Genomic DNA, 56,395 nt, shown 5'->3' on the forward strand with positions numbered 1-56,395 from the left:
ATCACGACGACGGGGCAGTGCGCATGCCGAATCAGGCTCGAGCTGACCGAGCCGAGCACACGCCGGCTCCATTTGCCGAGACCTCGGCTGCCGATAACCAGCAGATCGGCATGCCGCGCACGGTCGACGAGCGTACCGACCGAGTTGCCGGAAACGATCTCGCTGCTTATGTGCAACGGTTCACCACCAGCGGTGACCTTGTTCGCGACGTCCCGCGCCGCAGCCACGATCTCCTGTCCGCGCTTTTCCTGCCCGGTCCAGTAATCGTCGGGCAAGCCCATGTCGAGCCAGGCCGGCGCGGCCGCCATCGGCAGCACATGGATGAACGTCAGTGGGACACGGCGCAGGGCAGCGTCGCGCGCGGCCCACGCCACGGCCGCATCGGACGACGAGGATCCATCGACCCCGACCACGATGCCATGCCGAACCGGTGCTTCGGACATCTGAATCTCCTTTGCTCGTAAAGGCTTTACAACTGATCGGCGGCGCGACAGATCAGCACCGGCACCGAGCTGTGATGCAGCATGTTGAGGCTGGTAGACCCGAGCACAGTGCCGGCCACCGCATTGCGGCCCCTGGTTCCCACCGCGATGAGCTGAGCGTCGGCGGCATGCTGAAACACTGCCTTGGCCGGAGACACCGCTTCGACAAAGCACTTCGCGTCGACCGACGGGTGCGTCCTGTTCGCGATGTCGACAGTTTCGGCCAAGGAAACCAGTTCGGCGGCTTCGAGGCCTTCCCAGTCGATCAGGAACGGGATCGTGACCCCCGCTTCGGCGGGCGGTGTCAGCGACAGCGAGCGCACCGCCGTGATGTCGGCCCCGAACCTGTCCGCGAACTCGAACGCCGCACCCAACGCCGCGACCGCGGAGTGGCTGTCATCTACTCCCACGACGACCGGGCTCTCATCCGGTGCGACCCGATCCCCTCGAAACGCCACCATGGGGCACGCTGCCCGCGTCGCCACAGCCAGTGAGACGGAGCCGAGCAGCAGCGCTGCGGCCGGCGTAACCGGCTTGCCGCCCAACACCACCAGGCGTGCTCCACGACTGGCTGCGACGAGCGCCTCGTCGGCAGGCTCGTCCACCGAAGCCGTCGTGATCGCGAGCACCGGCCGGTCCGATCGAACGGCGTCGGCAGCGGCCTTGAGGTAGAGGTCGGCGCAATCTCGCTGGTACGACATCATGGCCGCGGTGATCGCGGCAACGCTCAAGCTCAGGTTGCGGCCGATGGTCGGCAGCGCATACACGATCTGCAGTGGCGCGCCGTACCGGTCGGCGACTGCGCCCGCCCACCGAGCGGCGTTGATCGCCGAGTCACTGCCATCGATTCCAACGACGACGGGTCCATCCGAGGAAACCATGCCCCCATACTCGCCGCGGCCCTGCGACCGTGGCAGGGCCGAAGGTCCCTATAGCGGGCTCAATCCCAGCCGATGTTCTCGATCGCCGTGGTGACCTTGGGCGGTGTTCCCGGCGGGCCCGCGGGCGTACGGGAGAACCGGGGTGCCGGTGCAGCTTGGTCGACGCCATCGATCGACACCAGCGTCGAGCGGGCTCGCAGATGTCCGTTGTTCGCAGCCTCACCCCAAGTCAGCACGGGCGTCACGCAGGCATCGGAGCCCGCGAAGATCTCGGTCCATTCGTCGCGGGTCTTGGTGGCGAAGCGTTCGGTGAAGATCGCCCGCATCTCGTCGTAGCGGGCCAGCTCGAACTGTCCGGGAATGTCGTCTGCGGCCAGCCCGAGCCCGGCCACCAACTGAGCGAAGAACTGCGGCTCGATCGATCCGACCGCCATGTATCCACCGTCGGAGGTCTCGTAAGTCCGGTAGTACGGCGCGCCACCGTCGAGCAGGAACGATTCTCGCTGATCGCGCAGTGAGCCCGTGGCCCGCATGGTCCACATCATCTGGGCGAGCATGCTGACACCGTCGACCATCGCGGCGTCGATCACCTGGCCCCTACCTGAGCGTTCCCGCTCGTACAGCGCGGTGACGATGCCGATGAGCACCAGCATCGAACCGCCGCCGAAGTCGGCGACCAGGTTCAGCGGTGCCACCGGTGGCCTGTCCCGGTAGCCGATCGCACTCAGCACGCCTGTCTGCGACAGGTAGTTGATGTCGTGTCCGGCCGTCTGCGCCAATGGACCGTCTTGGCCCCAGCCCGTGATGCGCGCGAAAATCAGCCTCGGGTTGACGGCCTGGCACTCCTGCGGCCCGATCCCAAGCCGCTCGCAGGTGCCCGGACGGAAACAGTCCAGCAGCACATCGGCTTTCGCGGCCAGGTCCAGCAGCTTGTCGGGTTGCGCTTTCACGTCGAGATCCACGATGCGCTTACCGCGGTGGAGCAGGTCCACGTCCTCGGCGGGCATGGTCAACCCGCCCGGGCGGCGCACCCGCACCACGTCGGCGCCCAGATCGGCCAGCATCATCGCGGCGTGCGGCCCGGGGCCGATACCACCGAGTTCGACGACTCTCACTCCATCCAAGGGGCCTGTGTTGGTCATGCGAGGCACACTAACGCCATGACCGAAAACGCCTACACGGTCGGCGACTATCTGTTGGACCGGCTGGCCGAGCTCGGGGTGACCGAGATCTTCGGTGTGCCCGGCGACTACCAGCTGGAGTTCCTCGACCATGTCCTTGCCCATCCCGATGTGCGCTGGGTCGGTGGCGCGAACGAACTCAACGCCGGGTACGCCGCCGACGGGTATGGCCGGTTGCGCGGGATGGCGGCACTGGTGACGACGTTCGGCGTGGGTGAGCTGTCGGCGGCCAACGCCGTGGCGGGCAGCTTTGCCGAACATGTTCCCGTGGTGCACATCGTGGGTGCGCCGTCCAAGGACACCCAGGGGGCCCGGCGCATCGTGCACCACACGCTCGGTGACGGCGATTTCGAGCATTTCCTGCGGATCAGCCGTGAAATCACCTGTGCCCAAGCAAATCTGGCGCCAGCGACGGCGACCCGCGAGATCGACCGCGTGCTCTCGGAGGTGCGTGAGCAGAAGCGACCGGGCTACCTGCTGATCGCCACCGATGTGGCCCGCTTCCCCACCGAACCACCGGCCGCTCCCCTGCCGCGCTACACCGGCGGCACCAGCCCGCGGGCGCTGGCACTGTTCACCGCGGCCGCGGCCGAACTCATCGGCGATCACCGGGTCTCGGTGCTGGCCGACTTCCTGGTGCACCGGTTGGGTTGTGTCAGAGAACTCAACGCACTGCTGGACGCGGACGTCGTGCCGCATGCCACCCTGATGTGGGGCAAGAGTCTGGTGGACGAGAGCTCGCCGAATTACGTCGGCATCTATGCCGGTGCGGCCAGCGAGGATTCGGTGCGCGAGGTGATCGAGGGCGCGCCCGTGCTGGTGACGGCGGGGGTGCTCTTCACCGACATGGTCAGCGGATTTTTCAGTCAGCGCATCGACCCGGCTCGCACCATCGACATCGGTGCCAACCAGAGCGTGATCGCCGGCCAGGTGTATGCGCCGTTGGACATGGCCGCCGCCCTCGAGGCCATCGCCGCGATACTGTCCGAACGCGGGATCACGTCACCGGAACTGCCTCCGCCGCCCTCGCCCACCCCGGCCGCGGTGCCGGCCCGCGAAGCATCTCTCACCCAGGAGGCATTGTGGGACAGGCTTTCTCAAGCCCTTACTCCGGGCAACGTGGTACTCGCCGATCAGGGGACGTCGTTCTACGGGATGGCCGGGCACCGGTTGCCGTCCGGAGTCACGTTCATCGGCCAGCCGCTGTGGGGGTCGATCGGCTACACCCTGCCCGCCGCGCTCGGGGCCGGGCTGGCCGACCGCAACCGGCGCACGGTGCTACTGATCGGTGACGGCGCGGCCCAGCTGACCGTGCAGGAACTCGGGGCCTTCAGCCGGGAGGACCTGGCCCCAGTCGTGGTGGTAGTCAACAACGATGGCTACACGGTGGAACGCGCGATCCACGGCGTGACCGCACCATACAACGACATCGCCGTGTGGCGCTGGGCCGATCTACCCGCCGCGCTGGGAGTGGCTGACGCACTGACCTTCCGCGTGGCTACCTGCGGTGAGCTCGACGATGCGCTCAGCGCGGCGGCCGGCACCCGTGACCGCATGGTGTTCATCGAGGCCCTGGTGCCCCGGCTGGACATTCCGCCGTTGCTGGCCGAGCTCGCGCAGTCGGCATCGGCAGCAAATTCGCGCGGGGCGTCCTAACGGCCGATGTCACATCCTGCGGCGCGTCGCGGTGTCCAGACGGGCGCAGCAGCGGCGCGCCCGCTGGCGATTACCCCTGGCGGAACCGTTGGGCCAGTTGCTCGTCGGCCTCCCACCACAGTTTCGGCGGCGCAGGTTCTTCGGCGGCGGCAGGCTCGTACGCGTCGTCGGCGGCGACCGCGCTCTCGGATTCGGCCCGGTCCAACTCGGCATCTACCTCGGCGGCGCGCGCCTTCTCGTCGGCCGACAATGCGCGCATCAGCACAATCAAGAACGGCACCCCCAGGACATCGCCGAGGATCCACAGGACACCTGCGCCGATCACTTGGTCCATCCGTAGGCTCGGGCCCCAATCCCGTTGCAGCGCGGTATAGTACGCCGGTGCGATCAAGGGCCCCAGCCACAGCACGATGCCCAGGACGCCGTCGCCGATCGACTCCACCACGCTGATCAGCAGCGAGATCAGCTGCGAGTAACGTCTGGGTACCGGATCGGCCTGCAGGCGGGCGTAGAAGTAGCCGAACCCGATGGTCGTCAATAAGATTCGAGTCGCAGCGGCCACGACGGGCTGCTGCAGCGCGGCTGTGTACCACGGCGTCAGGTACAGCAGCCACGGCGTGCCCAACATGGCGATCGACGTGGTAGCCGGGTGCAGCAGGACCCGGGCGAGCCGGCCGGCAAGCAGCCGGTCGAGCCGGCCCTGTCCTGCGGGGCTCAGGGCGCCGCGCAGCACGGTGACAGGGGTCGCCGACGCCAAGAAGAACGGCACCACCAGCAGCAGGAGCACCACCTGCAGCGCCCGCACCCAAAACAGCACGTATGCGTAGACCCCGATCATGCTGACCGTGGCCAGCAGCCAGAGCACCATGGAAACGCCGAAACACCACACGGGCCGGCCACGCAGACCTCTACGTCGCACGCACCAGCCGTAGCCGGCGACCAGCGCCAGCACCACGACCACCGACACCGCGTCGAATTGCCACGACGTCAGGACAGCCTGCAATGTCAGAGGTCCGACCTCGGTTCGCATGGGCGACAGTATGCGACCGGTACCTGTCAGTCTGCCGTGCGTCGACTGTCAGGCGGCGTTGATCCGGAGATGAAGGGTGATGCCGTCGGATGCGCCGCTACCGCCTCGCCTGAGTCCGGGCCCGCAACCGGGACTGCGCGAAGCCGATCACGTCGTAGTAGTGGGTGGGCGCGATCCGGGCCAGCGCGTCGAACACGTACGCGTCCGGCCCCACCAGGATGCGCGCCTTGCCGGCCTCGACACCTCGATGGATGATCTCGGCGGCCTTGTCCGGCTGGGTCAGGGTGATCGCGGAGAACTCGTCGGCTATCTGAGACTGGTTGCGGCCCCGGCCTTCCGGGTCTTTGCGGAAGCGGGCATTACGCACGATATTGGTGTCGATGCCGCCCGGGTGCACGTTGACGGCCGTCACCCCGGTGCCCCGCAGTTCCTGCCGCAACGCGTCGGTGAACCCGCGGACAGCGAATTTCGCTGAGCAGTATGCACTTTGGCTCGGCATTCCGACCAACCCGAAGACACTTGAGGTGTTGACGATCACGCCTTCGTCCTGCTCGACCAGAATCGGCAGGAACGCCCGCGTCCCATTGACCACGCCGTGAAAGTTGATGTCCCACAACCACTGGTCATCCTCCGGCACGGCGTCGAGCACAGTCGAGGCGACCGCGACGCCGGCGTTGTTGAATACTGCGCCGAGTGGTTGCGGGGCCCAGTCGGCCACCTCATCGGCGAACGCTCGTTGATCGTCCGCGTCCCGCACGTCGAGCACGCGGGTCAGCACCGGGCCAGACAGGCTTGCCTCCGTCTCCTTGAGGCTCAGCTCATCGACGTCGGCGATCGCCACCGGACAGGAATGCACTGAAAGGCGTTGGGCCAGGGCCCTCCCGATGCCGGAGGCGGCTCCGGTGATGACGACCGTGCGGCCGCTGATGGTTCGACGCTTGCTCACAGGTGCTCCTTGGTGTGCTTCGTGATGAGGTCTGCCAGCTGGTTCCAAGCGCCGCGCGGCAGGTCGTGTCCCATACCGACGATGGTTTCCAGGTGCGCGCCCCGGATCGCTCTGGCGGTCGCCGCGCCGCCGGTGGGGTGCACCATCCGGTCACGGTCACCGTGGATCACCAGTGTCGGAACGTCGATCTGCGCCAGTTCGGCGGTCCGGTCACCGGAGGCGAAGATGCCCGCCAGTTGGCGTGGTGTCCCCGCAGTCGACGGGTCGCGATCCCAGTCGGCGCCGGCCTTTTCCCGCACCCATTCCTCGTCGAACGGGAATCCATGCGAGCCGATGTGCCGGAATATCCCGACTGCGTTATCCACCGCCTCGGCGCGGGTGCGCGGCGGCCGGGTGGTGACCATGCGCCGCCACGTCGACAACGCGGGCCTGCCGATCCGCGGCGCACCGGTGGTGGACATGATCGACGTCAGCGTCCGCACGCGGCCCGGGTAGTGCGCGGTGACGGTCTGGGCGATCATTCCGCCCATCGACACTCCGACCAGATGGGCGTCCGCGAAGCCCAGTGCATCCAACAAGCCCACGGTGTCGCGGGCCATGTCGCCGAGGTGGTATTGCCGAGAATCGTTGCCGCCCCTCATGATTGCCACGGGGCGCGGTGGGCGGAAGGGCATGTGGGTGGACCGGCCGACGTCGCGGTTGTCGAACCGGGTGACGTGGCAGCCTCGCGCGACGAGCTCGGAAACCAGACCGTTCGGCCAGGAGTGCAGCTGCTGCCCCAGCCCGGAGATCAATACCAGGGGCGGGTCGGCCGGATCCCCGAACTGCTCGTAGCACAACGCGATTCCGCCACCCACGTCGACGATGTGCTGCTCTGTCATGCCGAAACCTCCTCGGTACTGCAAGGTACCGGCCACGGTACGCGCCGGTACCGGCACGCGCAAGAATTGCGGGTAGAGCCCCCGGGCAGCGTCAGCGGCGCACCGTCGGACTGTGACCCACGCCGGACCGCGGCGCCACCGGCCTCATGCCGGGCGGGTTGTTCTGCAGGAAACTCAGGCACGTCCCGAGATGTCCGGACACACAGGGCACGCCGTTGAGCGTGGGCACCGGTCCGCCCGAACGCACTTCGATGCTGTCGGTGTCGGACGGCTGAGCCATAGCAGCCGGGGCACCGGCGAGCGCGAGAGCCCAGCAGGCCACTAACCCCCGAAACAACCAGGCACGGTCAACCATCGTCGTCACACTTCATCGGCCCTTTCGCCCCGTATTTGCAGCGTAGTCGCCTCGCGCCAACCGATCACCGGCATCGGACTCAGCACGTTGCTGCCGGTGACGAGTACCGGGTGAAAGCCGCCGCCGCATAGGGTGATCCTGTGAGCTGGCAGCACTTCGAGCCGTTCCTCGTCGCGTTGGCCATCGGCCTGCTGCTCGGCTTCGAACGGGAACGCAGCCACACCCGCAAACTGCCGGCTGGCTCACGCTCCTTCGCACTGCTGTCGCTGGTCGGAGCCATCGCTGCCAGCATCGACACATGGGCCGTGGTGGCCGGCTCGGCCGGGGTCGCGGCATTGCTGGCGGTCGCCTACTTCCGTACCAGCACGGACGACCCGGGAACCACCACCGAGATCGCCGGGCTCGTCGCCTATCTGCTCGGCGCCCTTGCCTACACCCGCCCCGCCGAGGCCGTGGCACTCGCCGTGGTCGTTGCCGGGCTACTGGTATCGAAGACCCGCATCCACCGCTTCGTCCGCGAGATCGTCAGTGAGGTCGAACTCGAGGACGCGATCAAGTTCTTCGTCGTGGCATTCGTGATCCTGCCGCTGCTGCCTGACCGAGCGCTCGGACCGTACGGCGTGCTCAACCCGGCGAAGATCTGGCTGCTCGTCGTCCTGCTCACCGGTATCGGCTGGGTCGGCTACATCGGCGTGCGGGCACTGGGTCCGCAACGCGGGCTGCTGGTCACCGGTATGGCCGGCGGTTTCGTCTCGGCAAGTGCGACGACCGCGTCGATGGGCCGGCTCAGCCGAACAGCGGCCGGGCTGCGCGCGCCGCTGGCCAGCGCGCTCGTCGCGAGCCTCGCCACCTTCGTGCAGCTTCTGATGGTGATCGGCGTGGTCGACATCGACGTGCTGCGGCGCTTGTGGCCCCCGGTCCTCGCCGGCGCACTCGTGCTGGTGGGGGTCGCCTGGTTCGTCTATCGCGGCGCCCGCCAGCCGGATGACGGGACCGAGGAGTGCGACGATGCTCCGGTTCGGCCCGCAAGTCGCCCGTTCGTGCTGCGTCCCGCGCTGGTGCTGGCCGCGGTGCTGACCCTGGCTTTGCTCGTCAGCCGGTGGGCGGCCGACATGCTCGGCCCCAACGGGCTCGTGCTCACCGCGTTCGCCGCGGGTCTGGCCGATGCTCACGCCGGGGCGGTCGCCGCTGCCAGCCTGGCCGCCAACGGCGACGTCACGGTCGATGCCGCACTCGTCGCCATCGCGGCGGCGCTGGGCTCTAATCTGCTGGTCAAGACAGCACTGGCCTTCACCACGGGTGGTCACCGCTTCGGGCTGGCGTTCCTGGCCGCAATCGCCGCTCCCACAGTGGTATTCGGCGCTGCGCTGACATTGACTGTGGCCCTGGGATGAGGCCCGTCGGCATCGAACGCCATGCGCCGAAACTGACGCCAGGGTCGCTACCGAACGTCGGCAACGACCCTGGCGTCATTCTCGGCGCGACCAGTCTGCCTTCCTCCTTCAACGGCAGGTGTTCGACCGGGCCGAACGCTCCGCGATTAAAGTCCGTGAAGTGTTCGATGACCTCTGGACTGCCGCGACCCGGCATACCTTCCTGGACGCCGTGCGCGACGGCAGCATCTCCGACGCGGCATTCGACCGTTGGCTTGCCCAGGACGCGTTGTTTGTCGCCGATCTGCTGACCTTTCAGGCCCGACTGTTGGCGCGGGCACCTCGGCCGGCACAGACGGTTCTGGCGGGCGGGTGCGCAGCGTTGGTTGCCGAACTGGACTGGTTCGACGAACAGGCCGCGCAGCGCCAGATCGAACTGCCGGCCGCGCCGCTGCCGGCGACATTGGCCTACCGGGAACTGCTGCAACGGCTCGACAACGAGCCCTACGACGCGGCTGTCACCGCGCTATGGGCCATCGAGCGGGTCTACCTGCTGGCGTGGAGATCCGCGGCATCGCCGACCTCGCGGTTCGAGGAGTTCGTCGCGCACTGGACTGTGCCGGAATTCGCCAGCTATGTCGATGGCCTCGCCGCAATCGCGGTGGACGGGTACGACATATTGGTGGCCGAGGTGCTCCACCTCGAAGTGCAGTTCTGGGATATGGCGTGGGAGGCGCCATAACGCCCCGTCAGCTCTTGGCCGGTTTGGTCGCCGCCTTCTCCAGCTCGCGCTCCAGGGTGAGCGAGAGGAACGTGATCGGCCCCTTGTCCGCGAACTTGTCGCTGACGTTCCCGGCGATACCGCCCTGGACGGCAAGGTCGCTCATCAAGTCGAGTTTGAGCTGCGGGCTGCCCTCGGAGAAGTCGAGGTCGGCCAGGTCCGCCCAAACGACGTTGGGGCGAGTGGTCGACTCGTAGACGTACCGCTTGTTGGTCAGGTCCAGAACCACCTGCCAAATGGTCTGCGAAGCTTCTGGCTTACCGGGATCCGGGATGCGGAAGGGCTGGGCGGCGTTGCGGATCACCGAGAACATGCTGGCGATCGCTTCCACCTGACTCGACGGTTTGGGCAGCCGGGCCACGTAATAGCTGGCCCGAGCGAAGCGGTCGGCGGCCTGCGTGTCGCCGGGTAGCGGCCGATCCCCGCCCAGACCCTGGAAGGACTTGACCAGCTCCAGCTGCTGGTCGAACGTCGGTGAATTGGTCATCACCCGGTAGTCCTTGGAGTGGTAGACCTTCGGCTGCCCGTCGATGTACTCGATGATCGCCGAGTCGCCGGTGGCGTCATCGAGAGCCAGATGCAAGCCCGGGCGAGCACCGCCGGTGGGATCGTCCATCTGCACCACCTGCACATCCGTCTCGGCGATCCAGGCGACGGCGTCGGCCACGGTGGCGAAGTTGTCCAGGAAGTATTGCAGCCACATCGACTGGCTGAGCTGGGTGCGGTTGGGATCCGGCTCGCCGTAGCTGGACTCCGCCAGCCACAGGATGTGGCCGGCCAGGCCCGACTCGTTCATCCCGTCCGTGGTGACGATGTCGTAGGCGGTGGCTATCACGCTGCCGTACTTCGAGGTCCAGGTCAGCTTGCCCGACGCTCCGTCGTCGCGGGAGACGCCGCGCGGCTGTTTCCAGAGGTTGGTCATCAGGTCCTTGTGGAAGTCCATGTTCCTGCCGACCAGGACCGCATCGCCCGCATCGGGCCAGATGACTCGTGTACACATTCGAGCGAGCCTAGCTGTCGGGCCCCGCCGATCCCGGGTATGCGCCGAACTCCGACATTCCCCGGGACTTTTAGCCCCTAATCCATGGGAATGTTTGACCCGATCGAGGGGGTAGCAAATTCCAGGGACAAACCGGACAGGGTCGCAGCGGAATCTCTGGAGCCCGAAACCGTCGGGCGACGAACAATGCCCGCTGCTCGTTTCGCTTGTTTTAAGTAGTGACACGCAAAACCCCAGCGTGTCATTTCCGTCCGACCCCTCCGCGGCCGTGTTTTCATGCAAGGTATCGGCGCCTCAGCGGAGCGGGTGCCGCACGCTTTCCTGGATCCCCAAGGATGGAACTCATGCACGAGATGCAACCGGCCGTTCAGAGACTCGTCGACCTGGTCAAAGCGAATGGCTGGCAGGACAAGTTCGAAGAGGCCATCGCCACGGTGGCGAGCTACAACGTGCCGGATCTCGCCTATCTGACCGACTTCGATTCATACATCGACTGGCTCAACGGCCTGGCGGTCTGGGCGCCCGACACCCTCGGCACCCAGCGCGTCACCTACGAGAAGGTCACCCAGTTCTATTTCGTCCTCGACCAGGAGCCGCTCAAGTCGCTGCAGAGCAAGGTCCAGCCGGGCAACGAGGGAAAGCCTCTAACGCCGTTGTCGCAGTGGATCATCGACTTCGACAATGCCTGGGGTTCCTACCTCGACACGCCGCCGTCGGTGGTGCACGTCGAGGATTTCAAGGCCAACCCGCTGTTCCAATGGGACGAGTTCGAGGCTCCGCCCAGCGGTTACTTCACCTTCAACCAGTTCTTCGCGCGTCACATGAAGCCCGGCCAGCGCCCGATCGCCTCGATCGCCGACGACAGCGTCATCACCTCGCCCGCCGACTGCACCTTCGTCGACTACTGGGAGGTCGACAACGACTCCAACATCCTGGTGGAGAGCAAGGGCCTGCAGTGGTCGATCCAAGAACTGCTGAAGGACAGTGAGTACGCCGACGAGTTCGCCGGTGGCATCTTCACGCACTCGTTCCTGAACACCAACGACTACCACCGCTGGCACACCCCGGTCGCGGGCACCGTGCTCGAATCGCGCATCGTCGCCGGTCAGGTGTCGCTGGACATCGAAGCCACACCCGGTCCCGTCGTCGACGGCAAGCAGACGCACGAGCTCAGCATCCTGGACGGCACCGGCTACCAGTTCGTGCAGACCCGCGGCCTGATCGTCATCGATTCGCCGATCGGTCTGGTCGCCTGCCTGCCGATGGGCATGTGGCCGGTCTCGTCGGTGGTCATCACCGCGGACAAGGGCGTCACGGTCCACAAGGGCGAAGAGCTCGGTTACTTCGCCTTCGGCGGCTCGGATTTCGTCATGGTCTTCCAGCGCAAGTCCAACGTGCTGCTCAACGGCCGCCCGGGCAAGCACGTGCGCACCGGCACCTGTATCGGCTACGCCCACCCGAACCTGTAAGCGGCTCTCGGCCCGCGTCGTGACCGGTGCGAGCCGGCGCCCGCCCGGGTGACACGCCCTGAAAGAGGTAACGGGGTGTAGGTCCAGGCTTGGACCTGCCGCTGCTTGTTGTGGTGGTCGACGAGGTTCAGACGTTCGTCAGCCGTGCGCACCATTCGAGCAAGGCCGCACGTGAAGTTGGTTGATAACCAGCCCGCGCGACTTGGGGGCATCAAGACGGGTCTGCGTGTGCCGGACGATACCCACGACGGCGGTCAACTGACCCTTGATGACGAGCTGGAACAGCTTAACGAAACCAGCGACTAGCTGCGGGTTCTGTGAGTGGCCAGGGCCGGGATCGAACCGGCGACCTTCCGCTTTTCAGGCGGACGCTCGTACCAACTGAGCTACCTGGCCGGAAGGCGTCGGTCATTCCAACCGAAATGCCTCGCCGTAATGGCGACCCTGACGGGACTCGAACCCGCGACCTCCGCCGTGACAGGGCGGCGCGCTAACCAACTGCGCCACAGGGCCTTACTTTCCTTGCGTGCTCCGCGTTACTGCGTAGCGTACCCCCAACGGGATTCGAACCCGTGCTACCGCCGTGAAAGGGCGGCGTCCTAGGCCACTAGACGATGGGGGCCTAAATCCGAATCTCTCCGGGGTACTCACGACGTTGTCCGTTGGGAGCTTCGATAGCTTAGGGTACGGATGCCCAAATCCTCAAACCCAGTGGTCGCAGGCACAAACTAGGTGGCCGCAGACACCGTCGCTCCCACCAAGTATCCTTTCACTCCGCGCCCCTATAGCTCAGTTGGTAGAGCTACGGACTTTTAATCCGCAGGTCGTAGGTTCGAGCCCTACTGGGGGCACTGGTCAAACAGTGTTTACGTCGTAGAGGACAGTCAGGTGTCCTCTACGGTCTAGTAGCTGCGGATCAGGGTGAAGGCCGGTACCCGGAGTTTTGTACCGCCTCACGACCCCGTGTATGTCACAGAGGTGCCAGGCCGGCATCGGGGCCCGTCGACCAGCGGCATGCCGGGCATGCCAAAGCACTCTTAGGCGATCACAGGCATTTACCAGTTAAGGTTTACCCCCAGGATCGGCAGTTGAACCGAAGGAGCGCGCTATGTTGTCCCGGCGGGGTTCGCGGCATTTGGCCGAATCCGGTCTTCCTCGCGTGCGGCCCACTCGGGCTATTGCCACATCGGTCAGCGCGGCCGCGTTGGTCGCCGCCATGGCGTTCGGCGTTGCACCGGCTCATGCCGATTCGGCCGACGACGCCAGGTTCCTCGACATCGTCAAGCAGCTCGACATCCCGGTGGAATCCCCTGAACAGGCCACCCAGGCCGGCCACGGGATCTGCGAGAAGGTCGCGGCGGGCAAGATCGAGCCCGCCCGCACAGTACGCAGCATCCTCGGTCAGCTCACTGCCAGCGGTCTGCCGAAGGGCGTAGCCATCAACCTCATCTGGGGCGCGGTCGACGTCTACTGCCCGCAGTACCGCTCTCTTGTAGGCCACTGACGCAGCCGCGGTCGGTCACACTGCCGGGCTGTAATGCATCCCGTTGTCGCGGTGGCCCACCGGCGGCAAGTTGCGGGCCGGGGTGTGCACCAGCGGTGCATCCGCGGGGATACGTCCGGTCGCCCGATCCCAACCGGCGCGGGCCCTCGGATGATAGTGATGCCGCTTCGGCACCAGTTTGAACACGTGGCCGATCACCTTGCCCAGCAACCGGTGTCGCCGCTCGTCGCGGTCGGTCCAGGTGTAGCCCATTAGGTCCCGCACAGCGGGGTCGTACAGACCGACGGTGAACCAAACGAACAGCGGGTGCACGATATAGCGGCGCTGCAGAGCCCACAGCCAGCCGGGCATCTTCGCGGCGAACGGCGGCTTGGGTAGCTCGGATAGGTCCAGCACGTCGCGAGCCGCCTTGTTGTTCTCCAAGACATTGCGGCACATGTGATCCCAGTAGGCCTGGAAGTCCTCCCAGGTTTCGGGGACAGGCCGCATGCTCATGCCGTACATCGAGTACCACTGCTTGTGTTCCTCGAAGAGCTGCCGCTTGTCGGCCTCGGAGATACCGCCCGCAAGCCGGTCGGCGACGATGATGGTGCCGACGAAGAACGTCGCATGCGCCCAGTAGAAGACATCGGGATTCAGGGCGTGGTACCGGCGCCCCTGCGCGTCGACACCCTTGATGTTGACGTGGTAGTCGCGCACCTCGGCGCCAGTCAGCGGAGCACGGTCGCCGTCGAAGACCACCCCGCCGATCGGGTATAGCGAGCGCAGCAGCCTCGGCCAGCGTTCCTGGAAGAAGATCGAGTGGTCCTCGACCGCAGCGCCGAGTTGCGGGTGCATGTTCTGCATCGAGCCGGCCCACGGGCCCTGCAGCATGCCGCGCCAGTCACCGAAGTACTTCCACGTCAACGAATCGGGCCCCAGTGGGGTGGGCGCGACGCTGGTCATCGGGCATGTCCCAGACGTATCTTCAGTCACAAATGGACTTTCTGCCAGCAGAAACGGTGTCGCATGTGATTTTGACTACATATGTTGTCACTAACCGAACGCTACTTCTATGAGAGCTTCGCCGACCGTGACGAATTTGTACGCGCGGTCTATGACGATGTCTGCGCAGCAGCGATGACCGCATTGAGCAATGCGGCCACGCCGCGCGAAGCGGTGGAGCGCTTCGTTGCCCTGATGGTCGACGACCCCATCCGCGGCCGCGTGTTGCTCCTGACTCCGGAATCCGAGCCCGTGCTTGCCCGTTCAGGGGCGGAGTGGATGCCGAACTTCATCGACTTGCTGCAGCAGAGACTCATCCGCATCGCCGATCCGGTCCGTCAGACCATGGTGGCAACGAGCCTGATCGGTGCCTTGACCGCGCTGTTTACCGCGTACCTCAACGACAGGCTCCCGGTCAGCCGAGATCAGTTCATCGACTACTGCGTCGACATGCTCGTCGGACGCGTAGTCAGCTCAGCTTCTGACCGATTACTGGTCAGGCGTGCTGACGTCGGCCAGCTCGCCTTCCTCGGACGCGGACGACTCCGCTTGCTGCTCGGCGGCAGCCTTCGCGGCCTCGGCGTCAGCGGCAGCCTTGGCTGCACGCCCCTCCGGACTGGCCACCGACGCTCCGGGCTTGTTGGCCGACGCATACGCGCCTTCGCAGTTCAGGTAGAACTGGACCTCACCGGAGCGGTGGGAACCGTCGTTGGCGCTGGTGAAGGGTGGGGTCTGCGACCGCGTCACAATGCAGTCGCTCTCCGAGAGTTTGTCACCCACGCGGGCCGCGATCTTGACCGACAGCCCCGCATCCCCGGCCGCCGACGAGGCGTCCGCGTAGGTCTGTCCGACGTAGGGATCGGCAGCGGCAACGCCAGCGCCGAACAGGACGGTTGTCATGGCCGCCGTGGCCGCGATGGCCGAACCCGCCCCGACGACGAAAAGCTTCTTCACCTGTGCCGTACCTCCAAATCCACTGAGAAGTATTGACGGATGCTACCGCTATCTGCCGCGTGGCGCATGCCACTGTGCCACAAGGTGGAGTAACTTGATGTCACTGAGATACACAGATATATTGAGTGCAACCAGCGGGTACAGATAACTCGGACAGACGGTGACGAGGAAGGCCAACACCCATGTCGAAGGAAATGACCGACCTGCAGCTCCTACACGAGCTCGAGCCTGTCGTCGAGACAGCCATCAACCGGCACATGCGGATGCGTAAGGACTGGAATCCTCACGACTACATCCCGTGGTCCGACGGCAAGAACTACTACGCGCTCGGCGGTCAGGACTGGGAGCCCGGCCAGTCCAAGCTTTCCGAGGTCGCGCAGACCGCAATGGTCCAGAACCTGCTGACCGAGGACAACCTGCCGTCCTACCACCGCGAGATCGCGATGAACATGGGCATGGACGGCGCTTGGGGCCAATGGGTCAACCGCTGGACGGCTGAGGAGAACCGCCACGGCATCGCGCTGCGCGACTATCTCGTCGTGACCCGCGCCGTCGACCCGGTGGAGCTGGAAGAGCTGCGCGTCGAGCAGGTCACCCGCGGATTCTCCCCGGGCCAGAACCAGCAGGGCGACCTGTTCGCGGAGAGCCTGTTCGACTCGGTCATCTACGTGACGTTCCAGGAACTCGCCACCCGGGTGTCGCACCGCAACACCGGCAAGGCGTGTGACGACCCCATCGCCGACCAGCTGCTGCAGCGCATCTCGGGCGACGAGAACCTGCACATGATCTTCTACCGCGATGTCAGCGCCGCGGGTCTGGACATCTGCCCCAACCAGGCGATGGCCTCGCTGCACCGCGTGCTGGACAACTTCAAGATGCCTGGTTACACGGTGCCGGACTTCCGCCGCAAGGCCGTGGTGATCGCTGTCGGCGGCGTCTACGACCCGCGGATCCACCTCGATGACGTCGTGATGCCGGTGCTCAAGAAGTGGCGCATCTTCGAGCGTGAGGACTTCACCGGAGAGGGCGCTCGGCTACGCGACGACCTGGGCCGGCTGGTCCAGGAGTTGGAGGACGCCTGCGAGAAGTTCGAGGTCGCCAAGGAGCGCCGCCTGGAGCGTGAGCGCAAGATGGCCGAGAAGAAGGCCATGAAGAACCTCCTGGTGTCGTCATCGTCGTCGTAAGTCCCCCGGCTGCACCAGCGTCGACCCGATCCCCACTCCGGATCGGGTCGATCGCGTTGCGCAGCCCCGTGGTGCTCGCACCCATGGCGGGTGTGACCAATGTCGCATTCCGTACGTTGTGCCGTGAGTTGGAGGTGGCCCGCGCTGGCACCGTCAGCGGCCTGTACGTCTGCGAAATGGTCACGGCCCGTGCTCTGGTCGAGCGGCATCCCGTCACCATGCACATGACGACGTTTGCTCCCGGCGAGTCGCCGCGGTCACTGCAGCTCTACACCGTGGACCCGGAGACCACGTTCCGGGCGGCCAGGATGATCGCTGCCGAGGGGCTGGCTGACCACATCGACATGAACTTCGGCTGCCCTGTGCCCAAAGTCACAAAGCGCGGCGGCGGCTCGGCCCTGCCGTACAAGCGGCGGCTGTTCGGTCAGATCGTCGCGGCGGCCGTGCGCGGTGTCGAAGGCACCGACATCCCGGTGACGGTCAAGTTCCGGATCGGCATCGACGACGCGCATCACACCCACCTGGACGCCGGCCGGATCGCCGCCGAAGAGGGCGCGGCCGCCGTCGCGCTACATGCCCGCACCGCGGCGCAGCGCTACTCCGGCACCGCCGACTGGGAGCAGATCGCCGCTCTCAAAGCCCATGTCACCGGTGTTCCCGTGCTGGGTAACGGAGACATCTTCGAAGCCGACGACGCGCTGGCGATGATGGCGGCCACCGGCTGCGACGGTGTCGTCATCGGTCGTGGCTGCCTGGGCCGGCCTTGGTTGTTCGCCGAGTTGTCCGCGGCGTTCACCGGACGGCCCGCACCGACTCCACCGACGCTGGGCGAGGTCGCCGACATCGTCCGCCGCCACGGCGAGCTGCTCAGCGAGCACTTCGGCGAAGACAAGGGCATGCGAGATATTCGCAAGCACGTGGCCTGGTATCTGCATGGTTTCCCGGCGGGCGCGGACCTGCGCCGCGGGCTGGCTCTGGTGAAAACCCGGGCTGAACTCGACGAGTTGCTCTGCGGGCTGGACGGCGACACCGCATTTCCGGACGCGGCGACCGGCCCTCGCGGCCGTCAGGGCTCTGCGGCGTCGGTGTCACTGCCAGAGGGCTGGCTGGATGACCCCGACGACTGCGCGGTGCCCTTCGGCGCTGACGTGATGCACTCCGGAGGCTGACTGCCGGCCGCTCGGCCCGGTTTCGAGATGAGTCCGTCATCTTCTCTGGCTGGCCGACACCCGGGCCGCCTCGTTACGATGGGGGTTCGGTCGTGGCCGGCGGCGAAGATCGCAACCACGCTTATTGCTGCTAGGGACGCTCAACGCGTTCCGGAGGACTTGATGCGCACCGACGCGCACGCCCACCGAGTCGGAGGCCGGTAGAACATGAGTGACGGCGACAACGCCACTCCTGGCCATCGGCGACACGCACAAGACGCCGACGATAGTCAATGGCTTACCCGATCTCCGCTGTCATTTCCAGGCGCCGCGCCGTGGGAACGCGCAGATCATGTGGCCGACGCCAATCCGGCGCCCGCCGAGCCGACCGGCAGCCACGTCGATGGGGTCACCGTCGCCGACCTCATCGCACGAATGTCGCGCACTGATGACGTACCGGCCCCGCGCCGCTCGCGGCACCGCGCCGTCCCGGACGACGCGGTGATTACGGACCCGGCCTACGCCGAAGACCCGGCCTACGACCCCTCGCCGAATCGCGGAGACATTACGGACACCGCGGCCAGGCCCGCTGCGCCCGACGATCACCCCCGTTCGCCCGCACCGACACATCGCTTCTTGCGAGCAGGTCACGTGCCTCCGGCGCGCGCGGTCGGTCGTCCGATCGATCGAGATCCGCTGACGGAGATCATCGAGCCGGTGCCGGCGAACCACCATAGAGTGAAGCTGGCCGGCCGTGTCGTCGCCGCGCTGCTGGCAGTACTCGCACTGGTGCTGACGGGCGGCGCATGGCAGTGGCAGTCGTCGAAGAACAACATGCTCAACAAGGTCTCGGCGCTCGACCCGAATTCCCGCGACATCCTCGACCCCAACGCCCAATTCGGCGACGAGAACTTCCTGATCGTCGGTATCGACAGCCGGTTCGGCGCCAACGCCCAGATGGGTGCGGGCGACACCGAAGCCGCAGACGGTGCCCGCTCGGACACGATCATGCTGGTGAACATCCCGGCCAGCCGCAAACGCGTGGTCGCCGTCTCGTTCCCCCGGGACCTGGCGATCACGCCGATCAAATGCGAACCGTGGAATCCCGAGACCTCGACATACGGCCCTATCTATGACAAGGACACCGGCACCTACGGTCCGGACGAGGTATACACCGAGACCAAGATCAACTCGGCCTTCGCATTCGGCGGCCCCAAATGTCTGGTGAAGGTGATCCAGAAGCTGTCCGGCCTGTCCATCAACCGGTTCATGGCCGTCGACTTCGCCGGGTTCTCCAAGATGGTCGACGCGCTCGGCGGTGTCGAGGTGTGCAGCACCACCCCGCTGGAGGACTACGAACTGGGTACCGTCCTGGCCAATGCCGGGCGTCAAACCGTCGATGGCCACACTGCGCTGAACTACGTGCGCGCGCGCCAGGTGACCACCGAGTTCAACGGCGACTACGGCCGCATCAAACGCCAGCAGCTGTTCCTGTCCTCGTTGCTGCGTTCGCTGATCTCCAAGGACACGTTCTTCTCGCTGAGCAAGCTGAACAACGTCGTCAACATGTTCATCGCCGACAGCTACGTCGACAACATCAAGACCAAGGACCTCGTCGACCTGGGCCAGTCGGTGCAGGGCGTCAACGCCGGGCGGATCAGCTTCGTGACGGTGCCCACGGTCGGATACGCCGACGAGAGCGGCAACGAGACCCCGCGCACCGACGACATGCGGGCGTTGTTCGACGCGATCATCAACGACGATCCACTGCCGGGTGAGAAGAACCCCGACAACACCCCGGTCCCGGGCAGCACGCCGTCGAGCACCTCGGCCGCCCAGTCGTCCGAAACCCCGCAGACCGAGGCGCCGGCACCCGCGACCGACCCCACTCCCGCTGAACTCGTCAACGCTGTCACGACCGACCCGCAGGACGTCACCGTGCGCGTGTCGAACTCGACCGGCGCAGACGGACTCGCCGCGACCGCAGCCGAGGAACTACAGCAGCACGGCTTTAACGTGTCGAGCCCGGACGACTACCCAGAGGCGCTGTCAGCCACCACGGTGTTCTTCTCCCCCGGTAACGAGCAGGCCGCGGCCACGGTCGCATCTTCGTTCTCCAACCCGACGATCGAACGCGTGAGCGGCATGGGCAGCGTCGTGCGAGTGGTTCTGGGTTCCGATTTCCACAACGTGAACGCGCCCACGCCGAGCGGTTCGGAGGTGCAAGTGAACGTGGTGCACGGCACCAGCACCGTTCATACCGAGCTTCCCCCTGACCTGACCGTCACCAACGCCGCCGACACCACCTGTGAATAATCGGGGGCCATTCACCTTCCGTTCACCGGTAGCGTCGTGACGACCCGGCAACTGACCGCCTAATCTTGTCGCATGCGCACCCAGTACCACGAACAGTTGGATTCCCTCACAGACCAGCTCGGCGCGATGTGTGATCTTGCGGGTACCGCGATGGAGCGCGCCACCCAGGCGCTGCTGCAGGCCGATCTGGTCCTGGCTGAGCAGGTCATCACCGATCACGACCAGATTTCCGCGTTGAGCACGCGGGCCGAGGAATCCGCATTCGTATTGCTGGCACTGCAGGCCCCGGTCGCCGGTGATCTGCGTTCGGTGGTCGGCTCGATCCAGATCGTGGCCGACGTCGACCGCATGGGCGCGCTGGCGCTGCACGTCGCCAAGATCGCTCGGCGGCGCCATCCGCAGCATGCCCTGCCCGAGGAGGTCAACGGCTACTTCGCCGAGATGGGACGCGTGGCTGTGGAATTGGGCCACGCCGCGCGCGAGGTGCTGATCACCCGGGATCCGGAGAAGGCGGCCAGGATCCAGGAGGAAGACGATGCGATGGACGATCTGCACCGTCACCTGTTCACCGTGTTGATGGACCGGGACTGGAAGTACGGTGTGACCGCGGCCGTCGACGTGACATTGTTGAGCCGGTTCTACGAGCGCTTCGCCGACCACGCCGTCGAGGTCGCCCGCCGGGTAATCTTCCAAGTCACCGGTGTTTATCCGGACGGCGAGGCCATCACACAGCGATAGTCGGTATCAATCCGGCACCAACCGGACGCCGATTTTACGGGCGGCCGCCAGGTCGCCGAGCACCTTGGTCAGCACCTGCAGCTCGGCACTGCTGTAGCGCAGCAGGAAATCGCGCCACCCGGAATCCATTTCGGCATGCAGTTGGCGGTGCACATCGGCCACCAGCTCACCGTCCGCGGTGAGGTTGAGCTCGATCTCCTTGCGGTTGCCGGGAATTGGTTCTCGCGCTACCAGCCCGGCGACCACCAAACGCTGAACATGTTTGGACACCGTGCCTTTGAGCCTGCCCGACCGTGCCGCCAAACCCACCACACTGACGGGCCCGTCGGCGATATCGGCCAGCAGGTGCATGCTCAACGTGGGCAGATCCCGCACTGCGCGTTCCAGCCGGGCGGGGCACCGCGCCACCAGGAAATCACGTTCGGCGTCGCCGTCGTCGCCGTCGTCGAACTTGTCTCCGACTGCGCCGATCAGCGCGGTGATGTCATCGACCAGCGCGAGCTTGGTTTTCACGGAAACCATATTGCCATCTCACCCGCGGCCCGTATATCGTTTCCAGTGAAACTATATTCCGGGAAACCAAAGGAGTCGGCATGAAGGCCGCAGTCGTCAACGAATGGGGTCGGGTGCCCACCTACACCGATCTACCCGAACCTCAGCCCCGCGACGGCGCCGAGGTGGTCGCCGTCGAGTCGTCCGCCCTGACCAATCTCACTCGCGCGTTGGTATCTGGAAAGCACTACGCCAGCAAGGAGATTCAGCTCCCAGCCATTCCAGGTGTGGATGGGGTGGCCCGGCTCGCCGACGGCCGACGCGTCTATACCGGCGCGCTTGCGCCCTACGGCATGATGGCCGAGCGAACCCTCATCGATCCCCGCGGGGGCGTCGAGATCCCCGACACGCTGGACTCCGTGACCGCCGCGGCCCTGCCCAACCCGGGCGTCTCCGCGTGGGTCACATTGACCCATGCGGCCGCCGTCAAACCCGGCGACCACGTGCTGGTGCTCGGGGCAACCGGGGTCACCGGCGCCACGGCCGTGCAGCTCGCAAAGTCCGTCTTCGGTGCTGGCCAGGTTGTGGTCGCCGGTCGCGACCCCGACCGGCTGCAATGGCTGCGTTCCGTCGGTGCTGACGACGCAATCGCCCTCGGCACAGAAGATCTCGGGGCTCGCGTCGAGGCGCTACACGCGCAGCGGCCATTCGACGCAGTGCTCGACTACCTCTGGGGAAACCCGGCAGCGCAGACACTGGGCGCGCTCGCCGCGAGCCACCCGTCGGCGCACTACCACTCCACGCGGTTCGTCCAGATCGGCTCGATGGCAGGGCCCATGCTGGAGCTGGACGCCGGGGTGCTGCGCGGCAACGGCATCACCGTCAGCGGAGTGGGCATCGGCAGCGTCCCGCCGGAGGCCTTGCTCCAGGCCCGTACCGAGGGACTGACCCGGATGTTTGCGATGGTCGCGGCAGGCGAGTTGGAGTTGCGCACCCAGGCCCGGCCGCTGGCCGAGGTCGAGCAGGTGTGGACGGCCCGCGAACCATCAGGCACCCGGGTGGTGCTGACGCCTTAGCCCCGCGAGCAGACGTCAAAGCACCTGACACGCCGGGTTTCCGGGACCTTGGAGTCTGCTCGCGGGAGAAAGGAAAGAAGTCAGCCGAACCGGCCGGAGATGTAATCCTCGGTGGCCTTCTTGCTGGGGTTGGAGAAAATTTTCTCGGTGTCGTCGATCTCGACGAGCCGGCCGGGCTTGCCGGTGGCCTCGAGGTTGAAGAACGCCGTCTGGTCGCTGACGCGGGCGGCCTGCTGCATGTTGTGGGTGACGATGACGATCGTGTAGTCCTGCTTAAGCGTCGAGATGAGGTCCTCGATGGCCAGCGTGGAGATCGGGTCGAGTGCCGAGCAGGGCTCGTCCATCAGCAGCACATCGGGCTGCACCGCAATGGCTCTGGCGATGCACAACCGCTGCTGCTGACCGCCGGACAGGCCGCCGCCGGGCTTGTCGAGCCGGTCCTTGACCTCGTTCCACAGGTTCGCGCCCTTGAGCGAGCGCTCGGCGACCTCGTCGAGCATCTTCTTGTTGCGCGCACCCTGCAGCTTCAGTCCGGCAACCACGTTGTCACGAATCGACATGGTGGGAAACGGATTCGGCCGCTGGAACACCATGCCGATGGTCTTGCGTACGCCGACGGGGTCGACGCCGGCGCCGTAGATGTCCTCACCGTCGAGCAGCACCGAGCCCTCGACGCGGGCGCCAGGAATCACCTCGTGCATGCGGTTAAGGGTGCGCAGCACGGTCGACTTGCCGCAGCCGGACGGGCCGATGAATGCGGTGACGCTGCGTGGCTGCACCGACAGCGCGACATCGGCAACCGCGTGGAACGACCCGTAGTAGATGTTGACGTCTTTGAGATCGAGCCTCTTGGCCATGGTGTGCTCCTAGAACTTCTTGGGGGCAAAGATTTTGGCGACCAATCGGGCCGCGATGTTGAGCACCGCGATCAGCAGGATGAGCGTCAGCGCGGCACCCCAGAGCCGATCAGTTGGCACCGGGTTGGCACCGGCGCCTGCCGAGATCTGGTCGTACATCATGCCCGGCAGCGATCCCATGAACCCGTCGAACATGTCGAAGTTGATCGCTTGCGCATAGCCCACCAGGATCAGCAGGGGTGCCGTCTCGCCCATCACGCGGGCCAGCGCCAGCATCACACCGGTGACGATGCCGGACAGCGCCGTCGGGATCACGATGCGCAGTATGGTCTTCCACTTCGGCACGCCGAGCGCGTAGCTGGCCTCCCGCAGATCCATCGGGACGATGCGCAGCATCTCCTCGGTGGCGCGGACGATCACGGGAATCATCAACAGCACCAAGGACAGTGACACCGCGAAGCCCGACCGACCGAAGCCCAGGGTGGCCACCCACAGCGCGTAGACGAACAGCGCCGCGACGATCGAGGGCACACCCGTGAGGATGTCGACCATGAATGTGGTGAGCTTGCCCAGCCGGGTGCCGCCGCCGTACTCGACGAGGTACACCGCAACCATGACACCGATGGGAATGGAGATGATCGAGCACACGAAGCCTTGCAGCAGCGTGCCCACCAGGGCGTGGTAGACACCGCCGCCGGGAGCGAACGCGGTCATTCCCGACTGGGAGTTGGTGAACCACACCGGTGAGGTCAGGGCACTCCACCCCTTGGCGATCGCCGACCACAGCACCCACAGCAACGGCACCAGCGCGATCAGCATGGACCCCGAGACAAGCGCCGTCGCAGCGTGATTGGTGAGCTTGCGGCGAAGGCTGACGCCCTGAAAGACGGGTGTCTTGACCGGCTGGTCGAGTGTCGAAGTCATGACCGACCCTTTCCGGCGACGACGGCACGCGCCAGCGAGTTCACCACGAACGTGAGGATGAACAGCACGAGGCCTGCGGCAATGTAGGCGCCGGCTTTGTACTGATCGTTGAATTCGCTTGCGGTGGCGGCGATCTTGCTGGCGAAGGTGTAACCGCCGTCGAACAGGGACCAGCCGAATGCGGTCTGGGTGCCGCGCAGGATGATCAGCAGGGCGATGGTCTCGCCGAGTGCCCGGCCCAGGCCGAGCATCGCACCGCTGATGTATCCCGACATCCCGAACGGCAGCACCGTCGTCCGTACCACCTCCCAGCGGGTGGCGCCGAGGGCCAATGCGGCCTCGATCTGCCCGCGAGGGGTCTGCACGAACACCTCACGTGTCACCGCGGTGATGATCGGCAGGATCATCACCGCCAGCACGATGCCGGCCGTGAAGATCGTGCCGCCGCCGGCCAGCGACACATTGCCCGTCTTGAACAGGAACAGCCACGACAGATTCTCGTTGAGCCACACCGCCAGTGGTTTGAGTACCGGCGCCAGCACATACAAGCCCCACACGCCATAGACGATCGACGGCACCGCGGCCAGCAGATCGACCATGTAGGCCAGCGGACCCGACATCCGTTTCGGGACGTAATGGGTGAGGAAGACCGCGATGCCCAGTGCGACGGGCATCGCCAGAATCAACGAGAACACCGACACGAACACTGTCACCTGCAACAGGTCGAAGATGCCGAAGTGCATCGCCGAGGTGTCGGTGGTGATCCAGTTCCCGCCGTAGAGAAAGAAGTTCTCCTCATTGCGGGCGAGCGCCGGGATGGCCCGCCAGAGGAGGAACACCCCGATCGCCGCGATGAGCGCGACGATCAGAATGCCCGAACCTTCGGCCAGACCCCGGAAAATGCGGTCGCCCAGCCGGACTTTCGCCGCCCCGTGGGACGGTTCGGTGGGGATGGGTTCCGGCTGAAGGTCGGGCGCGGCAAGTGCGTCGCCCGACCCCGAGTCGGCAGGATCAGGTGTTGTCACGGTTGTCCCGTCTGGGCCCCTGTCGGTCATGCGATCGAAAGTCCATCCTCACCAGAATAATTGCGCCAGCGAACTAGGCGATCGCGTTGACCGCGGTAAGCAGGCGTTGTTTGAAGGCGTCAGGAAGCGGGACGTAGCCGGCGTCGCCGAGCCCCGCCTGACCCTGGTTGGCGGCCACGGTCAGGAACGATTTGACCGCTGCGGAGGTTTCGGCGTCGTAGCCCTTGGAGCAGACGATGTTGTAGGTCGCCAACACCAACGGGTAGGCCCCGGCTTCCTTGGAGCCGTACAGCGAATTGAGGTCGAGCACCAGGTCGTTGCCGTCGCCGGCGAACTTGGCGGCGTCGATCGCCTTGGCGGCCGAATCGTTGGTAAGCGCGACGGGGCCTGCGCCGCTGTCGATCTGCGCGGCGGCCAGCTTGGCCTGCTCGGCGAAGCCCTTCTCCACGTAGCCGATTGCTCCCGGAGTGTTCTGCACGGCCTGCACCACACCGGAGGACTTCTGCGCGCCTTCACCGGCACCGCCCTGGAATTCGCTGCCCGCTCCCTTGGTCCACGCCTGCGGTGCGGCGGCGGCCAGGTACTTCTGGAAGTTGTCGGTGGTGCCCGAAGAGTCCGACCGGTAGACCGGCTTGATGTCGGTGTCCGGCAGGTTGGTACCGGCGTTGAGTGCTGCGATGGCGGGGTCATTCCACTTATTGATCTGGCCCTGGAAGATCTTGGCCAGCACCTCGCCGTTGACGACGAGCTTGTCGACGCCCTCGAGGTTGTAAGCCACCGCGACGGGGCCGAACACCAGCGGCAGGTTCCAGGCCGGGTTTCCGCTGCAACGATCGGCCGCAGCCTTGACCTGGTCGCCGCTCAGCGCGGAGTCCGAACCCGCGAAGTCGACCTGCTTGGCGATGAATTGCTCGCGGCCCGCGCCCGATCCGGTCGGGTTGTAGGAGAGGTTCTTGCCCGGGCAGGCCTGACCCCACGCCTGGTTGAACAGCGCGATGGCGTTCTGCTGGGCCGTCGAGCCTTCTGCGGTCAACGCGTTCTTGCCACCACATTCGGCGGACGTCGCGGCGGTCCCGGAGGCCGACGAGCCGGATGTGGTGCCGGTGTTGTTGTCGCTACCGCAGGCGGTCAGCGTCAGCGCGGCGACGGCCGTCGCGGACAACGCCACTCCCAGCGGCGTACCGACCCTCTTACCAATGCTGTTGAGCTTCACGTATCCCACTTTCGGTTGACGGCGTCGGGCTCACCGGCAACGTATGCGGCCGCAGTGGACACTGCGATGACGGAATATGAACGGGCAGTGAACAGGTTTGGCGTGTTGACTGCTAGCGGCGTTGCGCGGGCCCATAGGCCGCATCGACAACGGCAACCTCGAAACCGAGTTTTCGGTAAGTGTTCACCGCTGCGGAGTTATCTGCCTCGACGTAAAGCATGACGGCAGACTGTGAACTGGCTGGCAGCGCCCCTGCGAGGTGATGCAGCCCCGTCAAAGTCAACACGGACCCCAGTCCGCGGCCCTGCGCCGATGGATCGACGCCCACCACGTAGACCTCACCGAGACCCGTACCACCCGGCAGGCCGCCGGCGTGGATCTTCGTCCAGTGGAAACCCACGAGCCGCCCGGATGATTTTGGGCCTCCTCGCGTGCGGGTCTCGTCGAACGCCAGGAACAGGCCCTCGGGGTCGAACCACGATTCCTCGCGGCGTTCGGCGATCTCCCGCTCGGTCCAGCCACCCTGCTCGGGATGCCAGGAAAAGGCCGCGTTGTTGACCCGCAGCAACTCGGCGTCGTCCTCTGGACCCCGGTACGTCCGGATCGTGATCCCCGCCGGGTCGCGCACCGGGGGCAGGTCGGCCAGGGGGCGACGCATCTGCAGCAGTTCCCGGACGATGACCAACCCGAGCGACGACGCGAGGGCCCGGGCGGGCTCGAGGTTGCCGTGTGCCCAGATCCGGGTGTCCGATCCACCGGCGGACAGCCCGGTACGGGCCAGCTCCGACCCGGTCCCCCGCCGTCTGTTCCGCGGGTGCACCACCAGCTCGGCCATCGCCGGATCACCATCGCCGGCCGGCGCCAGGTTGAGGTAGCCGATCAGATCATCGCCGTCCACGGCAACCAGGTGACGGGTCCGGTCGTGGGCGAGCTCGCGCAGTACCTGGTCACCGACCGGTGCGATCCCATCGGACTCCGTCGCGGTCGCGATGAGGGCGCGGATCTGCTGCTGATCGGCATCGGACAACGCCGTGCGCCAGCTCACCACCGTCACTTGGCCGGCAACCGATCGGCGAGCGAACCGTTGTCGAACGGCGGTGAGTAGTCGGCGTCATCGTCACCGTCGTCGGGTGGGGGCTCTGCGGCCGGCGTGCGTGCGCGGGAGGGACGCACCGCCTTGTAGCCGACGTTGCGCACGGTGCCGATCAACGACTCATACTCGGGCCCCAGCTTGGCGCGCAGTCGCCGAACGTGCACGTCGACGGTGCGAGTGCCGCCGAAGAAGTCGTATCCCCACACTTCCTGCAGTAGCTGGGCGCGGGTGAACACCCGACCGGCATGCTGCGACAGATACTTCAGTAGCTCGAACTCCTTATAGGTGAGGTCGAGCGGGCGGCCGCGCAGCCGCGCTGTGTAGGTGCCCTCGTCGATGACCAGCTCGCCAAGGGATATCTTGCCGGCGTTCTCCTGGCTGGCCGCGCCGCCGCGACGGCCCACCAGCAACCGAAGCCGGGCGTCGATCTCGGCCGGTCCGGTACCCGGCAACAGGACCTCGTCCAACCCCCATTCGTGGTTGACGGCGACGAGTCCGCCTTCGTTGAGCACCGCGACCACAGGCACCGTCCCGGTGGTCCCCAGCAGCCGACACAATCCGCGGGCGGCGGCCAGATCCGTCCGCGCATCGACGATCGTCACATCGGCGTTACCCGCCTCCAGGAGCGAGGGGACCTCGGTCGGTGCCGTGCGCACGCGATGCGCCAACAGCGACAGGGAGGGCAGGACGGTCTCCGGATGCGAATCGAGGGTAAGTAGCAGCAGATCCAACTGGTCCTCCGGCGCACCGGGAATCACTTTGGAACCGCCCCGGACGACGATGTCGGAGGTGATTTCGGTGGATTCATGACTGACACCTGGCCGTTACCGGCCAGATGTCTTCTAACGATAACGCCTTACCTGCAGATCGGCCCCACCGCGAGAAGCGTCCAGTCGGATGTGGGCAACAATATGCCGGTGCGGAAACTGGTGATCGGGTTCGTCGTGACCGTGGTCGCGCTCGTGGTCGCAGCAGTCGGTGTGGACTTCGGCGCCGCCATCTATGCCGAATACCGGCTGGCCCGCACGTTGCGCTCGGCGGCAGCGCTGAATTGGGACCCCACCGCTGCCATCCTCGGGTTTCCGTTCATCACCCAGGCCCGCCGACACCACTACAACGAGGTGGAGCTGCGTGCGATCGGCGTCGACCACCCCGTGGTCGGCAAGGCCTCACTGGAAGCCACCATGCACCACATCGACCTCACCGAGGCCTCCTGGCTCATCCGACCGAACGCTCCGATGCACATCGGGAAGCTGGAAAGCCGGATCATCATCGATTCCACTCATGTCGGCCGGTTCATGGGTATCGACGATCTGCTGGTCGAGGCTCCGTCCCGGGAGACCAATGACTCGACCGGCGGCACGACGGAATCAGGCATCTCCAGCAACCAGGGCCTGGTGTTCACCGGCACCCCCAGGGCCGCGGGAATCGACAAGCGCGTCAGCGTCACGGTCGACCTCAGCATTGCCGGCGACGACCACAGCACACTGGTGATGACTGCCACCGGCGTACTCACGGGAGCGGGCACCGCCGACGAGCCGGTCCCCGAGGACAAGACCGCCGCGGTGCTCGCCGAGTTCAGCAGCACCATCACCGGGCAGAAGCTGCCGTTCGGTATCGCACCCACCAGCGAGGGCGCCCGGGGCTCGGACATCATCATCGAGGGCATCGCCGAGGGAGTAACCGTCGAATTGAACGAGTTCAGGCAGACATGAGCACTTCCATGATCACCGTGATCGCGGTCCTCATCGCTGCCCTGGGCGCGGCGTATGTGATCGGCCGGCTCGTGACGCTGCGGGCGGGAATGTTGCGGGCCGCCGACGAGGCCGCCGCGGCCCTGGACACCTCCGATCTGGGCCTGTCCACCACCGGTCCGACCATCGTGCATTTCAGCGCGGTCTGGTGCGGACCCTGCGCGGGCGTGCGCCGCGTGGTCGATCAGGTCTGCGCCGAACTGCCCGCGGTGGCCCATGTGGAGATCGATATGGACGCGAATCCGGAGGCGGCGCGGCGTCTTTCGGTGTTGTCGCTGCCGACGACGTTCATCTTCGACGCCGAAGGGCATCAGCGATATCGCACCAGCGGCGTGCCCAAGGCTGCTGACCTGCGTACGGCGCTGGAACCACTGTTGGCCTGACTAGCCGGTTATTGGGTAAGCTGTCCGACGTGTCCCGCATTGAGCTTGTGCTCACCAAGCGCCGCGCAGTCGATCTGTGCCGCGTTGCGGGCTGCTGTTGTTGTTGCTGTTGAGCGCAGTCGCGCGTCTTGACGTGCCCGCTCGGAGTCGTCGCTCCGGCCTGCTCACCATCCAGCCTTTCAACAACAGGAGCTTGTTCGCATGTCAGTTCTCTACCCCCCAACCGGTCAGGTCGATGTCCGCGGGCCCCGATTCGCCGCCTGGGTTACTACTGGCGCACTGATCGTCACATTGCTGATCTCCGGGATCAGCAATGTGACCGCGGCAGCTCTGCTCGGTCTGCAGGCAGCGGTGTTCGCCATCGGCGCTATCAGCGGTCCTCGTCGGCATCCCTACGGCCGGATCTTCGCCACGCTGGTGGCGCCGCACCTTGGGCCCGTCACCGAGCGTGAGCCGGTCGCGCCGCTGAAGTTCGCACAACTGGTCGGTTTCGCCTTCGCGGTCGTAGGCACCGTCGGCTTTGCGCTCGCTATCCCCTCGCTGGGCCTGACAGCCACTGCGCTGGCCCTGATGGCGGCGTTTCTCAACGCCGCGTTCGGCATCTGCCTGGGCTGCCAGATCTATCCGCTGGTGACCCGTTTCCGTCGCACGCAAAGTCCCATCTCAACACCCGCCTGACTCTCTAAATATCAAGCAACCGAAAGGATCTCGTCTATGGCACGCTCCGACGTCCTGGTCTCCACCGAATGGGCCGGGAACAATCTCGATACTCCTGGCGTGGTATTCGTCGAGGTCGACGAGAACACCAGCGCTTATGACGACGAGGGCCACATCCCCGGCGCCGTCAAGCTGGACTGGAGAGACGACCTGCAGGACGCCGTCAAGCGCGACTTCGTCGACCAGCAGCAGTTCTCGAAGCTGTTGTCCGACAAGGGTATCGGCAATGACGACACCGTGGTCCTGTACGGCGGCAACAACAACTGGTTCGCGGCGTACGCCTACTGGTACTTCAAGCTGTACGGCCACGCCGACGTAAAGCTGCTCGACGGCGGCCGCAAGCGCTGGCAACTCGACGCCCGCCCGCTGATCAAAGAGACGCCTAACCGTGCTGCTACGTCGTACTCGGCCAAGCCGCAGGACCACAGCATCCGCGCCTTCCGCGACGACGTGATCGCCGCGATCAACGTCAAGAACCTGGTCGACGTGCGTTCGCCCGACGAGTTCTCCGGCAAGATCCTGGCCCCGGCGCACCTCCCGCAGGAGCAGAGCCAGCGGCCCGGGCACATCCCCGGAGCCATCAACGTTCCGTGGAGCAAGGCCGCCAACGAGGACGGCACCTTCAAGTCCGACGAAGATCTCGCCGCGCTCTACGCCGCCGCGGGCTTGGACGGCGAGAAGGAAACCATCGCCTACTGCCGGATCGGTGAGCGCTCGTCGCACACCTGGTTTGTGCTGCAGGAACTGCTGGGACACCAGAACGTCAAGAACTACGACGGCAGTTGGACGGAATACGGCTCCCTTGTGGGCGCCCCGATCGAGTTGGGAAGTTGATATGTGCTCTGCACCCAAGCAAGGACAGACGTTGCCGGCCGGCGTCGACCTGGAGAAGGAAACCGTGATCACGGGCCGCGTGGTCGATGGCTCCGGCCAGGCGGTCGGCGGGGCCTTCGTGCGCTTGCTGGACGCCTCCTATGAGTTCACCGCCGAGGTGGTCGCATCGGCGACCGGTGACTTCCGTTTCTTCGCGGCGCCGGGCACCTGGACCCTGCGTGCACTGTCGGCCGCCGGCAACGGTGACGCCAGTGTCGCGCCGACCGGTGCGGGCATCCACGAGGTCGACGTAAAGGTCGCCTAGCGACGATGGAGGCGAGGTACGAGCCGATGAGGAGCTAAGCTCGTCGGCCCCGCCTAGCGACGATCGAGGCGAGGTACGAGCCGATGAGAAACTAGGCTCGTCGGCCCTGCCTAGCGACGATGGAGACGAGGCACCCAGAGCGCCGAGATCTCTGCTTAGGAACTAGACTCGTCGCCGTGGTGCTCTTCTTCGAGATCATGCTCGTCGCGGCCGTCGTGGTCATCACGTGGTTCGCGTTGTACACCCTCTACCGGCTCGTCACCGACGAGTCGTGACGTCCAGACAGGACGGTCCCGAGCCGGTCGTGCCAGGTTCGGGTGACCGCGCGGTTGCCGCGGCTGCCGAAAGAGCAAAGGCGACGGCGGTGCGTAATGTGCCGGCGTTCCAGGATCTGCCGCTGCCGGCTGATACCGCGAATGTTCGTGACGGTGTCAACCTCAGCGACGCGCTGCTCGCGCTGTTGCCACTGGTCGGCGTCTGGCGCGGCGAGGGTGAAGGTCGCGACGCCGACGGTGACTACCGCTTCGGACAACAGATCGTGGTGTCCCACGACGGCGGTGACTACCTGAACTGGGAAGCCCGGTCCTGGCGGCTGAACGAAGACGGCGAATACGACTCACCGGGTCTGCGCGAGACGGGTTACTGGCGCTTCGTGAAAGACCCGACCGATCCGACGAGCCTTGATGAGACCCAGGCCATCGAACTTCTGCTGGCGCATTCGGCCGGCTATGTGGAGTTGTTCTACGGTCAGCCGCTCAACCAGTCCTCGTGGGAGCTGGCCACCGACGCACTGGCCCGCAGCCGTTCCGGCGTGCTGGTCGGCGGCGCCAAACGGCTCTACGGCATCGTCGAGGGCGGCGATCTGGCGTATGTGGAGGAGCGCGTCGACGCCGACGGTGGCCTCGTGCCGCACCTGTCGGCCCGGTTGACCAGGTTTGTCGGCTAGTGCACCACCTCGGATATGCGGTGGCCGTCCTGGCCGCCGCGGGAGCACTGGTCTCTTGCTCGACGGAGAGCGAACCCCAACCGGCGCCGGCCTCAACACCAGCCGAGCACGGCTCGTTCGCACACTGTCTCGCCGACCACGGTGTGCCCGCGGCACCCGGTCCGGTAACCGGCCCGCCGGCCGGAGTGGACGCCGGCACCTGGCAGAAGGCCATGACAGCATGTTCAGACTTGGCTCCCGGGCCAAGCTGACCAGTCATACAGCCGATACCTGACCCTGGCCCAGGGGTACGCGTCGTTGCCGCCGCGGTAACGGGGTTCGGATATGGGGCGGCCCCCGAGCCTTAGTTCCTGGTTGGACTGACCGAGTGGCTCGGGGGCCGGGTGACTGCGGGGAATTCGCCAGCGCGCGCAGGCAATTCGCCCGGCGCTGCTAGCGGGCAGCCACCTCACATGTCCATAAATCAATCAATTTGTCGGACCACCTCCTTCCCTGTGTACGAACGACCGTACCGTCATACCCGCACCGCGACAAGCGATTTAATCTCAGCGATCACTGACGATGGCCGCGTCCACCAACCCGGCCAGCTCGTCGTGAAGCGGCGCAAACGGTAACGGCTGCCCGTCCAGGGTGTGCACCCGGGCCGCCAGCGTGATGCTTGAGACGAGCCAAACGCCTTGTGCGGTAAGAAGATCCGCCGGCCGCAGCTGACGGTAGTCACAGTCGTAGCCCTTGCTGCGGGCCACTTCGAACAGCGCCTGCTGGGTGGTTCCGCGCAGGATCGGGTACCACGGCGGCGGGGTGAGCAACAGCAGCCCACCGGATTGGTCGGTAGTCGCGATGACCACGGTCGAACGCGGTCCTTCCAGCAGGTAGCCGTCCGAGCTGACGAAAATAGCGTCTCCGGCGCCGTGGCGGGCAGCATGCCGTAGTGCGGCCATGTTGACGGCGTAGGACAACGTTTTAGCGCCGGCCACCAGCCACGGCATGTCGGCTGCCCCGAGCGGCAGTCCCCGGTCCAGCGTGATTGCCGCGACCCCGTCCCGTCGCGCACCGGCCACCCGGTCGGCCAACCCTCCGATGGTGACAAACGCCGTCGGCGCCCCGCCGCTCTCCCGGCCCCGGCTGTACACCAGGCGCAGCACGCCGTCGCCGGCCTGATCGGACGAGTGCTCGACGGCCCAGCGCTGCACGCCGACGCCGATAGCGTTCCGCCAGGCCGGCAGGTCCGGCTCGGGCAGGTCGAGCATCCGGGCGGATTGACTGAGCCGGGCCAGGTGCGACTCCAACAGACATGGCCTGCCGTCGCGAACCAGGAGGGTCTCGAAGACGCCGTCGCCGCGCACCGCAGCCAGCTCGTCGGCGTGCAGGAGGGGCGTATCGGGGTCGTGGAGCTGCCCGTCCAGGGTGACCAGCACTGCTGGTTGACTCGCCATGGGGCGCCACCTTAGCGCCGATGAGCCGCTTGCGCGAAGAGCAACAAACGTAGAGTTGGACCATGTCAGAAGTACAGACAGCAGTGCCTGCGCCCGACGGCAGCCCCGACGCCGGTGCGGTGTGGCACTACGGCGATCCCCTCGGCGAGCAGCGGGCAGCGGCCCAGGAGTCGGTCGTGGTCGACCGGTCCCACCGGGCGGTGCTTACCCTCACCGGGAAAGACCGCCAGACTTGGCTGCACAGCATCTCCACGCAACACGTCAGTGCGCTGCCCGACGGAACCGTGACAGAAAACTTGAGCCTGGATCTGCAGGGCCGGGTCGAGGACCACTGGATTCAGACAGAGCTCGGCGGCACCACGTATCTGGATACGGAGTCCTGGCGGGCCGAACCGCTGCTGAGCTACCTGCGCAAGATGGTGTTTTGGGCCGACGTACAGGTCGAGCCCGCCGATCTGGCAGTGCTGTCCCTATTGGGCCCGGCGCTGGCCGACACTGCGGTTCTGACCGCGCTGGGCCTCCCGGCACTTCCCGCCGAGCTGTCAGCGGCGCCCTTGGCCGACGGCGGTTTCGTACGGCGCATTCCGTCCGGCACCATCGAACTGGATCTCGTGGTCCCCCACGACCAGGCCGCCGCCTGGAGCCAGCGTCTGCAGACAGCGGGGGTACGGCCGGCCGGGATCTGGGCGTACGAGGCGCAGCGGGTGGCAGCGCGTCGGCCCCGACTGGGCGTCGACACCGACGAACGCACCATCCCGCACGAGGTTGACTGGATCGGGTCCGCAGTCCACCTGGACAAGGGGTGCTACCGGGGCCAGGAGACCGTCGCGCGCGTGCACAACCTGGGCAGACCGCCGCGGATGCTGGTCCTGCTCCAGCTCGATGGGTCCTCCGAACGTCCTGCCACGGGCGACCCGGTGACCGCAGGAGGCCGCACCGTGGGCCGGCTCGGCACGGTCGTCGACCACGTCGACGAAGGCCCGATCGCGCTCGCACTGCTCAAACGCGGGATTCCGGTCGACACCCAGCTCATCACCGGTGGCGAGGTCGCGGTAGCGGCCGTCATCGACCCCGACTCCATGCCCGCGGCGGACACCACCGCAGGGGCCGGGCGGGCCGCGGTCGACCGGTTGCGCAGCGGTACGTAACGGTTGTCACGGTCGTCCGGGGCAGGGCCTGCCAGCACTTTGCCGCCGGGCACGGTAAAGTGTTGGCAGGACAATAAAGACACACAGATCGGAGCCGCCTAGCAAATGGGCCGCTCCGTTATTGCGCGAGGGGGTCCCCCCATGGGCCGCGGCCGGGCTAAGGCAAAGCAGACCAAGGTTGCACGTGAGCTCAAATACAGCTCACCGCAGACCGATTTCTCCCAGCTCCAACGTGAGCTGTCGGGTGGTCCCGATACCGAGGATGTAAACGATGACGCCGACGACTGGGCGAGCGAGGACGACTGGCGGCGCTGAGCTGACCAGCATCCCGGCCCCGCGGCAGCTTGGCTGCAGGGCCGGTCTCTTCTATCCGCGTAGAAAGTCGGCGCAGGGTTAGAAGCGTGGGTGCTGACCAACGAGTTGGGCGCGCAAACTGTCCTTTCCGCCCTTCTCGACGGTGCCCAGCGTCCAGCAGTTGAGGTGTCGCGCAGTCAGGATGGCCAGCGCACGGTCGGTGTCCTCCGGCGCGACGACGGCCACCATGCCGACGCCCATGTTGAACGTCTTCTCCATCTCGGCCCGTTCGATGCGGCCCCGCTGGGCGATCATCTGGAACACCGGTGCAGGCGTCCACGTGCCGCGGTCCAGCGTCGCGGTAAGCCCGTGCGGGACGACCCGTTCCAGGTTGCCGGCCAGGCCACCACCGGTGACGTGGCAGAACGTACGGACCTGGGTATCGGCCGCCAACGCAAGGCAGTCCTTGGCGTAGATGCGCGTCGGCTCCAGTAATTCCTCGCCGAGGGTTCGACCGAACTCCTCGACATGGCCCGCCAGGTTCATCCGGTCGATTTCCAGGAGCACCTTGCGGGCCAGCGAGTAGCCGTTGGAGTGCAAGCCGCTGGAGGCCATGGCGATGATCACATCGCCCGGCTTGACTCGATCAGGTCCCAGCACATCGTCGGCCTCGACGATGCCGACGCCTGTCGCGGAGATGTCGTAGTGCCCGGGCTCCATCAGTCCGGGATGCTCGGCCGTCTCGCCGCCGAGCAGCGCACAACCAGCCAGCACACATCCGTCGGCGATACCGGAAACGATGGCGCTGACGCGTTCCGGGACGGTACGCCCGACGGCGATGTAGTCCTGCAGGAACAGTGGCTCGGCCCCGCACACCACGAGATCGTCGACCACCATCGCGACCAGGTCCAGTCCGACGGTGTCGTGCTTGTCCATGGCTTGGGCCACTGCCAGCTTCGTGCCGACTCCGTCGGTCGACGAGGCCAGTACCGGCTCGCGGTAGCCGCCGCGCAGTGCGAACAGCCCGGCGAACCCGCCCAGGCCGCCCCGCACCTCGGGACGGGTCGCCTTGGCGGCGAGTGGTTTGAAGAGCTCGACGGCGCGGTCACCGGCTTCGATGTCCACCCCGGCCGATGCGTAGGAAATGCCCTGTTGCTCGGCGATGCCGTGCTGTGCGGCGCCTTTAGTCATCGCAAACAAGGCTACCGTCCCGGAGACCGGGCGCGCACAGCGGCGGCATCGTCAAGGCCGCGCCGGACGCCTCAGGGCCTACGTAATGCCGAGGCGTTGTCGTTGTCGGCCTGCAGCGAGATGCCGGTGCGCGCCGCAGGGATTTTTTCGCTCGCGTGCGCGGGGATTTTTTCGCTCCTCGCGTGCGTAGTGGCCAACATGTGCTCGATCACGTTCTTACCGAGCGCGCTCTCACCGGGAAGTTCAATCGGGTAGTTGCCGTCGAAACAGGCCGAGCACAACCGGGTGGCCGGCTGCTCGGTGGCGGCGATCATGCCCTGCAGGGAGACGTAGCCCAGGGTGTCGGCACCGATGGCGTGCCGAACGGCCTCGAGCATCTCGCCCTCGTGCTCCTGGGGCGCGGCGTTGGCGATCAGCTCCGCCGGGGTGGCGAAGTCGATGCCGTAAAAGCACGGCCATTTGACCGGCGGTGACGCGATCCGAACGTGCACCTCGACGGCGCCGGCTTCCCGAAGCATGCGGACCAGGGCGCGCTGCGTGTTGCCACGGACGATCGAATCGTCGACGACGATGAGCCGCTTGCCTCGGATCACCTCTCTGAGCGGGTTGAGCTTGAGTCGGATACCCAGCTGCCGGATGGTCTGCGAGGGCTGGATGAAGGTACGGCCCACATAGGCGTTCTTCATCAATCCCTGACCGTAGGGAATGCCCGATTCCTGGGCGTACCCCACCGCTGCCGGGGTGCCCGACTCCGGTACCCCGATCACCAGGTCGGCATCGATCGGGTGCTCACGGGCCAACCGTCGGCCGATATCGACGCGGGTCGCATGCACCGAGCGGCCGACCAGCGTGCTGTCCGGGCGAGCGAGGTAGACGTATTCGAAGACGCAGCCCTTGGGCTCCGGGTTCGCGAAGCGGGTGGAACGGACTCCGTCGGCGTCGATGGCCAGCAATTCACCTGGCTCGATGTCACGAACGAACGACGCACCGACGATGTCGAGGGCCGCGGTCTCGGACGCGACCACCCAGCCGCGGTCGAGTCGGCCCAGCGACAACGGCCGCACCCCGTGCGGGTCGCGGGCGGCGTAGAGGGTGTTCTCGTCCATGAAGGTCAGGCAGAAGGCGCCGCGCACCGTCGGCAGCAGCTCAAGCGCGGCCTGCTCCAGGGTGGCGTCGGCAGCGCCATGGGCCAACAACGCACCTAGGATGTCTGAATCCGTCGTGGCCGCGGGGCCAACCCTGGTGTAGATGAGGCCTGCTTCGCGCGCCCGCCGGGCGAGTTCGGCGGTGTTCACCAGGTTGCCGTTGTGTCCGAGCGCCACCCCGGTGCCGGCCGCGGTGTTACGGAAGACGGGTTGGGCGTTCTCCCACGTGGTGGAACCGGTCGTCGAATAGCGACAGTGGCCGACGGCGACATGGCCCGGCATCGCGGCCAGGGTCTGCTCGTCGAACACCTGGCTGACCAGGCCGAGATCCTTGAACACCAGGATCTGCGAGCCATCGGAAACCGCGATGCCCGCGGCTTCCTGGCCACGGTGTTGCAGTGCGTACAGGCCGTAGTAGGCGAGCTTGGCGACGTCCTCGCCAGGGGCCCACACCCCGAATACGCCACACTCCTCGCGCGGTTCGTTTTCGTCGAGTTCCTGACCAGTCACGATAGGGCTGCTCCCAGGGCGGCGGTTGGTGAGATAACCGAGTCTACGGTCCAGGTGGGCCCGAAAAGGAATCGAATGGCCGCTGTGGTACCGGCAATGTGCAACAGCGCACCCGACAATTACATTTCCAGCCCCGTCCTCCAAGACACGGCCGACCGTGCCCTGATCTGTCGAGATAGCCCCAGCGATGAACCACATGCCAACGGCATGGATGGATTTCGTGACGCATCAATTCTCCGAGGAGCTAAGTACCGGCCCGCCGATGTCGCCGGAGAGCCTTAGCCGCAACCGTGGCCGGAGGTGACGAAGATCGCATTCCAGTTCCGCTTCCTGTGCTTCGGCTGTGATATGGCAGCGGGGTTCTGCCGAATCCGGTGCTGAGCTGGGTCGGCAGCCACGTCTTCGATGTCCAGGCAGCACCGCACCCCGGATGGACGGGCGCCGTGGAGGTGCTCGCCGGTCTTCTTGTTGTTCATGACCTCGGGGTCCCGGTCGAGATCCTGTCCGGACGCCTGCTGGCGATGATCCTGATGCTGCTCACACCGCAGCTGCGCCTGTTGACGAATCTCGCTGTCCCGCAACGTCTGATGGCTCTCGATCAGATTGACCTGGCCAATTCACCCTGCGTAACAGGGGTTTTCACTGAGTGCAAGAGTATTCGTATTTCGTTGAGGGTCACAGAGCGACCAGCGGAAGCCACCGCGCAACCTCGGTGGCCCGCGAACCCGACAACTGCACGGCCCCGGCGACGTCCTCGAGCGACCGCAGTCCGGTGGCCAGCAGCAACCAGGTGCGCGGATCGGTTTCGACGACGTTCGGCGGTGTCCCCCGGGTGTGCCGTGGTCCCTGGATGCACTGCACCGCGACGAACGGTGGGACGCGCACCTCGACGCTGGCTCCTGGTGCGAGTCCGGCCAGCGTGCGCGCGGTGAGCCGCACCGCGTCGGCCAGTTGGCCACGCGCGGGTGCGGGTGCGTCGGCGTCCCGCAACCAGTCGGCCACTGCGGATACGGCGGCCCGGGTCTTCACCGGATCGGCACTACCGCGGGCTGCCATACCTCAGTGTCTCAAAGTGTTTGCCGATGGCCACAATCCGCCCTACCGATGTTCATCGACTACGTGTGGGGCCGCCAGATCGGGGAACCGACCATCAACCCGTGACGTCGGACTCACCACCGAACGATGCCGGAGCCCGCTTAGCGGCGGTGGAAGAACAGAACGGCCAGCGCCCCGGCCTCGTTGACCGCCAGATGCGCCAGCATCGGCGCGGCAAGGCCACCGGATCTGTCGGCCAGCCAGCCGAACACCCACCCTGCCCCGCCGGTCACCAGCACGGTGCCCACCACCGGTACACCCGTCGCGCGGGCGTCGGCGATATGCGAAAGCCCGAAAGCCGCGGCCTGCAGCAACCGTCCGCCGCGGGCTCCGAATGCGCGGGCACCCACGCTCGCCAGCGCCGCCCGATAGGCCGTCTCCTCCGACCACACCGTGCCGACGGGAATCCGCAGCATCAGCCACCCGGCGGGGTTCGCAGGCAGTTCCCGTTGACGCATCGCGACGCGCACCGCGGGCACAGCGGTCGTCGCCGCCGTGCCCGCCGTGACCAGGACCGCCGCGACAGCGCCCCAGCGCAGACCCGGCCGCACCACGGTCGGGCGCAGACCGGTCGGGTGGCGGGTGATTGCGACGAGACCCGTACCAACAAGCGCCCGCAGCACGGGCTGCCAGCGGGCCGGTAGCCGCGGGTCCACCAGACCACTCCACGCGATAAGCCCGCCAGCTAACAGCAGTGCATGTATCTTGTTGGTGCGCATCAGTTTTCGGGACCGTCCTCGGCGAGGGTCTTCTGCAGTGCGATCCGGATGCGGTCGGTGTCGTGCGGTGTCCAGCCGGCGGGCGGCGCGACTGCGGCCCAACCGTCCAACATCGATTCGCCATAGTTGTGCCCATGTCCGGCCGGCACGCCCGAGGCGTTGGTCATGTCTGCGGCAACCTGCCAGAACGTGATGATCGGGTACCAGCGCATCGACTCGGTGCGGTCCCGCCCCGGCGGCTCGACAAGCCAATCCGGCCGGGAGAACAACAGATCCGTAGACCACCAGACGATTGGATCGGACGGATGCTGCAGGAACAGCACCCGTGTCCCCTCCCAGGGACCAGCGGTGTCAGCCGCGATTTCGCCGGGGTCGACCGCTTCGGAGAACCGGACCGTGCGGCCGTTGTCGTAGCGCGGTCTGACCGCAGGGGTACCTGGATCACGGCGCACCAGCAGACCGTGCCAGAGTGTGCTCGCATTGGGCGGCCCCACCCACAGCACCGCGGAGAACCCCATCCTGGTGATGTCGGGCAGCCACGAGAACGCGCCTTGACCGGCCAGCGATCCCAGACTTTCTCCGTAAAGCACCAGTTTGGGCCGGTGGTCCGGGGGCAGTTCTGCCCAGCGTGCGTGAATGGCATCGATCATCGCCCGCCCGGAGTCCACCGACTTCTGCCGGTCCGCGATGAACGAAATCCAGCTCGGCAGATACGAATACTGCATGCCGACCGTCGCGGTGTCGCCGTTGTACATCATCTCCAGCGCCCGTGCGGCGACCGGATTGACCCAGCCGGTACCCGTCGTCGGAACGATCACCAACACCTTGCGGCCGAAGGCATGGGTGCGCTCAAGTTCACTGAGCACCACCGCAATTCGCTGCTGGTCGGTATCTCCGGTATGCAGTCCCGCATAGACGCGGATGGGCTCCTTGGCGGGCTTTCCGTTGAGCCTGGTCAATTCGTCGACGTGCGGGCCGGTGGCAACGAAGTTGCGACCCTGAAATCCCAGCGTATCCCACGGGGCGAAAGAGTCTGGGCTGCCTGACCGTTCACGTTCGAAGGGTTGACTGACACCCTCGCGGGTAGTGGCATTCTGCGGCTGGAAAACGCGACTTGCCCCGGCCAGAAACCCGCGGTAGAGCACGCCGTTGACCAGCATGACGACCAGCACCACCACCACGGCGGTACCGATGAATTGGGCGACTTCACGGTTCAGATGCCAACGCCGGACCAACACGCGGGCCAGCAGACGCACCGCGTCCCGCAACACCCGCGCGGTGGAGATCAACGCGGCGGCAACCGCGGCGGCGACGATCAGGGTACGCAGATAACCGGCCGTGTCCGGTCCTTCGATACCCATGACGGCGGACACCTGTCGTTGCCACGCCGCAGCGGGCCCCAGCATCAGTATGCATGCCGCGACGGCCCCGCTGACGACAACCGCCTTGAGGCCATACAGCACTCGCTTGGCCGGAGGCCACCATGTTCGACGTCGTAATACGAAGCGATACAAGACTTTTCCAAGCACGACGCCGATGCCGTAGCCGATCGCGGCGTTGATCCCACCGATCAGTCCGGCGAACAGCCAGTCTCTAGGTAGCAACGACGGCGTGAGCGACAGGCAGAAGAACAGGGCGCCAACGGTTATGCCTGCGAAATCGAGCCGGACCAGCGCCCAGGCCCAGACCAGTAACGGGTGTCGGTTTGTGGTCTGCTCAATCACCCGAACAACCCGGGCAGCACGCCCTCCGACGTGCTCCGCAGCTCGGACAGGGTGACGCTGAACTGGTCCTGCACTTCGACCGAGTCGCTGCCCTGGTCTGTCACGCCGATCCGGGTCACCGGCAGGCCCCGCGCCTCACACATCGACCGGAACCTGCTCTCCTCGGTGCGTGGTACGGCCACCAGCACCCGGCCGGCCGACTCGGAGAACAACGCCACGAAGGGGTCGGCTCCTTCGGGAAGGATTACGCGGCAACCGGTTTCACCGGCAAGGGCGGCCTCGACAACGGCCTGGATCAGGCCGCCTTCGGACAAGTCGTGGGCTGCGGAGATCAGCCCGTCACGTGAAGCTGCCACGAGCACATCGGCCAGCAGCTTTTCGCGCTCCAGGTCGACCTTCGGAGGAACACCACCGAGGTGGTCGCCCGTGACCTGTGCCCAGATCGACCCGTCGAACTCATCGTGGGTGTCGCCCAGCAGCAGCAGTGTTTCGCCGGGCTCGGTGCCCAGACGTGTAGGGATACGTCGGTGCACATCTTCCAAGACACCGAGCACACCGACCACCGGGGTCGGCAGGATCGCTGTGGACCCGGTCTGGTTGTAGAAGCTGACATTGCCACCGGTCACCGGAATGCCCAGAGCCGCACAGCCATCGGCGAGGCCGCGCACTGCCTGGCTGAACTGCCACATCACGCCCGGATCCTCGGGAGACCCGAAGTTGAGACAGTTGGTCACCGCGACCGGTGTGGCGCCGGTGACGGCGACATTGCGGTAGGCCTCAGCCAAGGCCAGCTGCGCACCGGTATACGGGTCGAGCTGGGTGTAGCGGCCCGACGCGTCGGTGGACAACGCGATGCCGCGGCCGGTCGTCTCGTCGATGCGCAGCACGCCGCCGTCGGCATGCTCGGCCAGCACGGTGTTGCCGCGTACATAGCGGTCGTACTGCTCGGTGATGAACGCCCGGCTGCACAGGTGCGGGCTGCCGACCATGGCGAGCAAGGTCTCCCGCAGCTCGTCGCCCGTCTTGGGCCGAGGCAGCTTCGCCGAGGTGTCGGCGATCAGCGCGTCCTGGGTGTCGGGCCGGGCCACCGGACGCTGGTACACCGGGCCCTCGTGGGCCACGGTGCGCGGAGGCACGTCGACGACGGTCTCGCCGTTCCAGGTGATCTGCAGCCGGTCGCCGTCGGTGACCTCGCCGATGACGGTGGCCAGCACATCCCACTTGCGGCACACCGCCAGGAACGCTTCGACGTTCTCCGGGGTGACCACCGCGCACATCCGTTCCTGCGATTCGCTGGACAGGATCTCCGCCGGGGTCATGTTGGCCGCACGCTGCGGTACTCGTTCCAGTTCCACCCGCATACCACCGTCCCCGGCGGAGGCCAGTTCGGATGTGGCACAGGACAATCCGGCGCCGCCGAGATCCTGGATACCGACCACCAGGTCAGCCGCGTAGAGCTCCAGACAGCACTCGATGAGCACCTTCTCGGTGAACGGGTCACCGACCTGCACCGCGGGCAACTTTTTACGCGATTTCGACGGTCCGGCTCCGCCTCCGGCTTCGTGTCCGGCGTCGCCCTCGTCGCCACCGAACGTCTCCGACGCCAGCACTGACACACCGCCGATACCGTCCAAGCCGGTGCGGGCGCCGAACAGGATGATCTTGTTGCCCGTGCCCGACGCAAACGCCAGGTGCAGGTCCTCTTTGCGCAGCACGCCCACGCACAACGCGTTGACCAGTGGGTTTCCCGCATAGGACGCGTCGAAGACGGTCTCGCCGCCGATGTTGGGCAGGCCAAGCGAGTTGCCGTAGCCACCGACGCCGCGCACCACGCCGTCGAGCACGCGGCGGGTGTCAGGCGCGTCGGCCGCGCCGAAGCGCAACTGGTCCATCACCGCGACCGGGCGGGCGCCCATCGCCATGATGTCGCGCACAATGCCGCCGACACCCGTCGCGGCGCCCTGATAGGGCTCGACGTAGGACGGGTGGTTGTGGGACTCGACCTTGAACGTCACGGCCCAACCGTCGCCGATGTCGACCACACCAGCGTTCTCGCCGATGCCGGCCAGCATGCCTGCGCGCATCTCGTCGGTGGTGGTCTCACCGAAGTACCGCAGATGCACCTTGGAGGACTTGTAGGAGCAGTGCTCACTCCACATCACCGAGTACATCGCCAGCTCGGCGTCGGTGGGACGCCGGCCCAGGATGTCCCGGATCCGCTGGTACTCGTCGTCTTTGAGGCCGAGTTCGCGGTAGGGCTGGGGGTGATCGGGGGTGGCGGCCGCCCGCTGCACCGAGTCAATGTCGTGGGTGAGCTCAGACGTCACGCGCTCAGTTTAGTTTGTGATCGCTGGTAGGCGCGCGCAGCCGCCGGTGCACCGGCTCCGTGGATGATCACGCTGCCCAACACCGCGATGACCAGCACCTGCACCAGGGTGTTCTCGGCCACCCCGTCAAGGGCGTTGAAGGCCAGCAGTCCGAACACGATCGAGGTGGTGCCGCGAGGTCCCAGCCAACCGAGCAGTAGCCGTTCGGACCAGCTGACGGGTGAGCCGAGCATCGCCAGCAGCACCGTGCCGATGCGCACCAGAGTCAGCACGAGCAGGCAGAACAAGACCAGCCCCCACGGCACGCCGTAGCCGAGCGCCAACACGGCGGTGAGGCCGAACACGAACCACATCCCCGACGCCAACAGGAATCCCACGTCGTCGACGAGTTCGAGTTCGGTGGCGAAGGTCGGCGAGACCCGGAAGTAGTTGAACGCTATGCCGCAGACGAAGGCCGAAACGAAGCCGTTGCCGCCGATGCCGAGGCTGGCGCCGAAGGACAGCACCGGGGCAGTCACCAGGATCAGGCGTTTGGCCTGGCCCGTCATCAGGCCACGGCGTTCAGCGGTGTTGGTCGCCACGGCCAGTGCCGCGCCGACGACGGCTCCGACGAGAAGCGCCTTGCCTGCCTCGGGGACGGCCCTGGCCAGAGCGTCGAGGGGGTTCTCGGCTTCAGTGCGATCCGAGGCGAGCACCAGCGCGAAGATGAACAGCGGCGACACGATGCCGTCGTTGTAGCCGGCCTCGACATTGAGCAGCCCCCGCACGCGCTCGGGGATGCGGTCGTCACGCAGCAGCGACGATGTCGGCGCGAAATCGATCGGCACCACCACGCACGCGATGACCAGCAGCACGGCCCACGGTAGTCCCGGCAGCAGCCACAGCCCCAGCAGCACAGAGGCGGCCAGGCCCAGCGGCATTGCGATGAACAGAAGTCGCAGCGCCGAGCGCGGGTCTGCGCCGAGGTAGCCGCCGCGGACATCAGTGGCATCGACGAAAAGCAGTACCGCAAGGATGATTTCGGCGATGTGCTGGGCGGCGACGGCATTCAGGGTCGACGCCACCGCATCCCGGGTGGTGAAGCCGACCGCAATCCCGGCCAGTACCAACACCATCGGTGCGGTCAGCCGCAAACGCTCGAAGCCACGCGAGAATAGCGACCAGCCGGCCAGCACCACCGAGACCGCGACGAGCGACAACAGCATGGCCGGAATCCTGCCAGGACCGCCGGTGTTAGGAGAGCGCCACCGGCCGACGTCGGGTCAGCCCGGTGACAGAAACGCCTGCAACGCGGCCGAGTAGGCGGCGACGTCGTGCGCGCCCATGAACTCCCGGGCGGAATGCATGGCCAACTGGGCCGCTCCGACATCGACGGTGGGGATGCCGGTGCGGGCCGATGTCATCGGCCCGATCGTCGACCCGCACGGTAGATCGGCCCGGTGCTCGTAGCGTTGCAGCGGGACACCCGCCTGCTCGCAGGCCAGCGCGAAGGCCGCCGCGGTGCGGCCGTCGGTGGCGTAACGCAGATTCGGCTGCACCTTGAGCACCGGACCGGCGTTCACCGCGATGTGGTGGGACGGCTCGTGGCGCTCGGGATAGTTCGGGTGGGTGGCATGCGCCATGTCGCCCGACGCAACCATCGATCCGGCCACCCGGCGCAGGTAGTCCTCGCGGCTGCCGTCGGCGGCCAACGTGATGCGTTCCAGCACGGTCGGCAGCAACTCGGACTGGGCCCCGTGGTCCGAGGTGGACCCCACCTCTTCGTGGTCGAACAACGCCAGCACCGGCACATGGTCCGCGCCGGCCGCGGCGAGGAAGGCCTCCAGGCCCGCATAGCAGGTCACCTGGTTGTCCAGCCGCGGCGCGCTGACGAACTCATCGTCGACACCGGTGACGGACGACGGCGTGACGTCGTGGGTCATCAGGTCGAAACCCAGCACATCAGCCTCTGCGACCCCGGCCCGCTCAGCCACGAAGCCGATGAAGGACCGCGGCCGCTCCCCCACGCCCCACACCGCGTTGACGTGCCGCTGCGGGTCCGGGCTGACGCCCTTGCGGTCGTCGGAGAGGTGAATCGCCAGCTGCGGCACCCGCAGAATCGGGTCGTCGACACGGATCAGGCGGTGTTCGATCCGGTTGCCGATGCGCACGGCCAGGCGGCCGCTGATGCCGAGATCACGGTCCAGCCAGGAGTTCAGCCAGGCCCCGCCGTAGGGCTGCAGCGCCACCATCTGCCAGCCGGCGACCAACAGGTCTGGATGCTGCTTGACGCGCAGATTCGGGCTGTCGGTGTGCCCGCCGACGATGCGAAACGGCGCGGCGGTCCTGGCATTCTCGGTACGCCACGCCACGAGCGAACCGGCTCGCACCGTGAAGAACCTGCCGTTAGCCGGCCACGCATCGGTTTCGGCCAATTCGGTGAAACCCGCATGGATCAGCCGTTGCGCGGCGTGAGCACACACGTGGAACGGGGACGGCGACGCGTCGATGAACTCACACAGACCAAGGGGGCTAGCTGCCATATCTCCATCTTGGCCTGGATTTCCGGGCGGGCCGCGCTAGGGTCCTGGTGTGCCCGCACCACAGCCGCAGCCGGTTCTGGCCCCGCTGACACCTGCTGCCGTGTTCATGGTCTCGACCGTCAACGAAGGTCAGGAGGCTGCCGTTCACGACGCCCTGGCCGATATCTCGGGCCTGGTACGGGCAATCGGGTTCCGCGACCCCACCAAACATCTGTCGGCGGTCGTGTCGATCGGTTCCGACGCCTGGGACCGGCTGTTCTCCGGCCCGCGCCCGGCCGAATTACATCGCTTCATCGCCCTCGACGGTCCGCGCCATCACGCCCCGGCCACTCCCGGAGATCTGCTGTTCCACCTGCGGGCCGAGTCCATGGATGTGTGCTTCGAACTCGCGACCAGACTCGTCGATGCGATGGCCGGCGCCATCACCATCGTCGACGAGGTGCACGGATTCAAGTTCTTCGACAACAGGGATCTGCTCGGATTCGTCGACGGCACCGAGAACCCGAACGGGCCGGTAGCCACCAACGCCAGCCAAATCGGCGATGAGGACCCCGATTTCGCCGGCGGCTGCTACGTACACGTGCAGAAGTATCTGCACGACATGGCATCGTGGAATTCGTTGTCCGTCGAGGAGCAGGAGCGGGTGATCGGACGCACGAAACTCGACGACATCGAAATGTCCGATGCGGTGAAGCCACCGAATTCGCACCTCGCCCTCAACGTCATCGAAGACGCGGCGGGCAATGAGCTGAAGATCATCCGGCACAACATGCCGTTCGGCGAGATCGGCAAGGGCGAATTCGGCACGTACTACATCGGCTACTCCCGCACCCCCAGCGTGACCGAGCGAATGCTGCACAACATGTTCATCGGCGACCCGCCCGGCAGCACCGACCGGATCCTCGATTTCTCCACGGCCGTCACGGGCGGCTTGTTCTTCAGCCCCACCATCGACTTCTTGGATTCCCCACCGCCCCTCCCGACTTCGGCGGACCGGGAAGAAGAATCGTCACCCGTTTCGGTCATGGAGCCGGTGGCGAGTAGGAGAGACCCGTCCCTTGCGATCGGCAGCCTGAAAGGAACACTGCAATGAACAACCTGTACCGCGAGCTGGCTCCGATCACCGAGTCCGCTTGGGCCGAGATCGAAACCGAGGCGGCCCGGACGTTCAAACGTCACATCGCCGGACGTCGGGTGGTCGATGTGACGGGACCGACCGGGCCGGTGGAGGCGTCCCTCAGCACAGGTCATCTACTGGACGTGGATGCACCTGCCGACGGTGTGCAAGCCGATCTGCGGGCCAGCCAGCCGCTGGTGCGGTTGCGCGTGCCGTTCACGGTGTCGCGCACCGCAATCGACGATGTCGAGCGCGGCGCCCAGGATTCCGACTGGGATCCGGTCAAGGATGCCGCCAAGAAGCTGGCATTCGTCGAGGACCGGGCCATCTTCGAGGGCTACGGCGCCGCATCCATCCAGGGCATCCGCAGCGCCAGCTCCAACCCTGCGCTGGCCCTGCCCGACGACGCCCGCGAGATTCCCGACGTGATCGCCCAAGCACTCTCGGAGCTGCGACTGGCCGGTGTCGACGGCCCCTACTCCGTGCTGCTGTCGGCAGCGACCTACACCAAGGTCAGTGAGACGACGGCACATGGTTATCCCATCCGCGAACACCTCAGCCGCTTGGTCGACGGCGACATCATCTGGGCGCCCGCGATCGACGGTGCCTTCGTGTTGTCCACCCGCGGTGGGGATTTCGATTTGCACCTTGGCACCGATGTGGCCATCGGCTACCTGTCACACGACGCGCAGAGCGTCCAGCTGTACATGCAGGAGACCCTGACGTTCCTGTGCTACACCGCCGAAGCATCGGTGGCCCTCACGGCCTGACCGTCCCCCTCTGCACCGCGAGCGCGCGTGTCTGCTCCGCGACACGCCGCTCGCGGTCGGCATTTTGCGCACACTCACAGCCTGACCGAGGGTGGTGTGCGCCCTCGGTCAGGCTGTGAGAACCGCGTCCAGTGCGGAGTAGAACAGGCCCAGGCCGTCGTCGGATGGGCCGGTCAGCGCTTCGGTGGCGTGTTCAGGGTGCGGCATGAGGCCGACGACACGACGATTGGCCGAGCAGACACCGGCAATGTTGCGCATCGAGCCGTTGAGGTTCTCCCGGTAGCGGAAGACCACGCGGTCGTCGCCCTCCAGTTCGTCGAGCACCGCCTCGGACGCCACATAGCGCCCCTCCCCCGATTTCAGCGGGACCAGCAGATCGGCACCCGGCTCGTAGCGCGTCGTCCACGCCGTCGAGGTGGATGCCACCTCCAGCCACACATCGCGGCAGACAAAGTGCAGGCCGGCGTTGCGGGTCAACGCGCCGGGCAGCAAGCCCGCCTCGCACAGCACCTGAAAACCGTTGCAGATGCCCAAGACCGGCATCCCCTTCTCCGCCGCGGAGATCACCGAACCCATCACCGGGGCGAACTTGGCGATCGCGCCGCAGCGCAGGTAGTCACCGTAGGAGAAGCCGCCGGGCACCACGACGGCGTCGACGCCGTGCAGGTCCGCGTCGGCGTGCCAGAGGGCGACGGCTTCGGCCCCGGCCAGCCGCACCGCACGCGCGGCATCGACGTCGTCGAGGGTGCCGGGGAAGGTGATGACGCCGATTCTTCCCGCCGCTGCGCTCGCGGTCACGAATCCTCCCGACTCACCGCAAAATCTTCGATCACAGTGTTGGCCAACAGGGATTCGGCGATCTCGGCCAATGTCTCGTCGGCCACGGAATCGTCGACCTCGAGCTCAAAACGCTTACCCTGCCGAACATCTGAGATACCCGCATGCCCGAGGCGCCCGAGGGCCCCGACAATGGCCTGCCCCTGGGGGTCCAGGATCTCCGCCTTGGGCATCACATGCACAACTACCTTTGCCACGGCGCACACTCTACCGGCACGACCCGATGTAGGCGTCGCACAGTGGCCTGGTCATCGCATCGAAGACCTGGCTATCGGGAATCGTGGGCCACGGAACCTGTGGCGGGGTCGTCGACCACATGGCAAGCTCGACCACAGTGCTGTTGCGGGTATCGGCCAGCAAATACTGATGGAGCACCCGGTTGCCGTCGATGCTGAGCACCGCCGCGAGCTGACCGGGCACATCGGTGGTGATCGACGGAGAGCTCTGCGGGGCGGTCAGCTGGCAGGCCCGCAGCGCGCCGGCCGCCAGCCGGATCGCCCCCAGCGCGAGGTCGGCGCCGCGCCAGGTCTCTCCGCGCCAGTGCACCACCTGCGCCTGCACCTGCCACTGGTCCTCGGGCTCCGGGATGAGGGCGCGGGCACTGACGGCGTACCCACGCGCATCGCCGGGCAGCGGCGGTGTCGCGCAGTCCGCCTCGAACCGGAATCGCGGGCTCACCGTCGCCACCGCCAGCCCCGACAGCTCGTGCCACTGGTAGTTGCGGTACAGCGGAATGTCCGCGGCGGCGATCCACGCGGAGGCGGGGATCTGGTCGCACATCGGTGGGCAATCGGCGGGCTGCGACGAGGCGGGTCCCGGCGTCGCGGCCAGCCCTAAGACCGCGAGCAGCATCGCTCCGATCATGCGCATGATTGCAGCCACCGAAGGCAACAATATAGGCATGCAATTGACGCATTTCGGACATTCCTGCCTGCTGGCCAGCATGTCGGATACCACCGTGCTGTTCGACCCGGGCAATTTCTCGCACGGATTCGAGGGCATCACCGGACTATCGGCGATCCTGATCACCCACCAGCACCCCGATCACGCCGATCCGGCCCGGCTGCCCGCGCTCGTCGAGGCCAATCCGCAGGCCGCGCTCTACGCCGACCCGCAGACCGCTGCTCAGCTGGGCGAACCGTGGCAGGCCGTACAGGTAGGCGACCAATTCCAGGTCGGCAACATCACCGTCCGCGGGGTTGGCGGCCGGCACGCGGTGATCCACCCGGAAATCCCGGTGGTCGACAACATTTCGTACCTACTGGGCGACGACGAGCACCCCGCGCGGCTCATGCACCCGGGCGACGCGCTGTTCGTGCCCGGCGAGCCGGTCGACGTGCTGGCTACCCCGGCCGCCGCGCCGTGGATGAAGATCTCCGAGGCGGTCGAATATCTGCGGGCGGTGGCTCCGGTCCGGGCGGTCCCGATCCATCAGGGCATCATCGAGCGCAACGCGCGTGGCATCTACTACGGGCGGCTCAGCGAGATGACCCCTACCGACTTCCAGGTGCTCAACGAGGAGACCGGCACCGAGTTCTGACGGGAGCTGCTAAGCGGCGTCGGCCAGTACCGGATCGGCCTTCCACTGATACACCGCGGGCACGCTGTTGTGCAGCAGAGCCAGGTCGATGGCGTCAAGCATGGCCTGCCGCGGACCGGGCCTGCGCAGATGACGCGCAGCCACCGCAACGCGCACCACGCCGTCGCGACGCGCGGTGCGCTCAGCAGCCAGGACCAGCGTCCGGCACCACCACGGCTCGGTGAGAAAGCCCTCGCCTATTCCGAGCACCCGGGCCCGCGACGTCGTCTGGCGGACCAGGTCGGTAACCCCGCTGAGTCCAACCAGCAATCGAAAGCCGTTGCGCGGCAAGGCAATCACGGTACCCTGCGATACCGTCCAGCCCGGCGCGGCAAACAGCCTGGTACGCAAGCCGAGGTGTTCGAGCACCCGGTCGGCGCCCATGATCCGCAGGTTGGCTTCGTGCGCGGGCAGACTGGCGAACTCACCGCGACGCTTCTTGGTGGCGGCCTCGTCGTACCCGTGCAGGACCACCGCGTCACCGGCTGCGCGGCGCGCGGTCAGCCACTGCACGGTAGGGGTGTCACGGTCCAGCCGATATCCGCCCTTGAGCCGCGGTGCGACCAGAAGCGACGTGGGCACGCCGCGGTTGTCGAGCTTGGCGCAGAACGATTCCACGTCCGCCAACGTGCGATCACTGATCTGTGAGATCGAGACGAAGAGTTGTCCGGTCACCCACCCAGTGTGACAACGTCATATGACGCAACGGTTGCCAACAATCTGACGCAAAATGGCGATTCGGCTGTCGCGGCAGCCTATCCGTCGAACAGGATCAGGCCCAATCGCTCGACGGTGGCGATCGGGTCGACTGCAGTGTCGATCGCGTCGTTGAGCCACAGCAGCGAGAAGCCGTGCACCAGTGACCACGCGGCCAGCGCTGCCGCTCCGGGGTCGGCATGAGCTTTGGGGTCAGCGAGGGTTCCGACGCCGCGGTCGAGTTCGGCCCGCGCCGCCGCGGCCGCCGCCGCAAGTTCGTCGTTGCTCTCGTCGAAAAGCGATTTGTCGAACATCACCGCATAGTGGCCGGGATGGTCCAGCGCGAACCGCACGTAGGCCTTGGCGGCATCGACGAACTGCGGTCGAGCGTCGGTCAACGCGGCGGCCAACAACTGGAAACCCTCGGTCGCGAGGGCGGTGAACAGGCCGCGGCGGTCGGTGAAGTGATGAGCCGGTGCGGCGTGCGAAACCCCGGCGACGCGGGCCAACTCGCGCAGCGAGACGCCGTCGGGCCCGCGCTCCGCAACCAGCGTCGCGGCCTCGGACAGGATCACGGCCTTCAGATCGCCGTGGTGATAGCTCATGTCGTCATCATAGCCACAATCCTGACACCGACAAGATTGGCGGTGCAACGGCAGCGATCCTGACATGCCCAGATGCCAAACCGCCGAGTCGTGCCTTCCCGGTTAAGTTTTCGGCCCGGCGAAGAGGCTGCCTACCTGGCCGCTGCCATAGTTGTCGCGGTCTGCGGCAGCCAGTAGCCAGGCGTACTGGAAGGCCGCCTCCTTCCAGCGTTCGTAGCGGCCGCTGATCCCGCCGTGGCCGGCGACCATCTCCGTCTTCAACAGCACCTTGTGGGCGTCGCTCGCCGGATCGTTCTGGACATGGCGCAGCGCCGCAACCCATTTCGCCGGTTCGACGTAGTAGACCCGGGTGTCGTTGAGCGAGGTCATCGCCAGGATCGCCGGGTAGTCGCGGGCCGTGACGTTCTCGTACGGTGTGTAGGACTTCATGTAGGCGTAGACCTCGGGGTCCTCCAACGGATTTCCCCACTCGTCCCACTCGGTGACGGTCAGCGGCAGCGACGGGTCGAGAATGGTGGTGAGCGCGTCGACGAATGGCACCTGAGCCAGGATCCCGGCGAACAGCTCCGGCGCCATGTTGGCGACCGCACCCATCAGCAAGCCGCCGGCGCTGCCCCCAAGTGCGACCAGATTCTGCGGCCGGGTCAGGCCGGAGTCGACGAGATGCTGTGCCACCGCGATGAAATCGGTGAAAGTGTTCTTCTTTTCCAGCAGTTTCCCGTGCTCGTACCAGGGCCGCCCGAGCTCTCCGCCGCCGCGCACGTGAGCGATGGCGAACGCCATGCCCCGGTCCAGCAGGGACAGCCGCGCAATCGAAAACCGCGGGTCTTCGCAGGATTCGTATGCGCCGTAGCCGTACAGCAGTGTGGGGGCAGGGAATTGCAGGCCGGCCCGATGAATGATCGAGATCGGTACCCGCGCACCGTCGGGGGCTGTCGCCCAATCACGGCGCTCCACATAGTCTTCCGGCCGATAGCCGCCGAGCACCGGCTGCTCACGGAGCAACGTGCGGTGACCGGTCGCGAGATCCAGATCGTAGACCCTGGCGGGAGTGACGAAAGACGTTGCGGCGATCCGCAGTTTGGGCGCCGACCAGTTGGGGTTACCGCCCAGGCCTGCGGCGGTCAGTTCGGAGTCGAAGGTCAACTCCTCAGCCCTGCCGTACCCGCCGTTGGCATTGACCGGCCACAGCTGGATCTTTGGCAACGCCTCGCTGCGGTAGCTGACCACCAGGAATCCGTCGAACGCGTCGACGGCATCGAGCCGCACGTCGTCGCGGTGGTGGATGAGGGTATGAAAGTCGTTGGGGTCGTTGACCGGTGCCTCGACGAGCGTGAAGTTCTCGGCACCGTCGTTGTGCAGGATGAGGAACCGGTCCTCGCCCCCGATGACAGCGTGCTCGACGGAGTATTCGACCAGATCCCGCCGCTCCCACACGGGGATGAACGGCGCGAACGGATCGGTGGCATCCGCATAACGAACTTCCGTGGTGACCGCGCTGCCCGCCGCGATGAACAGGTACTTGTTGCTGCGGCTGCGTCCCACGCCCACCCAGAACCGTTCGTCGGGTTCGTGATAGACCTTCTCGGCCGGTAGCCCGGCGCCGAGGCGGTGGCGCCACACCGTATCGGGTCGCCAGGCATCGTCGACGGTGGTGTAGTAGATGGTCTTGCTGTCGGCCGCCCAGGTGGCGCCAGAACCGATGCCGACGATGGTGTCGTCGTACTCCTCACCGCTCCGTAGATCCCTGAACCGCAAGGTGTACCGCTCGTCGCCCTTCACGTCGACCGAGTACGCCAGCACATTGCCATCCAGGCTCACCGAGGCCGCGCCGAGCGCGAAGTAGTCGTGCCCGTCGGCTTCGACGTTCTCGTCGAGCAGCACCTGCTCACCGGGTATGTCGGTGTGCTCGTCGAACTCGGGCGGGGTCCAGTCGTCAGGGTCCGTGACCGGGCAGCGGCAATGCACGCCGTATTGCTTGCCCTCGAAGGAGCGGGCGTAGTACCACCAGTTGTCGCGGCGGATCGGGACCGACAGGTCGGTCTCCTTGGTGCGGGCCTTGATCTCGTCGAAGATCTTCTGCTGCAAGGGCTCCAGATGCTCTGTCGCATACGTCGTGAAGGCGTTCTCGGCTTCGAGATGAGCGATCACCTCGGGATCGTCCTTGTCGCGCAGCCACTCGTACGGGTCGATGAACACATCGCCGTGGTACTCGCGCCGATGGTTGGCACGCTTGGCAACGGGTGGAGTCACCGGCTGATTCATGCACCGATCCAATCGGTAAAGCGCAGGCCCGAAATCCGTTCGTACGCCTCGATGTAGCGGTCCCTGGTCGCCGCCACGATCTCGTCGGGCAGCGGTGGCGGTGGAGTCTCACCGTGCCGGTCCCAACCCGATTTGCCGGTCAGCCAATCCCGCACGAATTGCTTGTCGAAGCTCTCCTGGACCACGCCCTGGCGGTACGAGTTCGCGCGCCAGTACCGCGACGAATCCGGAGTGAAGACCTCGTCGGCCAGCACCACATCGCCGTTCTCGTCGACGCCGAACTCGAACTTCGTGTCGGCGATGATGATGCCCTTGGTCAACGCACGATCTGCGCCCTGCAGGTAGGTCTGCAGCGTGCGCGCCTTCAGCTGGTTGGCCAGCACCGGGCCCACCAGATCGATCACCTGCGCGAACGAAATATTTTCGTCGTGCTCACCCAATTCCGCCTTGGTGGCCGGCGTGAACAACGGCTCTTCGAACTTGCTGGCCTCACCCAATCCGGGCGGCAACGGGATGCCGCACACCGAGCCCGTCTTCTGATAGTCAATCAGGCCCGATCCGGTCAGGTAACCGCGTGCCACGCACTCGACCGGCAGCATCTTCAGCTGCCGCACCACCAGAGCGCGGCCCAGCACCTCCTCGGGGATACGGGGATCATCCGGCGGGCCCGCGAGGTGGTTGGGTGCCTCGACGTGGTCGAAGAAGAAGACACTCATCGCGGTGAGGATTCGGCCCTTGTCGGGGATCTGCGAGTCGAGGATGTAGTCATAGGCCGAGATCCGGTCCGACGCCACGAACAGTAGATGGTTGTCATCGACTCGGTACAACTCGCGGACCTTGCCGCTGGCCAGGTGCTGGTACTCGGACAGAGCGGGACGCATCGGGTCAGCCTATGTGTTGGGATCTGTGCCATGAGATCGCGGTACCTGCCATATGCCCACAGGCCCGGCCGACTGCTGGCGCAACTGTTCAGCGACATCGCAGTGGTGGTGTGGATCACGGTGTGGGTGCTGGTCGGCATAGCTGTGCACTCCGCCATCGCAACCATCGCGACGGTGGGACGCCAAGTGCACGACGGCGCCAACGGCGTGGCCGACAATCTTGACTCAGCCGGTGACAGCGCCCACCACATCCCACTAGTCGGCGACACCCTGAGCCAGCCACTGCGAGCGGCCAGCGAGGCGGCGCTCGACATCGCCGGAGCCGGCAGCAGCCTGGACTCCACGGCCAGTTGGTTGGCCTGGGTGTTGGCACTGGCCGTGGCCGCCGCGCCGATCCTGTTCGTCGCGATGCCGTGGCTCTACCTGCGGGGACGGTTCTTCCGGCGCAAATGGACCGCGATCACCCTCGCCTCCACCGCGGCGGGCGAGCAACTGCTGGCGCTGCGCGCCCTGGCCAACCGCCCACTAGCCAAGTTGACCGACGTGTCCGACGACCCGGTGGGCGCGTGGCGGCGCCAGGATCCACACGCCATCCGCGGTCTCGCCGCCCTGGAATTGCGCTCGGCGGGCATGCGCCTGCGTCGCCTAAAGTGATCCCTCCGTGATTTGTGTGCATTTGGCGGCGTCCACCGCCGGTAAATGCACACAAATCACTCGGATGGGAACCGTTTGACGGGCATACACCGTCCCAATCGTGTGCTCGAAGACTTCCTGCGGGATCACGACGGCGTGATCACCCTGTCCCAAGCCAAGCAGGCAGGCCTGAGTCAAGACGCGGTGAACCGGAGGGTCCGGTCGGGGCGCTGGCTGAGATGTTCGCCCGGCGTGTACTTCGCCGACGACCGTCCTTTCACCGATGCCGCACGGGTGCGGGCCGCGGTGTGGTCGCTCGGGTCGATGGCAACGGCCAGTGGGCTCGCAGCGGCGTGGTGGCATGGCGTGGCGAAGTACCCACCCGAAACAGTCGAGGTGACCGTCCCCAGGGACAGCCAT

Annotated in this window: 58 protein-coding genes, 4 tRNA genes and 1 pseudogene (2 of these 63 running past the window's edge); 27 read left to right on the forward strand and 36 right to left on the reverse strand. The window is 66.2% G+C overall.

The annotated features are described in order from the left end of the window. The 3 genes in view from B133_RS0114570 to B133_RS0114580 are tightly spaced (at most 59 nt apart) and all read right to left on the reverse strand, a layout consistent with a single transcriptional unit that may run on beyond the window. On the reverse strand, positions 1–443 hold the beginning of the coding sequence (locus B133_RS0114570) for a universal stress protein (protein WP_018602084.1). 451 nt of this gene lie to the left of the window's left edge; only the first 443 of its 894 coding nucleotides appear in the window; the start codon lies at positions 441–443; the stop codon falls past the left edge of the window. A gap of 26 nt (positions 444–469) precedes the next feature. Next, on the reverse strand, positions 470–1,363 hold the full coding sequence (locus tag B133_RS0114575) for a universal stress protein (RefSeq protein ID WP_018602086.1): 894 nt from the start codon (positions 1,361–1,363) through the stop codon (positions 470–472). A gap of 59 nt (positions 1,364–1,422) precedes the next feature. Next, positions 1,423–2,505, reverse strand: a complete 1,083-nt coding sequence (locus B133_RS0114580) for a CaiB/BaiF CoA-transferase family protein (protein ID WP_018602088.1) — start codon at positions 2,503–2,505, stop codon at positions 1,423–1,425. 18 nt (positions 2,506–2,523) lie between these two features. Between B133_RS0114580 and B133_RS0114585 the strand changes: the two genes are divergently transcribed. Then, positions 2,524–4,200 carry an alpha-keto acid decarboxylase family protein gene (locus B133_RS0114585; protein WP_018602090.1) on the forward strand — a complete coding sequence of 559 codons (1,677 nt, stop codon included), beginning with the start codon at positions 2,524–2,526 and terminating at the stop codon, positions 4,198–4,200. Between the two features lie 70 nt (positions 4,201–4,270). On the opposite strand, the gene B133_RS0114590 is transcribed toward B133_RS0114585, so the two are convergent. The 4 genes from B133_RS0114590 to B133_RS0114605 all read right to left on the reverse strand — a co-directional run bounded on the left by B133_RS0114590 (position 4,271) and on the right by B133_RS0114605 (position 7,337). Then, complete coding sequence (locus B133_RS0114590) at positions 4,271–5,230, reverse strand: cytochrome c oxidase assembly protein (protein WP_018602092.1); 960 nt, start codon at positions 5,228–5,230, stop codon at positions 4,271–4,273. 97 nt (positions 5,231–5,327) lie between these two features. Next, positions 5,328–6,176 (reverse strand): SDR family oxidoreductase, encoded by an 849-nt coding sequence (locus tag B133_RS0114595; protein ID WP_018602094.1) that lies wholly within the window; start codon positions 6,174–6,176, stop codon positions 5,328–5,330. Next, positions 6,173–7,057: an alpha/beta fold hydrolase gene (locus B133_RS0114600; RefSeq protein WP_026256448.1), complete on the reverse strand. Its 885-nt coding sequence runs from the start codon at positions 7,055–7,057 to the stop codon at positions 6,173–6,175. Before B133_RS0114600 ends, B133_RS0114595 begins: the two co-directional genes overlap by 4 nt. Positions 7,058–7,148: 91 nt before the next feature. Continuing rightward, positions 7,149–7,337, reverse strand: coding sequence for a hypothetical protein (locus tag B133_RS0114605; protein ID WP_018602098.1), 189 nt, complete (start codon positions 7,335–7,337; stop codon positions 7,149–7,151). 215 nt (positions 7,338–7,552) lie between these two features. On the opposite strand from B133_RS0114605, the gene B133_RS0114610 reads away from it, so the two are divergent. Together B133_RS0114610 and B133_RS0114615 are read left to right on the forward strand one after the other, a co-directional pair. Then, positions 7,553–8,806, forward strand: coding sequence for a DUF4010 domain-containing protein (locus tag B133_RS0114610; RefSeq protein ID WP_018602100.1), 1,254 nt, complete (start codon positions 7,553–7,555; stop codon positions 8,804–8,806). 160 nt (positions 8,807–8,966) lie between these two features. Further along, complete coding sequence (locus tag B133_RS0114615; RefSeq protein WP_026256449.1) at positions 8,967–9,527, forward strand: TenA family transcriptional regulator; 561 nt, start codon at positions 8,967–8,969, stop codon at positions 9,525–9,527. 7 nt (positions 9,528–9,534) lie between these two features. On the opposite strand, the gene B133_RS0114620 is transcribed toward B133_RS0114615, so the two are convergent. Next, entirely contained in the window at positions 9,535–10,566 is a 1,032-nt protein-coding gene (locus B133_RS0114620; protein ID WP_018602104.1) for a linear amide C-N hydrolase, read from the reverse strand. 344 nt (positions 10,567–10,910) lie between these two features. On the opposite strand from B133_RS0114620, the gene B133_RS0114625 reads away from it, so the two are divergent. Both B133_RS0114625 and B133_RS25185 read left to right on the forward strand, forming a co-directional pair. Then, positions 10,911–12,035, forward strand: coding sequence for a phosphatidylserine decarboxylase (locus tag B133_RS0114625; protein WP_198291005.1), 1,125 nt, complete (start codon positions 10,911–10,913; stop codon positions 12,033–12,035). Positions 12,036–12,206: 171 nt separating this feature from the next. After that, on the forward strand, positions 12,207–12,341 hold the full coding sequence (locus B133_RS25185; RefSeq protein ID WP_018602107.1) for a hypothetical protein: 135 nt from the start codon (positions 12,207–12,209) through the stop codon (positions 12,339–12,341). A 16-nt stretch (positions 12,342–12,357) separates the two neighbouring features. On the opposite strand, the gene B133_RS0114635 is transcribed toward B133_RS25185, so the two are convergent. The 3 genes from B133_RS0114635 to B133_RS0114645 form a co-directional block, all read right to left on the reverse strand. Further along, positions 12,358–12,431: transfer RNA gene (locus B133_RS0114635), tRNA-Phe, on the reverse strand. Positions 12,432–12,471: 40 nt separating this feature from the next. Further along, positions 12,472–12,548: transfer RNA gene (locus tag B133_RS0114640), tRNA-Asp, on the reverse strand. 36 nt (positions 12,549–12,584) lie between these two features. Beyond that, a tRNA-Glu gene (locus B133_RS0114645) sits at positions 12,585–12,657 on the reverse strand. 156 nt (positions 12,658–12,813) lie between these two features. Between B133_RS0114645 and B133_RS0114650 the strand changes: the two genes are divergently transcribed. Further along, a tRNA-Lys gene (locus B133_RS0114650) sits at positions 12,814–12,886 on the forward strand. Between the two features lie 257 nt (positions 12,887–13,143). Beyond that, a complete protein-coding gene (locus B133_RS0114655) occupies positions 13,144–13,539 on the forward strand; it encodes a DUF732 domain-containing protein (RefSeq protein ID WP_018602109.1) in 396 nt (131 codons plus the stop codon). Positions 13,540–13,554: 15 nt separating this feature from the next. Here B133_RS0114655 and B133_RS0114660 read toward each other — a convergent pair whose 3' ends face one another. Further along, on the reverse strand, positions 13,555–14,514 hold the full coding sequence (locus tag B133_RS0114660) for an oxygenase MpaB family protein (protein ID WP_026256450.1): 960 nt from the start codon (positions 14,512–14,514) through the stop codon (positions 13,555–13,557). Positions 14,515–14,574: 60 nt separating this feature from the next. On the opposite strand from B133_RS0114660, the pseudogene B133_RS24950 reads away from it, so the two are divergent. After that, positions 14,575–14,997: pseudogene (locus B133_RS24950) on the forward strand (TetR/AcrR family transcriptional regulator); the annotation flags it as partial. A 15-nt stretch (positions 14,998–15,012) separates the two neighbouring features. Here B133_RS24950 and B133_RS0114665 read toward each other — a convergent pair. Next, positions 15,013–15,477, reverse strand: a complete 465-nt coding sequence (locus B133_RS0114665) for a hypothetical protein (protein ID WP_018602113.1) — start codon at positions 15,475–15,477, stop codon at positions 15,013–15,015. A gap of 182 nt (positions 15,478–15,659) precedes the next feature. Between B133_RS0114665 and B133_RS0114670 the strand changes: the two genes are divergently transcribed. The 4 genes from B133_RS0114670 to phoU all read left to right on the forward strand — a co-directional run bounded on the left by B133_RS0114670 (position 15,660) and on the right by phoU (position 20,863). Then, complete coding sequence (locus tag B133_RS0114670; protein WP_026256451.1) at positions 15,660–16,661, forward strand: acyl-ACP desaturase; 1,002 nt, start codon at positions 15,660–15,662, stop codon at positions 16,659–16,661. Next, positions 16,649–17,830 (forward strand): tRNA dihydrouridine synthase DusB, encoded by a 1,182-nt coding sequence (gene dusB, locus B133_RS0114675; RefSeq protein WP_198291073.1) that lies wholly within the window; start codon positions 16,649–16,651, stop codon positions 17,828–17,830. The genes B133_RS0114670 and dusB overlap by 13 nt, the downstream gene beginning before the upstream one ends. A 207-nt stretch (positions 17,831–18,037) precedes the next feature. Continuing rightward, complete coding sequence (locus tag B133_RS0114680) at positions 18,038–20,125, forward strand: LCP family protein (protein WP_026256453.1); 2,088 nt, start codon at positions 18,038–18,040, stop codon at positions 20,123–20,125. 72 nt (positions 20,126–20,197) lie between these two features. Beyond that, the gene (gene phoU / locus B133_RS0114685) at positions 20,198–20,863 is read left to right on the forward strand and encodes a phosphate signaling complex protein PhoU (protein WP_018602122.1); all 666 of its coding nucleotides are present in this window, start codon (positions 20,198–20,200) and stop codon (positions 20,861–20,863) included. A 6-nt stretch (positions 20,864–20,869) separates the two neighbouring features. Here the strand turns inward: phoU and B133_RS0114690 are convergent, their stop codons facing one another. Next, on the reverse strand, positions 20,870–21,376 hold the full coding sequence (locus B133_RS0114690; RefSeq protein ID WP_026256454.1) for a MarR family winged helix-turn-helix transcriptional regulator: 507 nt from the start codon (positions 21,374–21,376) through the stop codon (positions 20,870–20,872). Between the two features lie 80 nt (positions 21,377–21,456). Here B133_RS0114690 and B133_RS0114695 point away from each other — a divergent pair, with 80 nt between their 5' ends. Then, entirely contained in the window at positions 21,457–22,431 is a 975-nt protein-coding gene (locus tag B133_RS0114695) for a zinc-binding alcohol dehydrogenase family protein (RefSeq protein WP_018602125.1), read from the forward strand. An 80-nt stretch (positions 22,432–22,511) separates the two neighbouring features. On the opposite strand, the gene pstB is transcribed toward B133_RS0114695, so the two are convergent. The 6 genes from pstB to B133_RS0114725 form a co-directional block, all read right to left on the reverse strand. Beyond that, the gene (gene pstB / locus B133_RS24955; RefSeq protein ID WP_018602127.1) at positions 22,512–23,288 is read right to left on the reverse strand and encodes a phosphate ABC transporter ATP-binding protein PstB; all 777 of its coding nucleotides are present in this window, start codon (positions 23,286–23,288) and stop codon (positions 22,512–22,514) included. A gap of 9 nt (positions 23,289–23,297) precedes the next feature. Further along, positions 23,298–24,212, reverse strand: coding sequence for a phosphate ABC transporter permease PstA (gene pstA / locus B133_RS24960; RefSeq protein ID WP_018602129.1), 915 nt, complete (start codon positions 24,210–24,212; stop codon positions 23,298–23,300). Then, positions 24,209–25,267: a phosphate ABC transporter permease subunit PstC gene (pstC, locus tag B133_RS0114710; RefSeq protein ID WP_026256455.1), complete on the reverse strand. Its 1,059-nt coding sequence runs from the start codon at positions 25,265–25,267 to the stop codon at positions 24,209–24,211. The genes pstA and pstC overlap by 4 nt, the downstream gene beginning before the upstream one ends. 43 nt (positions 25,268–25,310) lie before the next feature. Beyond that, positions 25,311–26,450, reverse strand: coding sequence for a phosphate ABC transporter substrate-binding protein PstS (gene pstS / locus B133_RS0114715; protein WP_026256456.1), 1,140 nt, complete (start codon positions 26,448–26,450; stop codon positions 25,311–25,313). Between the two features lie 112 nt (positions 26,451–26,562). After that, entirely contained in the window at positions 26,563–27,504 is a 942-nt protein-coding gene (gene mshD / locus B133_RS0114720; RefSeq protein WP_018602136.1) for a mycothiol synthase, read from the reverse strand. Next, entirely contained in the window at positions 27,501–28,274 is a 774-nt protein-coding gene (locus tag B133_RS0114725; protein ID WP_026256457.1) for a response regulator transcription factor, read from the reverse strand. The genes mshD and B133_RS0114725 overlap by 4 nt, the downstream gene beginning before the upstream one ends. 180 nt (positions 28,275–28,454) lie before the next feature. On the opposite strand from B133_RS0114725, the gene lmeA reads away from it, so the two are divergent. The 7 genes from lmeA (at position 28,455) to B133_RS0114760 (ending at position 32,481) form a co-directional block, all read left to right on the forward strand. Further along, positions 28,455–29,258, forward strand: a complete 804-nt coding sequence (lmeA, locus tag B133_RS0114730; protein ID WP_036419248.1) for a mannan chain length control protein LmeA — start codon at positions 28,455–28,457, stop codon at positions 29,256–29,258. Next, a complete protein-coding gene (locus B133_RS0114735) occupies positions 29,255–29,680 on the forward strand; it encodes a thioredoxin family protein (protein WP_018602143.1) in 426 nt (141 codons plus the stop codon). The genes lmeA and B133_RS0114735 overlap by 4 nt, the downstream gene beginning before the upstream one ends. 29 nt (positions 29,681–29,709) lie before the next feature. Further along, complete coding sequence (locus tag B133_RS25350; RefSeq protein ID WP_369751492.1) at positions 29,710–29,793, forward strand: Ms5788A family Cys-rich leader peptide; 84 nt, start codon at positions 29,710–29,712, stop codon at positions 29,791–29,793. Between the two features lie 88 nt (positions 29,794–29,881). Continuing rightward, entirely contained in the window at positions 29,882–30,358 is a 477-nt protein-coding gene (locus tag B133_RS0114740; RefSeq protein WP_018602146.1) for a DUF4395 domain-containing protein, read from the forward strand. Positions 30,359–30,394: 36 nt separating this feature from the next. Further along, entirely contained in the window at positions 30,395–31,231 is an 837-nt protein-coding gene (locus B133_RS0114745) for a sulfurtransferase (protein ID WP_018602148.1), read from the forward strand. Position 31,232: 1 nt separating this feature from the next. Next, entirely contained in the window at positions 31,233–31,535 is a 303-nt protein-coding gene (locus tag B133_RS0114750) for a DUF1416 domain-containing protein (RefSeq protein WP_018602150.1), read from the forward strand. Between the two features lie 271 nt (positions 31,536–31,806). Next, positions 31,807–32,481 carry an FABP family protein gene (locus tag B133_RS0114760; RefSeq protein ID WP_018602153.1) on the forward strand — a complete coding sequence of 225 codons (675 nt, stop codon included), beginning with the start codon at positions 31,807–31,809 and terminating at the stop codon, positions 32,479–32,481. A gap of 545 nt (positions 32,482–33,026) precedes the next feature. Here B133_RS0114760 and B133_RS0114765 read toward each other — a convergent pair. Continuing rightward, the gene (locus tag B133_RS0114765) at positions 33,027–33,917 is read right to left on the reverse strand and encodes an aminodeoxychorismate lyase (protein WP_026256458.1); all 891 of its coding nucleotides are present in this window, start codon (positions 33,915–33,917) and stop codon (positions 33,027–33,029) included. A gap of 62 nt (positions 33,918–33,979) precedes the next feature. On the opposite strand from B133_RS0114765, the gene B133_RS0114770 reads away from it, so the two are divergent. Beyond that, on the forward strand, positions 33,980–35,065 hold the full coding sequence (locus B133_RS0114770) for a folate-binding protein YgfZ (RefSeq protein WP_026256459.1): 1,086 nt from the start codon (positions 33,980–33,982) through the stop codon (positions 35,063–35,065). Positions 35,066–35,206: 141 nt separating this feature from the next. Further along, positions 35,207–35,380, forward strand: a complete 174-nt coding sequence (locus tag B133_RS23770) for a DUF3073 domain-containing protein (protein ID WP_018602160.1) — start codon at positions 35,207–35,209, stop codon at positions 35,378–35,380. 78 nt (positions 35,381–35,458) lie between these two features. On the opposite strand, the gene purM is transcribed toward B133_RS23770, so the two are convergent. From purM to B133_RS0114825, 8 genes are all read right to left on the reverse strand, one after another. Beyond that, entirely contained in the window at positions 35,459–36,550 is a 1,092-nt protein-coding gene (purM, locus tag B133_RS0114780; RefSeq protein WP_018602161.1) for a phosphoribosylformylglycinamidine cyclo-ligase, read from the reverse strand. Positions 36,551–36,621: 71 nt separating this feature from the next. Then, entirely contained in the window at positions 36,622–38,205 is a 1,584-nt protein-coding gene (purF, locus tag B133_RS0114785) for an amidophosphoribosyltransferase (RefSeq protein ID WP_018602163.1), read from the reverse strand. A gap of 675 nt (positions 38,206–38,880) precedes the next feature. Continuing rightward, positions 38,881–39,261 carry a sterol carrier family protein gene (locus B133_RS22835; protein WP_018602166.1) on the reverse strand — a complete coding sequence of 127 codons (381 nt, stop codon included), beginning with the start codon at positions 39,259–39,261 and terminating at the stop codon, positions 38,881–38,883. A gap of 140 nt (positions 39,262–39,401) precedes the next feature. After that, complete coding sequence (locus tag B133_RS0114805) at positions 39,402–40,019, reverse strand: CPBP family intramembrane glutamic endopeptidase (protein WP_018602168.1); 618 nt, start codon at positions 40,017–40,019, stop codon at positions 39,402–39,404. Further along, complete coding sequence (locus B133_RS0114810; RefSeq protein ID WP_018602170.1) at positions 40,019–41,743, reverse strand: alpha/beta-hydrolase family protein; 1,725 nt, start codon at positions 41,741–41,743, stop codon at positions 40,019–40,021. The genes B133_RS0114805 and B133_RS0114810 overlap by 1 nt, the downstream gene beginning before the upstream one ends. Continuing rightward, positions 41,740–44,046, reverse strand: a complete 2,307-nt coding sequence (gene purL, locus B133_RS0114815) for a phosphoribosylformylglycinamidine synthase subunit PurL (RefSeq protein WP_369751493.1) — start codon at positions 44,044–44,046, stop codon at positions 41,740–41,742. Before purL ends, B133_RS0114810 begins: the two co-directional genes overlap by 4 nt. A gap of 20 nt (positions 44,047–44,066) precedes the next feature. After that, entirely contained in the window at positions 44,067–45,275 is a 1,209-nt protein-coding gene (locus tag B133_RS0114820) for a cation:proton antiporter (protein ID WP_018602174.1), read from the reverse strand. Between the two features lie 57 nt (positions 45,276–45,332). Beyond that, positions 45,333–46,592, reverse strand: coding sequence for a M18 family aminopeptidase (locus tag B133_RS0114825; protein WP_026256460.1), 1,260 nt, complete (start codon positions 46,590–46,592; stop codon positions 45,333–45,335). A 106-nt stretch (positions 46,593–46,698) separates the two neighbouring features. Between B133_RS0114825 and B133_RS0114830 the strand changes: the two genes are divergently transcribed. Continuing rightward, positions 46,699–47,685, forward strand: a complete 987-nt coding sequence (locus B133_RS0114830) for a Dyp-type peroxidase (RefSeq protein WP_232423368.1) — start codon at positions 46,699–46,701, stop codon at positions 47,683–47,685. Further along, positions 47,682–48,479: a family 1 encapsulin nanocompartment shell protein gene (locus B133_RS0114835; RefSeq protein ID WP_018602181.1), complete on the forward strand. Its 798-nt coding sequence runs from the start codon at positions 47,682–47,684 to the stop codon at positions 48,477–48,479. The genes B133_RS0114830 and B133_RS0114835 overlap by 4 nt, the downstream gene beginning before the upstream one ends. 108 nt (positions 48,480–48,587) lie before the next feature. On the opposite strand, the gene purQ is transcribed toward B133_RS0114835, so the two are convergent. The 3 genes from purQ to B133_RS0114850 are packed head-to-tail and all read right to left on the reverse strand — an operon-like array spanning position 48,588 to position 50,186. Further along, positions 48,588–49,277, reverse strand: a complete 690-nt coding sequence (purQ, locus tag B133_RS0114840) for a phosphoribosylformylglycinamidine synthase subunit PurQ (RefSeq protein WP_018602182.1) — start codon at positions 49,275–49,277, stop codon at positions 48,588–48,590. Further along, positions 49,274–49,513 (reverse strand): phosphoribosylformylglycinamidine synthase subunit PurS, encoded by a 240-nt coding sequence (gene purS / locus B133_RS0114845; RefSeq protein ID WP_019970485.1) that lies wholly within the window; start codon positions 49,511–49,513, stop codon positions 49,274–49,276. Before purS ends, purQ begins: the two co-directional genes overlap by 4 nt. Before the next feature lie 10 nt (positions 49,514–49,523). Continuing rightward, positions 49,524–50,186 carry a hypothetical protein gene (locus tag B133_RS0114850; protein WP_026256462.1) on the reverse strand — a complete coding sequence of 221 codons (663 nt, stop codon included), beginning with the start codon at positions 50,184–50,186 and terminating at the stop codon, positions 49,524–49,526. Between the two features lie 31 nt (positions 50,187–50,217). Between B133_RS0114850 and B133_RS0114855 the strand changes: the two genes are divergently transcribed. Next, positions 50,218–50,856, forward strand: coding sequence for an MBL fold metallo-hydrolase (locus B133_RS0114855; RefSeq protein WP_026256463.1), 639 nt, complete (start codon positions 50,218–50,220; stop codon positions 50,854–50,856). Between the two features lie 9 nt (positions 50,857–50,865). On the opposite strand, the gene B133_RS0114860 is transcribed toward B133_RS0114855, so the two are convergent. The 4 genes from B133_RS0114860 to B133_RS0114875 all read right to left on the reverse strand — a co-directional run bounded on the left by B133_RS0114860 (position 50,866) and on the right by B133_RS0114875 (position 55,342). Next, on the reverse strand, positions 50,866–51,570 hold the full coding sequence (locus tag B133_RS0114860; protein WP_018602192.1) for a DUF2334 domain-containing protein: 705 nt from the start codon (positions 51,568–51,570) through the stop codon (positions 50,866–50,868). A gap of 80 nt (positions 51,571–51,650) precedes the next feature. Then, positions 51,651–52,196 carry a TetR/AcrR family transcriptional regulator gene (locus B133_RS0114865; RefSeq protein ID WP_018602194.1) on the reverse strand — a complete coding sequence of 182 codons (546 nt, stop codon included), beginning with the start codon at positions 52,194–52,196 and terminating at the stop codon, positions 51,651–51,653. Positions 52,197–52,298: 102 nt separating this feature from the next. Continuing rightward, a complete protein-coding gene (locus tag B133_RS0114870) occupies positions 52,299–54,461 on the reverse strand; it encodes a S9 family peptidase (protein ID WP_018602195.1) in 2,163 nt (720 codons plus the stop codon). Then, positions 54,458–55,342: a phosphoribosylaminoimidazolesuccinocarboxamide synthase gene (locus tag B133_RS0114875; RefSeq protein ID WP_018602198.1), complete on the reverse strand. Its 885-nt coding sequence runs from the start codon at positions 55,340–55,342 to the stop codon at positions 54,458–54,460. The genes B133_RS0114870 and B133_RS0114875 overlap by 4 nt, the downstream gene beginning before the upstream one ends. Positions 55,343–55,372: 30 nt before the next feature. Here B133_RS0114875 and B133_RS0114880 point away from each other — a divergent pair, with 30 nt between their 5' ends. Both B133_RS0114880 and B133_RS0114885 read left to right on the forward strand, forming a co-directional pair. Then, a complete protein-coding gene (locus tag B133_RS0114880) occupies positions 55,373–55,996 on the forward strand; it encodes a hypothetical protein (protein ID WP_018602200.1) in 624 nt (207 codons plus the stop codon). 102 nt (positions 55,997–56,098) lie between these two features. After that, positions 56,099–56,395: the 5' portion of a type IV toxin-antitoxin system AbiEi family antitoxin domain-containing protein gene (locus tag B133_RS0114885; protein ID WP_018602203.1), read on the forward strand. It continues 582 nt past the right edge of the window; only the first 297 of its 879 coding nucleotides appear in the window; it begins with the start codon at positions 56,099–56,101; its stop codon lies beyond the right edge, outside the window.

Origin of the sequence: Mycobacterium sp. 155 (assembly GCF_000373905.1) — a bacterium.
Lineage (GTDB): Bacteria > Actinomycetota > Actinomycetes > Mycobacteriales > Mycobacteriaceae > Mycobacterium.

Excerpts from the sequence above, each read along its gene's own strand:
- B133_RS0114575 (WP_018602086.1), bottom strand. The coding sequence starts at position 1,363 with ATGGTTTCCTCGGATGGACCCGTCGTCGTTGGAATCGATGGCAGTGAC.
- B133_RS0114580 (WP_018602088.1), bottom strand. The coding sequence starts at position 2,505 with ATGACCAACACAGGCCCCTTGGATGGAGTGAGAGTCGTCGAACTCGGT.
- B133_RS0114585 (WP_018602090.1), top strand. The coding sequence starts at position 2,524 with ATGACCGAAAACGCCTACACGGTCGGCGACTATCTGTTGGACCGGCTG.
- B133_RS0114590 (WP_018602092.1), bottom strand. The coding sequence starts at position 5,230 with ATGCGAACCGAGGTCGGACCTCTGACATTGCAGGCTGTCCTGACGTCG.
- B133_RS0114600 (WP_026256448.1), bottom strand. The coding sequence starts at position 7,057 with ATGACAGAGCAGCACATCGTCGACGTGGGTGGCGGAATCGCGTTGTGC.
- B133_RS0114605 (WP_018602098.1), bottom strand. The coding sequence starts at position 7,337 with ATGGCTCAGCCGTCCGACACCGACAGCATCGAAGTGCGTTCGGGCGGA.
- B133_RS0114620 (WP_018602104.1), bottom strand. The coding sequence starts at position 10,566 with ATGTGTACACGAGTCATCTGGCCCGATGCGGGCGATGCGGTCCTGGTC.
- B133_RS0114625 (WP_198291005.1), top strand. The coding sequence starts at position 10,911 with ATGCACGAGATGCAACCGGCCGTTCAGAGACTCGTCGACCTGGTCAAA.
- B133_RS0114655 (WP_018602109.1), top strand. The coding sequence starts at position 13,144 with ATGTTGTCCCGGCGGGGTTCGCGGCATTTGGCCGAATCCGGTCTTCCT.
- B133_RS0114670 (WP_026256451.1), top strand. The coding sequence starts at position 15,660 with ATGTCGAAGGAAATGACCGACCTGCAGCTCCTACACGAGCTCGAGCCT.
- B133_RS0114680 (WP_026256453.1), top strand. The coding sequence starts at position 18,038 with ATGAGTGACGGCGACAACGCCACTCCTGGCCATCGGCGACACGCACAA.
- phoU (WP_018602122.1), top strand. The coding sequence starts at position 20,198 with ATGCGCACCCAGTACCACGAACAGTTGGATTCCCTCACAGACCAGCTC.
- B133_RS0114695 (WP_018602125.1), top strand. The coding sequence starts at position 21,457 with ATGAAGGCCGCAGTCGTCAACGAATGGGGTCGGGTGCCCACCTACACC.
- pstB (WP_018602127.1), bottom strand. The coding sequence starts at position 23,288 with ATGGCCAAGAGGCTCGATCTCAAAGACGTCAACATCTACTACGGGTCG.
- pstA (WP_018602129.1), bottom strand. The coding sequence starts at position 24,212 with ATGACTTCGACACTCGACCAGCCGGTCAAGACACCCGTCTTTCAGGGC.
- pstC (WP_026256455.1), bottom strand. The coding sequence starts at position 25,267 with ATGACCGACAGGGGCCCAGACGGGACAACCGTGACAACACCTGATCCT.
- lmeA (WP_036419248.1), top strand. The coding sequence starts at position 28,455 with ATGCCGGTGCGGAAACTGGTGATCGGGTTCGTCGTGACCGTGGTCGCG.
- B133_RS0114735 (WP_018602143.1), top strand. The coding sequence starts at position 29,255 with ATGAGCACTTCCATGATCACCGTGATCGCGGTCCTCATCGCTGCCCTG.
- B133_RS0114740 (WP_018602146.1), top strand. The coding sequence starts at position 29,882 with ATGTCAGTTCTCTACCCCCCAACCGGTCAGGTCGATGTCCGCGGGCCC.
- B133_RS0114745 (WP_018602148.1), top strand. The coding sequence starts at position 30,395 with ATGGCACGCTCCGACGTCCTGGTCTCCACCGAATGGGCCGGGAACAAT.
- B133_RS0114750 (WP_018602150.1), top strand. The coding sequence starts at position 31,233 with ATGTGCTCTGCACCCAAGCAAGGACAGACGTTGCCGGCCGGCGTCGAC.
- B133_RS0114765 (WP_026256458.1), bottom strand. The coding sequence starts at position 33,917 with ATGGCGAGTCAACCAGCAGTGCTGGTCACCCTGGACGGGCAGCTCCAC.
- B133_RS0114770 (WP_026256459.1), top strand. The coding sequence starts at position 33,980 with ATGTCAGAAGTACAGACAGCAGTGCCTGCGCCCGACGGCAGCCCCGAC.
- B133_RS23770 (WP_018602160.1), top strand. The coding sequence starts at position 35,207 with ATGGGCCGCGGCCGGGCTAAGGCAAAGCAGACCAAGGTTGCACGTGAG.
- purM (WP_018602161.1), bottom strand. The coding sequence starts at position 36,550 with ATGACTAAAGGCGCCGCACAGCACGGCATCGCCGAGCAACAGGGCATT.
- B133_RS22835 (WP_018602166.1), bottom strand. The coding sequence starts at position 39,261 with ATGGCAGCCCGCGGTAGTGCCGATCCGGTGAAGACCCGGGCCGCCGTA.
- B133_RS0114805 (WP_018602168.1), bottom strand. The coding sequence starts at position 40,019 with ATGCGCACCAACAAGATACATGCACTGCTGTTAGCTGGCGGGCTTATC.
- B133_RS0114820 (WP_018602174.1), bottom strand. The coding sequence starts at position 45,275 with ATGCTGTTGTCGCTCGTCGCGGTCTCGGTGGTGCTGGCCGGCTGGTCG.
- B133_RS0114825 (WP_026256460.1), bottom strand. The coding sequence starts at position 46,592 with ATGGCAGCTAGCCCCCTTGGTCTGTGTGAGTTCATCGACGCGTCGCCG.
- B133_RS0114830 (WP_232423368.1), top strand. The coding sequence starts at position 46,699 with ATGGTCTCGACCGTCAACGAAGGTCAGGAGGCTGCCGTTCACGACGCC.
- B133_RS0114835 (WP_018602181.1), top strand. The coding sequence starts at position 47,682 with ATGAACAACCTGTACCGCGAGCTGGCTCCGATCACCGAGTCCGCTTGG.
- B133_RS0114850 (WP_026256462.1), bottom strand. The coding sequence starts at position 50,186 with ATGCGCATGATCGGAGCGATGCTGCTCGCGGTCTTAGGGCTGGCCGCG.
- B133_RS0114855 (WP_026256463.1), top strand. The coding sequence starts at position 50,218 with ATGCAATTGACGCATTTCGGACATTCCTGCCTGCTGGCCAGCATGTCG.
- B133_RS0114865 (WP_018602194.1), bottom strand. The coding sequence starts at position 52,196 with ATGAGCTATCACCACGGCGATCTGAAGGCCGTGATCCTGTCCGAGGCC.
- B133_RS0114870 (WP_018602195.1), bottom strand. The coding sequence starts at position 54,461 with ATGAATCAGCCGGTGACTCCACCCGTTGCCAAGCGTGCCAACCATCGG.
- B133_RS0114875 (WP_018602198.1), bottom strand. The coding sequence starts at position 55,342 with ATGCGTCCCGCTCTGTCCGAGTACCAGCACCTGGCCAGCGGCAAGGTC.
- B133_RS0114880 (WP_018602200.1), top strand. The coding sequence starts at position 55,373 with ATGAGATCGCGGTACCTGCCATATGCCCACAGGCCCGGCCGACTGCTG.